The sequence below is a fragment of the Ornithinimicrobium pekingense DSM 21552 genome (assembly GCF_000421185.1).
Lineage (GTDB): Bacteria > Actinomycetota > Actinomycetes > Actinomycetales > Dermatophilaceae > Ornithinicoccus > Ornithinicoccus pekingensis.
Map to the genome: position 1 here is coordinate 279,759 of NZ_ATWJ01000011.1, position 56,321 is coordinate 336,079.

Below are 56,321 nucleotides of genomic sequence, written 5' to 3' on the forward strand. Positions count from 1 at the left end.
TGAGGTGGTGCGGCGGGAGCGCGGAGCGGTCGCGGGCGAGCAGGTGCAGCGCCAGCACGACGGGCACCAGGGCGATCGCGATGCCGGCCAGCTGGTGCGCCAGGTCCAGCCACGGGCGGTCGGGGGTGACGCTGGAGTTCATCGCGGTGGTCTGTGCCGACAGCGGCGTCTCGGCGGTGACCTTGCGCAGGATCGACAGCACCGACCAGATGACGGAGGCGCCCAGGCTGACGCCGAGCACCAGGACCGTCTCGGTCAGCAGCGTGCGCCAGGGCAGCGGGGTATGGGGTGGGCGCGCCGCGGGATCGGGCGTCGCGGTCACTGGTTCACCCTCCGGCTGGGGAGTCGGTCGCACGGCTCAACGCTAGCCACCCTGGCGTCGCAGGACCGGCTTTGGCGGCGGTGCGGCGCGGGGAAAAGCTGCCCGTGCCGGAGAAGACGTCTCGTGCGGGGGAAGCTTCCCGGGCACGAGGCCGCTTCACCGGCGCCGGACAGCGTTGCCGGCGCGGGACTCAGCGGTCGTCGTCGTCATCGTCGTCGCAGTCCCACTCGGCGTCGTCCTCGTCCCACTCGCAGCCGCCGCCGGGGGCGACCGGCGCGGGCTGGACCGGGATGGGCTCGGCCCTGCGCTGCTCCTCGGCGGCCTTCTCCGCGGCCTTGCGCTGCTCCTCGGCGGCCTTCTCCGCGGCCCTGCGCTGCTCCTCGGCGGCCTTCTCCGCGGCCTTGCGCTCCTCCTCGGCGGCCTTCGCGTCCTCCTCGGCCTCGCGGGCCTCGGCGGCCCGGGTGAGCAGCGCCTCGGAGGTGGAGCCCAGCAGGGTGACGACCTGGTCGAGCGAGGCAGAGCGGCCGGGCCCCTCCGTCGCCGTGGCGGACCCGGTCGAGTCGCCGGTCGGGGCGGAGTCCTCGGTGGTGTCCTGCCCGCCGATGACGGCGGTCACGGCGTCGGGGTCGACGGGGCCGGTGATGACGACGCCCGCAGGCTCCTGACGGGCCTGCGCGGTGGCGTCCATCCAGAGCCAGGCGCCCGTGAGGCCGACGAGCACCAGGGCCACGACCGAGGCGAGGATCTTCATGCCACCCAGGATGGCGCACAGCCAGGAGAGCGGCATGAGACGTGCATGAGAGTTCTCTCATGCACCTCGCACAGCCTGCCTCCGGCAGGCGCACAGGCGCTAGACGGGGATCCCCTCGCCGGGCGCGTGCCCGCTGGAGCGGGCGATGCGCGGGTCGTGGCTGCCGGCCTTCATCCCGATCGCCAGGTGGCCGCCCAGGAAGGCCCCGAACCCGCCCACGGTCATCGCGCCGGCCGTCAGCACCCGCCCGAGCCCGTGCCGGTCGCTGCGCCGGGCGAACCACGACGCCACGTTGAGGCCGAGCGCGATGTTGTTGGCCACGGCGTGCACGCTGGCGACCCGCTTGCTGCGCGCGTCCAGCCCGGCGAACTCCGCCAGACCGGTGATCGCGGTCGGCAGGTAGGCCGCGTTGCCGAGCCCGACGAGCCGCTGGGTCGCCGGACGCATGGCCGGCCCGCCGGTCCAGTCCAGCACGGCTGCGCTCATCCACGCCCCGAGCGGGATGTCGGTCATGACGGGGTGGAGCGCGTGGCCGAGCGGCCCGGAGCGCAGCAGGCTCGCCCGGTCCGGGTCGGAGACGAGGGCGTCCGCGGCGTGCCCGATCCGGCCGGCCAGGCCGTCGAGGGCCTCGGCCGACTCGATGCGCTCGGTCACGCCGGTGAGGGGGGAGCTGTCGGAGTTCGGGGGCTGCGTCGACATACCTGCAATGTAGGGCGGTCCCCGCTCCCCCGCGCCCCGGAGCGACCCCCGCCCGTCGGCCGTCACGAAGGGCCGCGAGGGCGCCCAGGCCCTAGGGTCGAGCCATGGCTGGCGACGTGGTGCTGATCAGCGGCGGGGCGCGCGGGATCGGGGAGGCGCTGGCGCGGGCGCACCGGGAGCGGGGCGACACGGTCGTGGTCGCCGACCTGCACCCGACGGCCGACGACCAGCTGCAGCTCGACGTGCGCGACCCCGACGCCTTCCGGGCGGTCGCCGAGCGCGTCGTCGCCGAGCACGGGCGCATCGACGTCTTCCACGACAACGCCGGCATCGCCGTCGCGGGCACGATGCCGGAGATGACCCGCCAGCACTGGGACGACCTCATCGACATCGACCTGCGGGGCGTGGTGCACGGCGTCGACGCGGTCTACCCGCTCATGCGCGCGCAGGGCTTCGGCCACATCGTCGTCATGGGTTCGCTCGCGGGGATCCTGCCGGTGCCCTCGATGGTGCCCTACTCGGCGGTGAAGTCGGCGGTGGTCACGATGAGCCGGGCGCTGCGGGTCGAGGCCCGCCGGCACGGGGTGAAGGTCACCGTGGTCTGCCCGGCGTTCGTCGAGACGCCGCTGCTGGACCACATCAACCCGGGTATGCGGCGCACGCGCGCCAACCGCGTCGGCCTGCGCCTCGTGCGTCAGCTGCAGGGTCCGCCGATGGACCCGGACGCGCTGGCGCGCATCGTGCTCACGGCGCTGCCCCGCAACCCCGAGACCGTCCTCGCGCCGCGCCCGCTGGCCCAGCTGGCCGTGCTCGGCGAGCGGCTCGTCCCGGGTGTGGTGCGCTGGGCCAGCGGCCTGGCGGTCGAGCGCTACCTGACGATGTCCGACAAGGACCGCGCCGACGCGTGAGGGGACGTGGGCTCGGCCACCGAGATGCCCGGGGTCAGTCCGCGTGCCCCTCGGCGAGGTAGGCCAGGCGCCGCAGCGTCTCGACGTTGCGCATCCGGATCGACAGGTCCACCGCGGGCCGCGGCGCCATCGCGAAGGGTCCGCTGGTCGGCGTCTCGGTCATCGTGACCGTGCTGCCGCCCGGCACCGGCTCGACGTCGAGCTCCACCGTGGCCTCGCCGATCGGCCAGAGCCGGGCGCGCATGGCGACGCGGCGCGGCGGGTCCCACTCCAGCAGCTCGGTGTAGTCGTCGATGAGGGCCGGCCACGCGCCGACCGAGTGGTGGATCCGTGCCCCGACGCCGGGCCACGACTCGTCCACGTCGCGCATCCTCGAGGCCCCGACCACCCAGACCGGGAAGAGCCAGCCGTTGCCGAGCACCCGGAAGACGGACTCGGGAGAGGCGGCGATCGCCCTGGTGTTCACTGCCATGCGTGCTCCTTCGGTCGGGGGGCGGGGGGTCGGGGGCCGGGTCAGGGATGAGGCGGCCGGGTCAGGGTGAGAGGTCGGGCTCGGCGGTGATGCCGAACTCGTGGCGGAGGGCGGACAGCGCTGCGCGCCACCCGGGTATGCCGTGCACGCCCGGGCCGGGCGGGGTCGCCGACGAGCACAGGTAGACGCCCTTGGCGGGGGTGCGCCAGGGGTCGAACGAGAGGGTGGGGCGGGCGAGGAGCTGGCGGATCCCGACCTGCCCGACGGCGATGTCGCCCCCGACGTAGTTGGGGTTGTAGGCCTCCAGGTCCGTCGCCGAGCGCGCGCTCGAGTGGAGCACGACGTCGCGGAACCCGGGGGCGAACTCCTCGATGCGCCGGGTGATCGTCTCGGTCGGGTCGAGCGTGGAGCCGGTGGGGACGTGGCTGTAGGCCCACAGCACGTGCCGGCCCTCGGGCGCCCGGGACGGGTCGAAGGTGGTGGGCTGGGACGCCAGGACGTAGGGCTTGACCGGGTGCTCGCCGCGGGCGATCGCGGCCTCGGCGGCGGCCATCTGGCTCCGCGGCCCGCCCAGGTGGACCGTGCCGGCCCGGTGCAGGTCGGGGTCGCGCCAGGGCACCGGCTCGGAGAGCGCGAAGTCGACCTTGGCCGCCGCCCCGCCGTAGCGGTAGCGGCGCAGCTGCCGGGCGTAGCGGCGCGGCAGCCGGTCACCGGCGATGTCGGCGAGCGCCCGGGGGCTGACGTCGAGGATGACCGCGGCCGCGTCGCCGAGCTCGTCGAGGCTGGAGACGTGATGACCGGTGACGAGCTCGGCCCCGTGCGCGCGGGCGTCGTCGGCCAGCGCGTCGGCCATGGCCTGGCTGCCGCCGACCGGGATCGGCCAGCCGCCGATGTGCGCGGAGGCGGCGAGCACCATACCCGCGGCGGCCCAGCCCAGCCCGGGCATCGGCTGGATCGGGTGGGCCATCGCCCCGGTGAGCAGGGCCGGGGCCTCCTCGGTCTCCCAGCGGCGGTTCCACAGCGGGGAGGCCTGCTCGAGCACCGGCAGGCCGATGCGCAGCAGGCCCAGCGGGTCCAGAGGCGGGCGCAGCGGGGTGTCGGCGACCAGCCTGCTGACCAGGTCGGGCTGGTCGACGAAGGGGCGCAGAAGGGAGCGGTAGGCCCGCGCGTCCACCCCGAGGCCCTCGGCGGTGCGCTGAAGGTCACGGAAGGCCGGGACGACGCGGTCGGCGTCGAGCCCGTGGGCGAAGGGGATCTCGGGGTCGACGAACTGCACGCGCTCCCGCAGCCCGAAGCGGGCGAAGAAGGTCGAGGCGTAGGCCATCGGGTGCACGGCCGAGCAGATGTCGTGGCGGTAGCCGGGCAGCGTGACCTCGGTGGTCCGGGCCCCTCCCCCGATCTCGTCCATCCGCTCCAGGACGCGCACCGGCACCCCGGCCCGGGCGAGCGTGACGGCGGCGGCCAGGCCGTTGGGCCCGGCGCCGACGACGACTGCTCCGCGCTCGGTCACCCTCCCGAGTATGGCAACTGCCGAGGTCAGCGTCCCGGCGAACGGGAGCGCCGCCCCGTCAGATCGTCTCGACCCGCGCGGTGAGCTCCCCGCCGGCGTCACCGGTGTTGACCACGCCCTGCGGCTCGAGCAGCAGCGCCTTGACCTCGCCGTCGGCGCGCGGGCAGTGCTCGACGCCGCGCGGGACCACGAAGAGCTGGCCCGGCCCGAGCACGACGTCGCGGTCGCGCAGCTGGATCGTCAGCTGCCCGTCGAGCACGAGGAAGAGCTCGTCGGTGTCCTCGTGCCGGTGCCAGACGAAGTCGCCCTTGACCTTGACCAGCTTGACCTCGTAGTCGTTGAGCCGCGCCACCAGCTTGGGCGACCAGTGCTCGGAGAACAGCGCGAACTTCTCCTCCAGGTCGACGACCTCCTCACTCATGGTCCGAGCCTGCCACGCGCTCAGACCGTGACCCGCACCGGTGCGTCGCGCTGCACGTCGGTGCCGTCGCCGATCTGGCCGTACCAGTTGTCGCCCCAGCACCGCACCTCGCCGCCGGTCGTCAGGGCGCAGACGTGCCGGTAGCCGGCCGCGACCTGCGCCGTGGTCCCGCCGCCCAGGCCCTGGACCGGACCGGGTGTGGCGCGCGGCTCGCTCGCCGCCCCCACCCCGAGGGTCCCGAACGTGTTCGCCCCCCAGCACACGGTGGCTGCCGCCGTCGTGAGTGCGCAGTTGAAGCCGGATCCGCTGGCGTCCACGGCGGTCGCGCTGCCCGGGCCGAGCCCACCGACCTCCACCGGGACCAGCGACCAGTAGCCACCACCTCCGGGGTGGGGGTATCCCAGCCCACCCTCGGCGTTGTCGCCCCAGCACCGCACGGCGCCCTCCCGCGTGACCGCGCAGCCGTGGTGCACGCCCGCGGAGACCTGGGCGGTGGTGCCCGGGCCCAGGCCGCTGACCTGGCTGGGGGTGGTGCGCTCGACGTCGGTGCCGTCCCCGAGCCCGCCGACGACGTTGGAGCCCCAGCACAGGGCGGCGCCGTCGGTGCGCACGGCGCAGGTGCTCAGGTAGGTGGCGTCGACCTGGCGCGTGGTCCCCGGCCCCAGACCGGAGACCAGGGCGGGCCAGGCCTGCGACCCGCCCTTCTCCATACCGATCCCGAGCTGGCTGGAGGAGTTGGATCCCCAGCACCGCGTCGCGCCGGTGATGCTGAGCGCGCAGGCGTGCTTCTGGCCGGTGGTGACCTGCACGGTCGTGCCGGCGCCGAGCCGGGGAATGTCGACCACCTCCGTGCTGTGGGTGCCGTAGGGCCCGGCGAGCGTGCCGTCGTGGTTGGATCCCCAGCACCGCACCGCCCCGTCGGTCGTCAGCGCGCAGGTGAACCCTCCGCCGACCGCGACCGAGCGGGTGGTGCCGGCGCCGAGGCCCTTGACGGAGACCGGGGACGGGCTGGCGGTCGTGGTGCCGTCGCCGAGCTGCCCGGCCCCGTTGTAGCCCCAGCAGCGCACCGCCCCGGCCGCCGTGACGGCGCACGAGTGGCCGGCGTCCGCCGCGACACTCGCGGTCGGGAGCAGCTGGCCGGGTCGGGCGGCCGCCGAGGCTGCCTGCAGGGTCGCGTCGCACACGGCGCCCGGGCCGCCGAGCGCCAGCACGCGGTCGGGCGTCACCAGGGACAGGTATGCGGTGACGCTCGCCGGGAGCGCGCCGCAGCGCTGCGTGACCAGCAGCACCGGACCGTCGGCCAGGACGCCGGCGGCGACCGCGTCCGCGAGCGTGTCACCGCGGGCGAGATAGACCGTCGAGGGGGCCTCGGGGAAGGCCCGTCCCGCGAGCGAGGCCGCGGTGTCGTAGCGGTTGCTGCCGTGGACCCGGTCGGGCCGGTGGTAGGAGTAGGGAAGCTCCTGCAGCGTGGAGTCGGCGACGACGGTGGGGCCGCCGATGCCGACCGCCTGCGGGGACGCGAGCCGGGCGAGCTCCCACAGGACCGCCGTGGGGTAGGACCCGTCGGGCCGGACCAGCAGCACCGGGCCGTCGGTCAGCGACCCCGCGGCGACCGCGTCGGCGTAGGCCGTGCCGTTGGCGACGTAGACGGGCCCCTCGGTCTGCCCCCGGTAGACGCGCTCGCTGATGAGGGCCGCGGTGTCGTAGCGGTTGTCGCCGGCGATCCGGTCGGTGGCTCGCCCGGCGGCCGCGGCGCGCAGGGTGTCCTCGCACACGGCCCCCGGTCCGCCGAGCGCGACGACCTGCCGGGGCGCGAGGCGGGTGATCTCGGCCTGCACCGCGGCCGGGACGGTCCCGCACGGGCGCACGAGCAGGATGGGCCCGTCGGTCAGCATGCCGCCCGCGACCGCGTCGGCGAACTCGTCGCCGCGGGCCAGGTAGACCGCCTCGGACCCACCGGGGAACGCCCGGCGCGAGATGGCCGCCGACGTGGCGTAGCGGTCGGAACCGCCGACGCGGCCGGTGGTGGCGGCCGGGCCGAGGTCGGTCGTTGCGGCCGGGCCGAGGTCGGTCGTCGCGGCGGTGCCCGCGGTCGGGGCCGGCGTCGCCGACGTTCGGGTCGGTTCTGCGGCCGCGGCCTGCGCCGAGGGACTGCCCATCGCGGCTGCGACCAGGAGTGCGACGACGATCACCACCCACCTGGTCATGGTCTGCTCCATCGCACCCACCATGACGTGCTCCCCTGCGTCGGCCCTGCGGTGCCCCGAAGATAGTGCACATGAGGGTGGCAGGCGCGTTCAGGCACCGGGTGGCGGTCGTGGCCGGGCTGCTCGTCCTCGCCCTGCCCGTGGCGTGCTCGGGGTCGGCGCAGCCCCCGACGACCCCGGCACCGACGTCACCGGACGCGAGCGTCGCCCCGACGCTGAGCGCCGTGCTGTGGCAGTCGCGGATGGACCTGGACGACCGGCAGGTGCAGGTCAAGCTCCGCAACGACGGCTCCGGCGAGGTGGTGGTGGAGCGTATGGCGTTGCGCTCCTCCGCGTTCGACGAGCCGATGGTCTACCGCAGGCGGGGCAGCGTCCTGGGTGCCGGGCGGGCGGTCGACATGCCGGTCGTGCTGAGCGGGCCGGTCTGCGGTGCGGCGGCGGGCCGGCACGTCGCCGAGGTCGACTACCGGCTGGCGGACGGGACCAGGGGGACGGTCGAGGTGGTGGCCTCCGACGAGCACGATCAGGTCGCCGAGCTGCATACGGCCGAGTGCTTCGCCCTCGAGGTGGCCGAGGTCGCCAGTCTCTCGGTGCAGGGCCTGCCCCGCGTGGTCTCGCGGGACGGGCTGGTCGCCGCTGAGCTGACGGTCGACGTGCAGGCGAGGGGTCAGGGTGCCGGTGGGCGTGAGCTGCACCTCCGGCACATGAGCGGCACGACGCTGCTGCAGCACGTCGACCCGCTCACCCTCGAGCGGCTGCCCGACGGCCTCCCGCTCGACCTCATGGCCCCCGCCACCGGGACGCGCTCCTTCGCCGTCACTCTCGTCCCGGGCCGGTGCGACGCCCACGCGATCGCCGAGGACAAGCAGGGCACCCGCTTCCGTGTCACGGTCGACCTCGACGGCCGCCAGGGCCAGGTCGCGCTCGTGGCACCGGACGACGTCAAGGTGGCGCTCTACGACTACGTCCGCGAGGCCTGTGCGTCCGTCGACACGGGCGGCGGCTGATCGGGTGCCCTGCCGCCAGGAAACGGCTACCGAGGAGTAGTCTCCGAGGTGCGACCCGGTGCCGTGGATGAACCGCCGTGTCGTGCTCAGCACCTGTTCGATCCCTGTTCTCGAACAACCCGCTGAGAGGCGCCTCCTTCCGGCGCTGCCGGAGGGAGGCGTTTCCATGCCGGCGAAGCACGCTCGTGCGGGGGAAGTTTCCCCCGCACGAGAAGACTGCCCAGGCGCAGGACACCCTGCCCGGCAGAGGACACGGCGCGCGCCACGACCTGACACGCCCGCCGATGGCAAAGGTTTGACCAAGTCCCTTCCGGTGCCGCGTGCGCTTCGTTAGGTTCCGGACCAGGTGACGGCCGCACGACCCGAGGCGGCCGCCGCCTTTCCCTGCAACCTGCAGCGACGCACGGTGCTCCGACGGGACGCTCGTGCGCCGCCGAGAACGGAGCACGAGCATGAGATCCCTGCGCACGACCCTGCTGGCCGCGGCCCTGACCCTTCCCCTCGCCTCCTTCGCCGCGCTCCCCGCCGCCGCCGACGAGGTCGGCCTACCCGGTGAGCACAACGCGATCACCGACGTCCCCGGCATCCACGTCGGGCAGGTGCAGTCCGACGTCGCGCCCTTCCTGACCGGCACGACCGTCGTCTACACCCCGGAGATGGCCGTGGCCAGCGTGGACCAGCGCGGCGGTGCTCCCGCGACCAAGGAGACCGACCTGCTCAGCCCGCTCAACTCCAACCCGGGGGTCAACGCGATCCAGCTGGGCGGGTCGAGCATGTACGGGCTGTCCGCCACCAACGGGATCATCCGTTGGCTGGAGGACAGGGGCGAGGGCGTCCCCCTGGGCTCCGCCGGCGTCGCCCCGATCGTCCCGGCCGCCGACATCTACGACCTCAACCGGGGCGGCGACCCGAAGGCACGGACCTCCGCCGAGTGGGGCTACCTGGCCGCCGAGGCCACGGCGGACGGCCCCGTCCGGCAGGGTTCGGTGGGCGGTGGCACCGGCGCCCGCGCCGGCGGCATGAGCAGCGGTGTCGGCACCGCCAGCGTCTACCTCGGCGACGGCATCTGGGTCGGCGCCCTGGTCGTGGTCAACCCGGCCGGCTCCCCCGTCGACCCGGCCGACTGCAGCCTCTACGGCGTGCGCTACGGCCTCGGCGGCGAGTTCGACGGCTACCGGGCGCCGAGCGGTGCGGAGTGCGGGGGTGAGTCGTCGGCGGCGGCGCAGACCTCCTCCGAGGAGTCGCTCAACACCACGATCGCGGTCGTCGCGACCAACGCCCCGCTGGAGAAGGCGGCCGCGCAGCGCATGTCGGGCAACGCCCACGACGGCATGGCCCGCGCCATCAGCCCGATCCACACCCTTTCGGACGGCGACACCGTCTTCGCCGTGTCCACCGGTGACGGTGACCCGCTGCAGGTCAACGACCCGGCCGACTCGCGCCAGCTCAACGGCATCTTCAACGCCGGCGCCACCACGCTGTCCCGCGCCATCGCCAAGGCCGTGCTGTCGGCGGAGTCGAAGGGCTCTCGACAGAGCTACTGCGACACCTACCCCTCGGCCTGCTCCGGTATGCCGCAGCTCGAGCAGTGGCGCACCGCCGGCGAGGCACCCCAGGTGACCCGACCCGAGTTCAACCGGGCGAGCCGAGCCCTGCAGCAGACCCCGGTCCCGGCCCCGGGTGCGGACCGGCGCCCGTCCGCGGACGAGGGTGACGCTCTCACCGTGCCGGTTCCTGCCGACGGCGGCGGGACGGGCGCCTCGGCGGGCTGGTCGTCCACGGAGGGCCTCTCCATCTCCGCGTCCCTGCTGGGTGGGGGCGCGCTGGCGATGGCCGCGGCGACCGGCCTCGTGCTGCTGCGGCGTCGCCCCCAGCCGGTGCCGGTGCACTGACCTGACCTGCCGCCGCGCGGTGACCCACCCGGCCAGCCGGAATGTCACCGCGCGGCGGGTGGTTGACCAGCGCACCATGACTCCGAGCAGGCCCGACGCAGACCCCGGTGACGGCCCTGGCCCCAGCGACGGCGCCGAGCCCACCGCCGGCGACGCGGCGGCACGCCTGCGCGAGGAACGCGTGTCGCTGCACGCCCGCATGGCCGCCCTGGCCGAGGACATGGGCACCTTCTTCGAGGCGTCGCGCGACTCCAACGCCGACGACGAGCACGACCCCGAGGGGCAGACCATCGCCTACGAGCGTGCGCAGCTCTCGGCGGTCACCGAGCAGACGCGGCGCCACCTGGCGGAGGTCGAGGCCGCCCTGGGCCGCATCGACGACGGGAGCTACGGGTCGTGCGAGGTCTGCGGAGACCCGATCGCCCCGGCCCGCCTGGAGGTGCGACCCACGGCACGCACGTGCGTCGCCCACGCCCCCGGGCAGCGCCGCCGCTGACCGACGCGGTCACGGCCGGCCGCGGCAACCTGCGGCAGGTGGCGGACCTCGGCCGGCGGCCCGGTGCGACCACGGCATCGCGGGGTCGACATCGCCCTACCGGGCGATGTCGACCGGCATTCGACGAGCTCGCCCGGCTCACGCAGGCCTCAGGCGGCGAGGCCCTCCCACCTCTGCTCGGCCCACGCCAGCACCACGTCGCGCCAGGCCGGCCGGAACGCGTACACGCACGCCAGCCGCACCACGGTCGCCAGCTGCGCGGTCCCCCACCGCTCCTCGTCGACCTGGGCCACCCGGGCCACGACCTCGGCCGAGACCTCGACGGCCGACGCGGCCGAGGTCGACCAGATGCCCTGCGCGCGCCGCAGGTCGGCGTGCACGGCCAGGTTGGCCGGGTCCAGGGCGGGGTCGGCGACGCACGCGGTGTCGAGGTCGAGCACGCCCAGCGTGTCCCCGTCCCACAGCAGCTGCTTGTCGTGCAGGTCGCGGTGCGTCGGCACCATCCGCTCGGGGTCGCCGGCGTCCCGCAGCCGGGCCGCCACCGCCCCCGCCCGCTCGCCCCAGACGGCCGGGAGCAGGCCGGCGGTGAGCGCCTGGTCGGCCCACCGGCCGACCACCCCGGCCTCGTCCTCTGCGGTATGCCGTGCCAGCCCGGCGGCGCCGTCTCGCGCCGGCTCGGTCAGGGGCGCCCCGGCGCTGCCGTTCACGCCGACCGCGCCCTCATCGAGCCCCTGCAGCCGCACCCAGGCCGAGGCCCACGTGGTCCAGATCCGTTCCCAGTCCCGTCCGGCGGCGAGCTCGTGCACGGGCCGGCCGGGCAGCACGGACAGGGTCACGGCCGCCTGCTCCGGGTCGTGGTGCACGACCTGCGGGGCGGCCAGGCCGGCGGCGGCCGCCAGCGTCCCGCCCGTGGAGGCTGCGGCCACGACCGCGGCGGACCGCCCCGGGCGCACCACCTTGGTGTACCCACCGGTGTGCCGCAGCACCGCCCGGCGTCCGGCGCGGTGGACGAGCAGCTCTCCCTCGGGGGCGAGACGCTCGAGCGCGGGCAGCGCGGGGTCGACCCCGGCCGGCAGCAGGCGGACCCGCCCGTCCTGTCGCAGCGAACCGGCGCGCAGCCGCCCGTGCAGGTCGCGGCCCTCCACCGTGACGCGGGCGACACCGTCCTTCTCCTTGCCGGGCCACGCGCGGGCCACGACCACGACCTCGCCGTCGACCTCGACCCGCTGCGGGACCGACCACCCGGTCGAGCCACCCGCGGGGGCACCCGCCGGGCCACCCACCGTCCCGTCCACACGCTCACCCACCGTCCCGGTCACGGAGCCACCGCCAGCTCGCGCACCGGCAGCGCCCACACGTCCTCCATCGCCAGCACCCGTCCGGCCAGCAGCGCCCGCCGCACGGTCTCCCCGGTCCACCCCGGCACCTGACGACGCCACGGCTCGGCGACCCGGGCCAGCAGCACGGCCGCGACCCAGGGCCCGGGGGCGGCGGGTCGCGAGCCGGTGGCGACCGCATACCCGTCGCCGGCTGCGCCGAGGGACTCGCGGCCCTCGATGAGGTCGACGGCGGCGAAGGTGGCGTGGTCGAGCACCGCCGGGGCGGCGACGGCGCGGTCGAGGTCGGTGAGCACCGGGGCCCCGCCGGTCGGCAGGAGCACCTGGTCGAGCGACAGGTCGCCGTGGCACACCACGAGCGGGGCACGCCCCGCGGACGCCCGTCCCGGCGGCGCGTGCTCGGGCAGCTGCTCGAGCACCCGACGCGCGCCCGCGGCGGCCCCGGGCGCGACCGCCTCGAGCAGCTCGACCGAGGCGGTCGCGGCGGCCCGGACGTCGGCCCAGCCGCGGGTGCGCAGGTGCGGCACCTCCGAGGGGTCGACCAGGTGCAGCGCCCCGACCACCTGGCCGACGGCGTGCAGCACCTCGTCGGCACCGGGGCCCCCGTCCAGCGTGGAGCCGTCGCGGCCCTCGACCCACGGCCACCACGTCACGCCGCGGCCGCGGTGCAGCTCCTCGGGCACCCTCCGGGCCGGCGCGACGACCGGCACGTCGTGCTCGGCGAGGGCGGTGACCACCGACGTCAGCCGGTCGCGGTGCGGGTGCGCGGTGACGCGCACGACCAGACCGGCGCCCTCGAGCCGCCCGACCAGCCGCCGCAACGGGTTGTGCCGCAGCACCTCCAGCTGCGACAGGTCGAGCCGGGCCATCGAGGTCGCCAGCCGCGGGTCGGTCGCCAGCGGCCCCCACTGCACCAGCGTGTCGCGGCCGCCGAGCTCGGCCTCACCCAGTTCGGCGGCCAGCCCGACCTCCTCCGCACGGTGCCGGGCCTTGGCGGCCTTGGAAACCGCCTCGCCGGTGAGCGTGCGGACCCAGCCCCACGGCATACCGTCGGCGTCCAGCAGCGAGGCCGCGGTGGACACGCCGGGCTTGGGCCGCAGGTGCGTCGCGCTCACCTCGCGGCCGACGCACGCGCTGAGCCGCTCGGGGTCGAGGACGAGCGCGAGGCCGGGGTCGGAGAGGCTCACGACACGCTCCTCAGCGGCTGGGTAGAGGCCTCGTCGTCCTCGTCGAGCACCCGCTCCAGCGGGGCCTCGGCGGCAGGGCCCTGCCAGGTGACCCGCCCGGCCTCGACGACAACGACGCGCTCGGCCTGCCGCGCGGTGTCGACGTCGTGGGTGATGACCACGGTGGTCCGGCCGCGGGCCAGGTCACGGATGGCGTCGGTGACGAGCACGACGTTGTCGGGGTCCAGCCCGGTCGTCGGCTCGTCCAGGACGAGCACCGGCGCGTTGCGCAGGAACGCCCGGGCCAGCGAGATCCGCTGCCGCTGCCCGCCGGAGAGGTTGGCGCCGCCCTCGCTCACGCGCGTGCGCAGCCCCTCGGGCAGGTATGCCGTGAACGCGCTCACGCGCGCCAGCCGCGCCGCCTCCTCCACCTCGGCGTCGGTGGCGTCGGGGCGGCCCTGGCGGATGTTGTCCTCGATGGTGCCGGTGAACAGCACGGCGTCCTGATGCACGAGCGCGACCTGCGAGCGCAGCCAGGTCAGGTCGACGTCGCGCAGGTCGACCCCGTCCAGGGCCACCTGCCCCTCGTCGGGGTCGAGCAGGCGCAGCAGCAGCGAGGCCACGGTCGACTTGCCCGACCCGGAGGGGCCGACGACCGCGACGTGCTCGCCGGGGCGCACCATCAGGCTGAGGCCCCGGAGCACCGGCACGCCCGGCTCGTAGGCCAGGGCGACCCCCGACAGCGACACCCCGCCGCGGACCGGCCACGGCGCGACCGGGTCGGCCGGGGTGACGATCTCGGGCTCGACGTCGAGCAGGTCGGCGACCCGCTCGCCGGAGGCGGTGGCGCGGGCGATGCGGCCGGTGTACTTCGCCAGGTCGCGCAGCGGCTTCATCGCGGTCTTGAGGTAGGTCAGCACGATGACCAGGTCGCCCGGGGTCATCGCGCCGCTGAGCACGCGCGAGCCGCCGAGGAAGAGCACGGCCGCGGTCGAGACGCCGACGAGCACGTCGGTGCGCCGCTCGAGCCCGGCCGCGAGCCGCTTGGCCTTCACCCCGTCCTTGAGCGACTTGAGGTTGGAGCCGCCGAAGTGGCGCGCCCGCTCCTGCTCCAGGGTGTAGGCCTGCACCAGCGTCATCCCGGCCAGGGTCTCCTGGGCGATGCTGGCCAGGTCGCCCTCGCTGCGCCGGGTCCGCCGCGACGCCTGGGTGATCCGGCCCGTCGAGGTCCGCGAGAAGAGCAGGAACGCCACCACCGCCACCAGCGCGACGAGCGCCATCACGGAATCGATCCACAGCAGCACGCCGAGCATCGCCACCAGCGTGACGACGTTGACGAGCAGCGGCATACCGGCGGTGATCGCGACCTCCTGCAGCCGCCCGACGTCGGAGACGAGGCGCTGGACGACGTCGCCGGAGCGCGAGCCGCCGTGGTAGGCCCGCGACAGCGTCTGCACGTGGTCGAAGACCCGCGCCCGCAGCTGGGTGGCCACCCGCGAGCCGCCGAGCGCGAACATCACCGTCGCCCCGAAGTTGCACACCGCCCGCAGCCCGATGATCGAGACCGTCGCCAGCGCGCACGCCAGCAGCAGCTGCAGGGTGGCGGGCGGGCCGCCGTCGCCCAGGTCGGCGCCCAGGCTGCGGGTGACCGCGTCGACGACCAGCTTGGTCGGCCACGGCTCGAGCACGCGCCAGAGCACCTCGAGCAGCAGCAGCCCGCCGCCGCCGGCCAGCAGCAGCCGCTGCCCGGGCAGGTGCGGGCGGAGCAGGCCCAGGGTGCGCCGCAGGGCGGAGGCGCGGAGTCGGTCGGGCGAGGCCACGGCGGGCACCTTCCTTCGGGTATGGGGTGGGCTGAGGGGGGAGGGCCGGCCTGCCGGGGGTGCAGGGGGTGGGGGAGTGACGACAGGCCGGCCCCGTCTGGGGTGTGCCTAGGGCACGGGTGCCGGCTCCGCGGTGAGGCGGTCGGCGTCGGGTCTCCCGGCGACGTCGCCGGCGGGGACGCGCGTCAGGTGGTGGGCGACGGGCGCCAGCGTGGCGTCGAGCACGTGCGCCCAGGAGTGGCGCGACTCCATCCGCACCCGGGCCGCGGCACCCATGCGCCGGGCGGTGGCCGGGTCGGCGGCGAGCGTGTCGATCGCGGCGGCCAGCGCGCGGGGGTCGGACGGCGGCACGAGCAGGCCGGTGTGGCCGTCGGCGACGACCGTGGGGATCTCGCCGATGCGGGAGGCGACGACGGGCAGGGCGGCCGCGCCGTACTCGTAGACCTTCAGCGGCGAGAAGTAGTGGCCGCCGGAGTCGGGGTAGGGCGCCACGGCGACCGACGCGCCCTCGAGCGCGGCGGGGACCTGCTCGGGGGCGACGGCCCCGACCATCTCCAGCTCGACGCCGTGCTCGGCGGCCAGCTGCTCGAGCGCGGCGCGCTGCGGCCCGTCGCCGACGAGGCGCAGCCGCCACGGCACCCGGGCCAGGGCGGCGGCGCGGACCAGGTCCTCGACGCCGTGCCAGGGCTTGAGCGTGCCGACGAAGACGACGACGGGGTCGCCGGACAGGTCGGGGGTGACGGCTCGGACGCGGTCGGTGTTGACGCCGTTGGGGGTGACGACGACGGCGGGGCCGCCTGTGGCTGGGCTGCTGGTGATGGCCGCGCCGCCGCTGACTGCCGCCTCCGCACGCTCGTGCGGCTCTGTCGTGACACGGGCGTCGTCAGGACGACCGTTGTGACACGACAGAACGGCACGACGGTCCGGCAGGGCCTCGGCGCGCTGCCGCACCCAGGCGGCCACCGGCTCGGAGACGCACGCGACGACGTCGGCGGCGGCCAGCTGGTCGGCCAGCGCGAGCTCCGCGGCGGCCTCGTCGACGAGCACGCGGTGGGTGCGCTGCTCGTCGATGAGCGGGGCGTTGACCTCGAGCACCGTGGTGCAGCTGTGGGCGGCCCGCACGGTCGGCAGGACGGTCGAGAAGAGGGAGTAGCGCTCGTGGACGACGTCGGGCGCGGCCTCGAGCACCATCGCGGCCAGCTCGGCCGCGGCCCGGCGCTGGGCGACCTCACGGGCGGCCGGGTCCTCCCCCTTGGCCACCGGCACGACGTGCACGGGCAGACCGGCCAGGTCGGCGGGCACGTCGTCGCCGCGGCGCACGGCATACACCTCGACGTCGGCGCCGCGGGCGCGCCAGGCGCGCACGAGCTCCTGGATGTGGACGCTGGCGCCCTTGGTGCCGAACACCGGGATACCGGGGTCGGCGCAGACGTAGGCCACGCGAGTCATCGGGACACCTCCGCCAGGTCGTGGCTGGGCAGGACGAGGTCGGCGGGCGGGGCGCCGGTGGGCGCAGCACCAGCCGCCGCGCCGGCCCCGCCACCTACCCCCTGCAGCTCCGCCAGCAGCCGGCTCTGACGCACCGTGTCGAAGTCGCGCTCCACCGCCGCACGGGCCGCTCGGGCCACCTCGACCCGCGGCCACGACGGGTCGGCGACCTCGCGCAGCGCCCCGGCCAGCCGGTCGGCGAGACCGTCGACGTCGTGCGGGAGCAGGATGCCGGTCTGCGCGACGGGCTCGCCGTCGGCGTCGACACCGGCGGGGTGGACGGCCTCCGGGATGCCGGTCACGTCGGTGGCGATGCACGGCAGCCCGCTGGCCATCGCCTCGAGGATCACGGTCGGCAGCCCGTCGGCGTTGCCGTCGGCGCCGACCACGCAGGGCGCGGCCAGCACGTCGGCCCACCCCAGCTCCTGCACGAGCTCGGCCTGGCTCCGGGGCCCCACGAGCTCCACGCTGCCGGTCAGTCCCAGCTCCTCGACCAGCGCAGCGAGCGGCTCACCGAACTCGCCGTCGCCGACGACCCGCACCGAGCACGCCATCCCCGCCTCACGGAGCTGGGCCGCGGCGCGCACGAGGTGCTCGAAGCCCTTCTTCTCCACCAGCCGCCCGACCGCGAGCACCCGCAGCGGCGTGCGCGGGGCGACCGGGTCGGCGAAGGTGAAGCGCGGCAGGGCCAGGCCGTTGCGCACCAGCCGGACGGAGCCGGCGAGCGTGGGGTCGAGGTCGAGCAGGAAGCGCCGGTTGTAGTCGCTGATCGCCACCACGTGCGCCGCCCGCCGCAGCACCGCGCGCAGCAGCACCGGGTCGACGTCCTCGTGGAAGAGGTCCTTGGCGTGGGTGGTGACCGAGTAGGGGATGCCGGACAGCGCGGAGGCCACCATCGCGGCGCGTGCCGCCAGCGTGGCGAAGTGCGCGTGCAGGTGGGTGATGCCGTCGCGGCGCACCCGCACCGCCAGGTCGACGGCCTGCGCCACGTCGGAGGGGTCCATCCGCACCAGCAGCGGCATCAGCTCGCCCAGCACCGGGCCGAAGCCGGGCAGCTCCTCCTGCGCCCGCGCGAACACCTCCCACTCGGTCGGCAGCCGGTGCGCCCGCGGCAGGTGCGTGACCGGCGCCTGCACCTGGGCGATCTGGGGGTGGAAGCGCGCGTCCGTCGTCGGCCGCAGCGCGTAGACCGCCAGCTGCTCCCCCGCCGCCTCGCGGGCGAGGATCTCGGTGACCACGAAGGTCTCGGAGAAGCGGGGGTAGACCTTCAGGACGTAGCCGACCTTGGCGGTCGGGTCAGACGGCGACAGCATGGCGCAGCTCCTCAGCGGGCACGGACGAGGTCGGGTATGCGGTGAGCGCTGCGGCCGCGCGTGCGACCGAGCCGAGCCCGGCCAGGTCGAGGTGGCGGCGGTCGACCCTCCGACCCACGGCATCGGCGCACCAGGCGCCGACGGCGGCCGGGGTCAGGTCGCCGGCGCGCAGCAGGTCGGCGGCACCGGCACGGGCCAGGCCGCGGGCCCGGATGAGCTGCTCGCGGCGCGGCCACTCGCGCGGGACGAGGAGGGCCGGCACGTCGGTGGCCATCGTCTCGGTGACGGTGTTGTAGCCGGCCATCGAGATCGTCGCGGCGGCGCGGCGGATGAGGCCGGCGGCGTCGGGCACGGAGCGCACGACCTGGGTGGCGCGGACGGCGGCGCGCTCGACGGCGCGGTGGTCGGCCTCGCTCATCTGCGGGCCGGTGACGATCACGTGGCGGTATCCGGCGGGCACCGGCGCGGCGGCCGCGGCCAGGCACAGCTGCGCGCCGTCGGACCCGCCGCCGGCGGTGGTCAGCAGGTAGGGACGCTCGGGGTCCAGCCCGTCGGGGTCCTCGGCGCGGCCGTGCGCCAGGTAGCCCTGGTAGCGGACCATGTCGTGCAGCGCCGCGGGCAGCTCGCCGGTGGTGCGCAGGTCGTGCACGGCCGGGTCGCCGTAGACCCAGATCTCGTCGAAGAGGGCGCGGACGACGTCGGCCGGGGTGCGGTCCCACTCGGCGGCGACCGCGGCCGGCTCGTCGAGCACCTCGCGCAGGCCCAGGACGACGCGGGCCTCGGGGCGGGTGGCGCGCAGGTCGGCCAGCGCGCCGGCGAGCTCGCCCTGCACCCCGAGGGCGTGCCGGTCGACGACGACCAGGTCGGGGGCGAAGGTCGCCAGGGTGGCCCGCACGATCTCCCCGCGCAGCGAGGTGACGGCGTTGAGTCCGATGTCGAGACGCCGCGGGCCGTAGCTCCGCCCGCTCTTGCCCACCGACGGCAGCGTGACGACGTCGAAGCCGTGCGGCACCGACGCGGTCGGGATGCCGGCGACGCCGTTGACGAGCAGGCCGGTGACGGGGCGACCGGTCAGCCGCGGGAGCCGCTGGGCCAGCGCGTGGGCCAGCGCGCGGTTGCGCCGGAAGTGCCCCAGGCCCTGGGAGTCGTGCGAGTAGAAGACCACCCGCAGCGCCTCGGCCACCGTCTGCTCCGTCATCGCCTACCTTCCCGTCCCGACCGTCCCGGCCGCCGGTGCGGTGGCCGTGAGAAGAAGTGAACAACCCCGGGATGAGCCCCGGATGACATGACGATGAGAGTGCTCTCATGCACGGGCTAGAGTCGCCAGGGACAGGAAGGGAGCGCCATGAGCCAGCCCTGCGACCACGTCGCCGAGGCCCGCGAGGTCACCCCCTCGGCCAACGGCTGCGAGGACTGCCTGCGCACCGGTGACCGGTGGGTCCACCTGCGCCTGTGCATGACGTGCGGGCACGTCGGGTGCTGCGACAGCTCGCCCAACAAGCACGCGCGGGCGCACTTCCACGAGGTCGGCCACCCGCTGGTCCGCTCCTTCGAGCCGGGCGAGGACTGGTGGTGGTGCTACGCCGACGAGGTGGTCTTCCAGGTGCCCGGCGCGCCACCGGCACCGTCGTGGGTCAAGGGCGACCCGGCCGCCGGACGCTGAGGCGGCTCAGCTCCCGATGGCTCAGCTCTCGAAGCGGTAGCCGATCCCCCGGACCGTGGTGATCCGCTCGGCGCCCAGCTTGGTGCGCAGGTAGCGGATGTAGACGTCGACGACGTTGGAGGCGCCGGTCACCTCATACCCCCAGACCCGGTCGAGCAGCTGCTCGCGGGAGAGCGCCTGCCCGGCGTGCTCCATGAGCTCCCTGGCCAGGGTGAACTCGCGGGCCGAGAGCTCGACGGGGCGGCCGTCGACCGCCGCGGTGTGCGCGACGAGGTCGAGGGTGACGCCGCCGGCGGAGATCTGCTGGGTCTCGGTGACGGCGCTGGCGGGCTTGCGCAGCCGGGCGCGGACGCGGGCGAGCAGCTCCTCGACCCGGAACGGCTTGGCCAGGTAGTCGTCGGCCCCGCTCTCCAGCCCGGAGACGGTGTCCTCGACGGAGTCGCGGGCGGTGCACATGATCACCGGCACCGGGTCCTCCATCGTGCGCAGCATCCGCAGCACGGTGAAGCCGTCCATCCGCGGCAGGCCGACGTCGAGCACCACCAGGTCGACGTCGGCGTTGGCCACCGCCTCGAGGGCGGCGATCCCGTCACCGACCACGCTGGTGCGGTAGCCCGCGGCCCGGAGCCCACGGTCGATGACGCGCGCGATCCCCGCTTCGTCCTCGACGACCAGGATGTGGTGCATGGCGTCAGGCTAACCCGGCCCACCCTTGCTGCTGCCAGACGTGACACTGGTGCACCACGTGCGCCAATGTCACGTGCGGCGCACCTGTGAGGCAGGCCACACCCCATATTCGCCACCCCCAGATTGCGTAATCAGGTAAGGCTGTCCTAAGGTCGTCGGGTCCTGCCGGGAATATCCGGCGCGTCCCACCGAGGAGACCCCTGCCCGTGACCGACATCGTCCGTCGCACCGCGCCCCTGACGGCGCTCGCGCTCACCGCCACCCTCGCCCTGACGGCCTGCTCCACCGGCCCGACCGGCTCCAGCACCACCGACGGCTCGACCCAGGGCGGGAGCAGCTCGCAGGAGGCCGGCGACGGCGACACCGGCTCCTTCCCGACCACCGTCGAGCACGCCTTCGGCGAGACCACGATCGAGACCGACCCCCAGCGCGTCGTCACCGTCGGCTGGACCGACCACGAGGTCATGGCCGCACTGGGCGAGGTCCCCGTCGGGGCCGTCAAGATCAACTGGGGCGGCAACGAGGCCGGCTCGACCGACTGGTTCGACGAGGCCGTCACCGAGCTGGGCCAGGACCCCGCCGACATCACCCGCTACGACGACTCTGACGGCATCCCCGTCGACGAGATCGCCGCGATGGAGCCCGACCTCATCATCGGCAGCAACTCCGGCATGAGCCAGGAGGACTACGACCGTCTCTCCAAGATCGCGCCGACCGTCGCCTACCCCGAGACGGCGTGGGCCACCCCGTGGCGCGAGTCGGTCGAGCTCGTCGGCCAGGCCATCGGCCGCCCGGAGCAGGCGCAGGAGGCCATCGCCGAGACCGAGGCCGAGTTCGAGGCGGCCAAGGAGGAGTACCCCCAGCTGGAGGGCACCTCCTTCGCGTGGGGCTGGTTCAGCCCGACCGACACCTCCACGATCGGCCTCTACAACACCATCGACCTGCGCCCGCAGTTCCTCACCGAGCTGGGCATGGTCAACGCCCCGCTGGTGGAGGAGATGAGCGGCAGCGAGAACTTCTCGGCCAACCTCTCCGCCGAGCAGGCCGACACCCTCGACGCCGACGTCTTCATCTTCTACACCGACGGCGGCTTCACCGCCGACATGCTGCTCGAGGACCCGCTGCTCTCGCAGATCCCGGCCATGGCCTCCGGCGCCTACGTCGAGTCCGGCACGCCGCAGGACGTCGTGGGCATGAGCTCGCCGACCCCGCTGTCCATCCCGGTCGCCATCGACCGCTTCATCCCCCAGGTCGCCGAGGCCGCCGCCGTCGCGGCGGAGGCCGGCGCCCGCTGAGCAGGGAGCAGCGATCGTCCCGCCCGTGAGCACCACCACGACCAGCACGCCGCCGACGCGCGGCGTGCTGGTCGGTCGGCGCCGGACCTGGTGGCCCCTGGCCGTCGGGCTCGGCGCCGTCGTGCTGGCCGCCGCCGTCTCGGTGGCGGTCGGCTCGCGGACCCTCAGCCCCGGTGAGGTGGTCGGCGGGGTCGAGGCCGTGCTGCGCGGCGTCAGCACCGACCCGGCCGGCGCGGTCGTCGCCGCGCGCGTCGACCGGACGATCATCGGCATGGTCGTCGGGCTCGCGGTCGCGATGTCCGGCGCGGCCATGCAGGGCCTGACCCGCAACCCGCTGGCCGACCCCGGCATCCTCGGCGTCAACGCCGGCGCCGCCCTCGCCGTCGTCCTGGGGATCCAGCTGCTCGGGATCGGCTCGGCGGGGGCGTTCGTGTGGTTCGCCCTGCTGGGCGGCATCGTCGCCGCTGTCGTCGTGTATGCCGTCTCCGCCGCCGCCCCGGGCGGTCCGGCACCGCTCACGATGGCCCTGGCCGGCGCCGCCCTGACCGCGGGCGGCGTCAGCGTCACCGCCGGGCTGCTGGTCAGCGACCGCAGCGCACTCGACACCTTCCGCTTCTGGCAGGTCGGCAGCGTCGCCGGACGGCCGGTCGACCTCGTCCTCGACGTGCTGCCGCTGCTGGTCGTCTCTCTGCTCGTCGTCGCCCTGTCCGGTCCGGTGCTCAACGCCACCGCCCTGGGCGACGACCTCGAGCGCGCCCTCGGCCAGCGCGTCCACCTCTCCCGCGCGATCGTCGCGCTGGGCGCCGTCGGCCTGGCCGCCTGCGCGGTCGCGCTCGCCGGGCCGGTCGGCTTCGTCGGGCTGGTCGTGCCGCACCTGGTCCGGCTCGTCACCGGCCCCGACTACCGCCGCATCCTGCTGGGCAGCGCGATCGTCGGGCCGGTGCTCGTGCTGCTCACCGACACCCTCGGCCGCATCGTCATGCCGCCCTCGGAGATCCAGGTCGGCATCATGACCGCGGTGCTCGGCGCCCCCGGCCTCATCTGGCTCGTGCGCAGGACGGCGGTGCGATGACCGTCAACGCTCCCGCCGCCGACACCGGGACCGAGACACCCCACCTCGTCGAGACCGTGCCCGACCGCGTCGCCGAGGTCCGCCGCTCCCGCTCCCACGCCCGCCGTCGCGGCCACCTCGTCCTCGGCGGGCTGCTGGTCGCCTGGCTGCTGGCCATGGTCGTGCGCACGCTGCTCGGTGACTTCACGATCACCGTCCCCGACTTCTGGCGGATCGTGCTCGGCACCGGGGAGGTGCCCGGCGGAGCGGAGTTCATCCTGCTGGACTCCAAGCTGCCGCGCGCCGTCGTCGGCACCCTGGCCGGGGTGGCGCTCGGTGCGAGCGGGGCGACCTTCCAGCTCATGGCCCGCAACCCGCTGGCCAGCCCCGACGTGCTCGGCCTGACCATGGGCGCGAGCGCCGCAGCGGTCTTCACCCTCGTCATCCTGGGAGGCTCCGGGGCGGCCGTCACCCTGGCCGCCCTCGTCGGGTCCGCGCTGGTGGCCGTGGCCCTGCTGACGCTGTCTGCCTCTCGCCCCGGCTCGGCCCCGACCCGGATGATCCTCGTCGGCATCGCGCTGTCGGCCATGCTCACCTCGGTGGTGCACTGGGTGCTGCTGCGCGCCGACATCTACCGCGCGCACGAGGCGATGGTCTGGCTCACCGGCAGCCTCAACGGCGTCACCTGGCGCCAGATCGGGCTGCTCGGCGTCGTCGTGGCGCTGGCCCTGCCGCTGCTGCTGGCCACCGCCCGCGAGCTGCACCTCGTCGAGCTCGGCGACGATCTGGCCGCCGGCGTCGGCGCCCCGCCCGGCATCGTCCGCGCCCGGGCGCTGCTGCTCGTCGTGCTGCTCGTCGCGGCCACCACCTCCGTGTGCGGGCCGATCGCCTTCGTCGCCTTCCTCTCCGGCCCGATCGCCCGGCGGCTGCTCGGCGGCCGGGCCTCGATCGGCGCCGCGGCGCTGGTCGGCGCAGTCATCGTGGTCCTGGCCGACCACGCCGGCGCCTACGCCGTACCCGAGGTGAACCTGCCCGTCGGTGTCGTCACCGGCGTCGTGGGCGCCCCCTTCCTCCTGTGGCTCCTCACCCGTGAAAGGTCTTCGTCATGACCACCTCCGTGCTCCGCGCCGAACGGCTCAGCCTCGGCTACGGCGAGCAGACGATCGTGCACGACCTCGACCTGACGGTCCCCGAGGGCAAGGTCACCGCGATCGTCGGCCCCAACGGCTGCGGCAAGTCGACGCTGCTGCGCGGGCTGTCGCGGCTGCTGCGGCCCAAGGACGGCCGGGTCATGCTCGGCGACCGCGACGTGCACCGGATGCCGACCAAGCAGGTCGCCCGGTCGATGGCCCTCCTGCCCCAGCACCCGGTCGTGCCGGAGGGCATCACCGTCGGCGAGCTCGTCGCCCGGGGTCGCCACCCGCACCACGGGCTGCTGCGCCAGTGGACCCGCGAGGACGACGAGGTCGTGGCCGAGGCGCTGGAGCTGACGGCCACCACGCACCTGGTCAGCCGCGAGGTCACCGAGCTCTCCGGCGGGCAGCGCCAGCGCGTGTGGATCGCGATGGTCCTGGCCCAGCGCACCGACCTGCTGCTGCTCGACGAGCCGACGAGCTTCCTCGACATCGCCCACCAGGTCGAGGTGCTTGACCTCGTGCGCGACCTGTCCGTCGACCGCGGCACCACCGTGGTGATGGTGCTGCACGACCTGGCGATGGCGGCCCGCTACGCCGACCACCTCGTCGCCATGCGCGGCGGCCGGGTCATCGCCGAGGGCAACCCGCGCGAGGTCGTCACTGCCGAGACCGTCTGCGACGTCTTCGGCATCACCTGCCGGGTGCTGTGGCAGGAGGCCACCGGCGACCTGTCCGTCATCCCCCTCGGCCGGCACCGCCCGGTCGGGCACGTCCTGGGCACCGCGGGCACCCCGCGGATCGCACCCGAGCTGGAGGTCATCCGATGAACGCGCCCCTGACCGACACCCTGAGCCGTGGCGCCCGGCAGGTCGCCGAGCGCGTCGCCAGCGAGGTCTACGCCCGCACGATGGCCATGCCGCTGGAGCGCACCGAGCACGCCTGCGTCCCGGCGACCGTGCTGGCTGCCGAGTGGGTCGCCCCGCAGCTGCGCCGGCTCACCGTCCACGCACCCGGCCTGGCCGGTTGGTACGCCCCGCTCGGCCCCGACGAGTTCGTCGGCCTCGTCATGCCGCGCCCCGGCACCTCCCTGCCCGACCTGTCCGGGATCAGCGGCCCCAACCCACGCCCGGTCATCGGCGAGATGCCCGAGGACGTGCGCCCCGACGTGCGCTGGTACACCGTGCGCGCCTACCGCCCCGACCTCGCCGAGATCGACCTCGAGGTCGTGCTGCACCCCGAGGGGGAGGTCGACGAGGGCCCCGGCGCCCGCTGGGTCCGCCTCGCCCGCCCCGGCGACGAGCTCGCCGTGCAGACCGGCACCACCTGCTACCACCCGCCGGCCGACGCCCGGGTGCAGGTCGTCGCCGGCGACGAGACGGCATACCCCTCGATGGTGGGGATCATCGAGGGCGCACGGGGGTATGACGTGGAGCTGCACGTGCTCCTGGAGACCGAGCCGGGCGCCGTCCCCGACCTGCCCTCCCCCGAGCGCGGCAGCGTGACCGTCGTCGAGCGCGCCGGCCGCCGGGCCGGTGACGCGCTGGTCGAGGCGCTGGAGGCCGCGGACCTGCCCACGCCTGACTACGGGTGGGTCTCGGGCGAGCAGGACCTGGCCGCGCGCGTGCGCCGGCACCTGACGCGCGAGCGCGGCGTGGCCAGGACGGCCGTCTACTTCTGCGCGTACTGGATCCTGGGGCGCCCGCGCGGCTGAGCCGGTGCCGGGGCACCCGGTCTGGTCACCCACGTGACATTGGTGCACAGGGTGCGCCAGTGTCACCCGTCCCGCAGGGACGTCAGGGGGTCGGCAGCTCCGCCCGCACCGCCGCGACGTAGAACGCGACGCCGGCGCCGAGGATGTCGTCGTTGAGGTCGTAGTCGGCGCTGTGCAGCGGCGTCCCGCCACGGCCGGGCTCGGTGCCGTTGCCGAGCAGGGCGAAGCACGCGGGCACGTGACGGGCGAGGACGCCGAAGTCCTCGCTCGGCATGACCGGGTCGCAGTCGCCGACGACGCGGCCGGCGCCCAGGGCGGCGACCGCGGCGGTGACCGCGCGCGCCGTCACCTCGGGGTCGTTCACCGTCGGTGCGAACTCGTGGGTGTAGGTCACCTCCGCCCGCGCACCGTGCGCCGCGGCGACCCCGGTCGCGAGCTCGCGGATCCGCCGCTCGAGCAGCTCCTGCACCTGCGGGTCGAAGCTGCGGGTGTCACCGGTGATCCGCACGGTGGAGGGTATGGCGTTGCGCGCGCCGTCGGTCTCGAAGCCGGTGCAGGAGACGACCGCCGGGCGCACGGGGTCGACGTTGCGGGCGACGACCGTCTGCAGGGCCAGGACGATCTCGGCCCCGGCGACCAGCGGGTCGACGACCGCCTCCGGCCGCGCAGCATGACCGCCGCGGCCGTGGACCACGATCGTGAAGTTGTCCTCGCTGGCCATGATCCCGCCGGGCCGCACGTGCAGGTGCCCGGCCGGGACGCCGGGGAGGTTGTGCAGCCCGTAGAGCACGTCCAGCGGGAAGCGTTCGAGCATCCCGTCGTCCAGCATCGCCTGCGCGCCGCGGCCCGGCTCCTCGGCCGGCTGCAGCACCAGGCGGACCGTCCCGTCGAAGCCACCCTCCTCGGCCAGCACGGCGGCCGCGCCGAGCACCATGGCCATGTGCCCGTCGTGCCCGCACGCGTGCATCGCCCCGGGGTTGACCGAGCCGTGCTCGCGGCCCTCCACCTCCTGGATGGGCAGGGCGTCCATGTCCGTGCGCAGACCGGCCGCGCGCCGGGAGGTGCCGCGGGTCAGGGAGGCGACGGCGCCCGTGCCGCCGATGCCGCGCGCGACGTCATACCCGAGGCCCCCCAGCACCGCGGCCAGGTAGTCGACGGTCGCGTGCTCGCTGAACGCCGTCTCGGGGTGACGGTGCAGGTGGTGGCGCCAGGTGCGCAGGCGGGCGTCGCTCGGTCGGGCGTCGCTCATGCGGAGTCCAGGCCTTCGGTGGAGAGGAGGACGACGACGGCGTCCGGAGGCAGGTCGAGGTCCGTTCGCCGGCCGGGGTCGGCGAGCGCCGCGCCGACCCCGGCCAGGGTGGCCGCACCGCACGGTCCGGAGGAGACGCCGAGCGTCTCGAGGTCGCGGGATGCCGCGAGCGCCTCGGCGTCGGTGACGGTGACGGCCGCGTCGCAGCCGCCCTGCAGCACCGGCCAGGCCAGGCTGGAGACGGTGCCGCAGTTGAGGCCGGCCATGACGGTCGTTGCGGTCGGCACCGGAACGGGTGTGCCGGCTCGCAGGCTCGCGAGCAGGCCCGCCGCGGTGTCGGGCTCGACGGACAGGACACGGGTGGGGTGGACGTCACCACCGGTCGGGGTTGTCGCGGGGCCCGGCACGACGCCGCTGCGGTAGTGCGCGACCACGGCCTGCGCGAGCGACCCGACCCCGACCGGCACGGCGACGAGGTCCGGCTGCCGGCCGAGCGCCTCGTCGACCTCGGCGAGCAGCGTCCGGTAGCCCTCGACGATCCACTGCGGCACCTCCTCGTAGCCGTCCCAGGCGGTGTCCTGCACCAGCTCGCGCCCCGGGTCGGCGTCGGCGTGCTCGGCCGCGGCCCGCACGGCCACGTCGTAGTCACCGTCGACCCGGACCACCTGGGCCCCCTCGTCCGCGATCCGGGCCGCCGTGCTCCCGGGCATGACGTCGGGGACGAAGACCGTCGCCGACGTGCCCAGCTCGCGGGCGGTCCGGGCGACGGCCCGGCCGTGGTTGCCGTCGGTGGCGGTGACCAGGTGGGCCCCGGGGTGGCGGTCCAGCGTCTGCCGGCAGGCCCACGAGGCACCCAGGATCTTGAACGCGGGCAGCCCGAGCCGAGAGGACTCGTCCTTGACGAGCACGCGGCCCACACCGAGCTCGGCGGCGAGGGCGGGCAGGTCGACCAGCGGGGTGGGCCCGTAGCCGGGCAGGGTGCGGTGGAACTCCCGCGCCGCGCCCGACCCGTCGTCGGGCAGGGACCAGCGCCGGGCGGAGGGGTTGGTGAACCAGGACGTCATGGCCGTCAGTCTCGATGGCGCCGACTCCGGAGTCCAGCACCCGGACCGTTGGCGCAGACGGTGCGCCAACCGCACCTTTGGCGCGCATGCTGCACCAGTGTCACGTGGGTGAAGCGACACCCTCCCCCGGCGCCGGGCCCAGCCAGGGCTGGCTGACCCAGACCCGCGCCCCGCGCGGGAGGTCGACCTCCTCGCCGGCCGCGATCCGTCGGCAGGCGGCGACGAGCTCCATCGCGGGGCGTGGCGGGCCGGGGCTGCCGCCAGCCCCTGCGGTCATCCGCGACCACCGCGCCTCCCAGCGCCCGTCCTCGCCGCGCACCACCACGACCGGGCTCGTCAGCACCTCGACGAAGAGCTCGTCCACGGCCTTCAGCATGGTCTCCGACCCGCCGTCGCAGGCGTCGCACCCGCAGTCCGGCTGCCGCTCCAGCACCACCTCCGCCTCCGCCAGCGCGAAGGTCACCACCGGCATCGGCTCGTCCCGCTCCAGCACGAGCAGGGGCAGCGTTCCCGGCCGGTCGCTGGAGACGCGCCAGCCCCTGGCGACCGGCAGCTCGCCCTGGGACAGCGCCCCCACCTCGCCCACCGGCTCCACCCTGAGACCCGGCACCCGCGCCAGCTCGGTCAGCCAGGCGGCGGTGCGGCGGAAGAGGATCTCGTAGCGCTCGGGCTCGGTGCACCGGGAGTATGCCGCGTCGTCGGGGCTTGCCCCGCCCCACGGGTCGGGCCACGCCGGCAGGTGCTCTGCGGCATACCCGCTGGTCACCGCGGCGAGCAACGCATCGACGTCCACCATGCGAGACAGCCTAGGGGTGAAGATTCGACCCTCGCGGGGTGCGGGGTTATGGTCGTCCGATGCGTCCGCAGGTTCTTGCGCAGGTGGGCCTCGTGTCCCTCCTCGTCGGCATCATCGGTCTCGCCCTCAGGGCGAGTGTCCTCGGCTCCGAGCCGACCCTCCTCCACCCCGTCTGGACGGCGGCGGTCTTCATGCTCAGCGTCGTGGGTGCGGGTCTGCTCACGATCGGCATGGCCTTCCGGGAGGTCGGTTCGCCCGAGCCGGTCCGTCAGGACTGAGCTCCCCAGCGCTCAGGCGTCGGGCAGCCAGAGGAAGAACGTCGACCCCTCCTCCTCCACCGAGTCCACCCCCACCGCCCCGCCGTGCGCCTCGGCGATGGCCCGCACGATCGCCAGGCCCAGCCCTGACCCCTCCGTCGGGCCGACGTTGTCGGCGCGGGCGAAGCGCTCGAAGACCCGACCCACCTGGTCGGCCGGGATGCCGATGCCCTCGTCGCGCAGGCCCAGCACCAGGTAGCGCTCCGCCTCCCGGGCCCCGGCGGCCACCGCCCGCCGCGCCTCTGCGGACGTCGACGCTGCCCACGACGTCGACAGCTCCACGACCGACCCGCGGTCGCTGAACTTCACCGCGTTGGCGGCCAGCTGCACCACCGCCTGCAGCACCCGCTGACGGTCCAGGTCGGCGACCCCCTCGGCCTCGGCGTGCAGCCGCCAGGTGCGGTGGCCCAGGGAGGTGATGCGCTCCATCGCCTCCAGCGCCAGCTCGGTGACGTCCGTGCGGGCGGGCCGGTAGAAGTCGGGGCGCTGCGAGCGCGCCAGCATGAGCAGGTCGTCGACCAGCCGCTGCATCCGGTCGACCTCGTCGAGGATGAGCGCCCGCGAGGACTCCACGTCGGCGGGGTCGTCGGCGCGCAGCAGCTCGGCGTTGCCGCGCACGATCGTCAGCGGGGTGCGCAGCTCGTGGGCGGCGTCGTCGAGGAACTGGCGCTGCTCGCGCACGCCGGCCTCGATCCGGTCCAGCATGGAGTTGAAGCGCACGGCCAGCTCGGCGACGTCGTTGTCGGCCGACTCGACCTCGACGCGCCGCGACAGGTCGTCGGTGCTCGTCATGGCGGTCGCCTCGCGCAGCTCGGTCAGCGGCCGCAGCAGCCGCCCCAGCAGCAGGTGGGACAGCAGCGCCACCGCGCCGAGGACGAGCACGGCGAGCACGACATACGTCAGCGCCCGGTTGCGCACCTCCGCCAGCTGGCGCCCCACGTCCTGGACCACGACGAGCTGGGCCGACCGCTGCTCCTGGGGCAGCTGCACGTCGGCCACGAGCACCCGCAGCTCGGTGCCCTGGGAGCGGATGTCGGTGGTGCGCGCCTGGCCCGGCTCGACGGCGAGGTCCGCGACCGTCGCCCGGACGTCGGGGTGGTCGATGTCGAAGAGCCGCTCGCCGCCGGAGAGCGCCAGCGTCTGCCCCTCGACGACACCGGCCATCGCCTCGTCCTCCCCCGCCACCGAGGAGGCGAGGAAGGCGAGCAGGAGCCGCTCGGCGTCCTCGTAGGGCTGACCGTCCTGGGCCGGCCCCGCCTGGGCGAGCAGCCGCAGCTCGTCGACCTCCTGCTCCAGCTCCCGGTCGACCCGCTCGCTGACCGAGATGTAGCCCAGGCCGTAGCTGACCAGGCCGGTCACGGTCAGCCCGACCGTCATCACCACCACGATCATCGCCAGCAGGCGCTGGCGCACCGACCAGGTCCGCGGCCCGCGCGCCTCGGCCGGCGCGGGGTCCTCACGCGTGAGGCTCACGCGCACCCCCGAGGACGCCGCGGGCCAGCAGGGCGAACGACACCAGCCAGTGCGTGGCCATGAAGTCACCGTCGGTGATCTGCTGCAGCACGGCCGCCTCCTGCGCGTCGGCCCCGGCCCGCAACCGGTCGGCCGCCGCGGGCGGCAGGTGCGGGGCCAGCTCGCGCAGCTGCCAGGCACGGCTGAGGGCCAGCCCGAGCAGGTGGGCGTACTGCCCGTCGGTCGCGTCCCCGACCACCGGCACCACGAGCAGGTGCTCGTGGCGGCCCTCGCCCAGCCCGGGCAGGAAGCGGCCCAGCCACGCCGCATACTCCCGCCCCGGCAGGACACGCGACATGAGCCCGGCCTCGGTGAGGGCGGGCGAGAGGAAGTCGGTGCCGCCCGGCTCCCAGGCCGTCGGGGCGTCGGCGTCGTCGCCGAACCAGTCGAGGGCCCGCTGCCGGCACGCCGTGACGACGTCGTCGCGGCCCAGTCGTTCGGCGGCGTCGCGCAGCAGCCAGAGGGCGAAGGCGTCGTTCTGGTGCTTGCCGTGGCGCACCGGGTAGGCCTGCCGCGGCAGCCAGCCGAGCACCAGGTCGCAGACGGCCTCGCCCAGGGGCGCGACGGCCCCGGCCCACGCGGACACCGAGGTATGCGGTGCCGCGCCGTCACGCGCGGCGTCGGTCAGCGCGGCGACGAGCTGGGCCGCCCACGCCCAGCCGTAGGGCCGCTCGAACCCCGGCCGTGCCTGCAGGTAGGCGACCTCGACCGCGACGTGCTCCGGCCGCAGCCGCTCCCCCAGCAGCGCGACCACGGCGTCGTGCTCGTCCCGACCCAGCGCGTCGCCATACCTCGTGAGGAGGGTGACGAGGGACCACTGCATGTGCACGCACGAGTGCCAGTCAAGGCTGCCGTGGAACGCCGGGTGCAGCTGCTCGGGGACGAGCTGACCGTCGTCGGGGCCGAGCACGGTGTGGCCGGGCGACCACGGGTAGGGTGTGGCGACGACCGCGCGGGCGACGCGGCTCCAGGCGGCGGCGTCGGTCGGCGCGGCGTCGGTCATGGGTCCATTGAACACGCGGACCGCCACCCCGCGTGTGACGGTGTCTGCGCAGGTCAGTTCGGCTGAGGGTCTTCGTCGAGCTCGCGCAGCAGCACCCAGACGGGCTCGGGATGGTCCGCGGCCGTGTGGATGTCGGCGAGCGCCTGCGGGCCGACCCGGTCGAGCCAGCCGGACGGCAGCGGCCCGGGCTCCAGGTCGGCGCCCAGGTCCTGCACGTGCAGCGGGAAGCCGTGCGGGCCGAGCAGGTCGGCCCGGCCGAGCGTGCCCTGGGGGTGCCCGAGGACGGCCTCGACCCAGCGCAGCTGCTCCCGGTCACCGTCGAGAGCCATCCGGTAGCGCCGGGCCAGCAGCCGCAGCCGGCGCACGTGGCCGGACGGGCGGGCGCCGGTCGGCAGGCGGCGCAGGACGGCCTCGAGAGCCAGCGGCGGCGGGCCACCGAGCACGTCGAGACGCTCCCGCTCCCCGGTGGTCAGCTCGACGCCGGCCGAGAGGCCCAGACCCTGCTCCCAGGCGTCGAGGTCGCCGTCCATGCCGGCTTCCAGCAGTACAGATGCACGTCCCCGCCCCATGGCGGCGTGCGCTTCGGCTGAGCGGTTCCCTGCAACCGCCCGTGTCGAGTCAGGCATCGTCGCCTCCTTTGTCGGGCGGGGACGTGCGCCTTGGGGGCGCCGCACCCACGCCGTCATCGTGCCAGCGCGTTTAGGTCTCTGAACACCCCCGAAGGGATGAGACGTCGGACACATAGACTCCCTGCCCATGGCGAGGGACGAGGACCACTACTACGTCGCGCGAGGCGACGGACGCTACGAGCCGACCCGGCACGCGCAGGGCGCGTGGAGCGAGCAGGAGCAGCACATGGCCGTCGTCACGGGCCTGCTCGTGCACGGCCTGGAGCGGCACGACCCCCGCCCTGACCTGCAGTGGGCCCGGATGAGCTTCGACATCCTGGGGATGATCCACTTCTCCGAGACGACGGTGCGCACCCGCACCCTGCGCCCCGGGCGCACCATCGAGCTGGTCGAGGCGGTCGCCAGCGCCCGGGGCCGCGACGTGGTGCGCGCGAGCGCCTGGCGCCTGGTGCGCGGCGACACGAGCGAGGTGGCCGGCGTGGAGGCCCCGCCGCTGCCCGAACCGGAGTCGGTGCCGGTCTGGGACGGTATGCAGCACTGGGGCGGGCACTTCCTGCGCACCCTGGAGTTCCGCGCGCAGCCGGGCGACCTGCGCCCCGGTCGCGGCCACGTCTGGGTCCGCACCGACCACCCGCTCGTCGCCGGTGAGGAGACCACCCACCTGGCCCGCTGGTGCGCGATGCTCGACGTCGCCAACGGCATCGTCGGCCGGCAGCGGCCCACCGAGTGGCTCTTCCCCAACGTCGACCTCACCCTCCACCTGCACCGCCAGCCGGAGGGCCCGTGGGTGGGCCTGGACACCCAGGTGTCGTGGGGCCCGACGGGCATCGGCCAGTCCTCCTCGGCGGTCCACGACATGCACGGTCCGGTCGGCACGGTCGAGCAGTCGCTGACGCTGCGCAAGCGCGACTGAGGCGCCGGCGGGAGCGGCATACCGGCCTCACCCCTTCGGGTGGTTTTTCGTCACGATTCGGTCAAGCCCCTCGAAATCCGGCGGGCATCCACGCAGGATGGACGCCGGTCCCTGGCGGCAACGGCGCCCCAGGGATCGTCTGCCTTCTGCGCGGTGGTCCACCCGGTGAGCCCACTTGGAGATGCCGCCCACCGCGCTGACCAGCGGCTGAGCGCCTCGCGCCGGCCGCATGACGGCCCTCCCCGGGTCCCGCGGGGAGGGCCGTCCCCTTTTGTGACACAGATCACAGGTGATGCGGGCAACATTCCTGTCTCCCAGGACGTCTGTATAGATGTCAGGACGGGACACCTGACAAACCGTCATGAGAGGGACGCTCCTCAGGGGCGAATGACGAGGGGAGCAGGTGGGCGGGGCGCACGGTCAGGGGACCAAGCGCCCCGCCCCCTGCCGAAGCTCTCAGCAGGCGCGCAGACCTCCGCCGCGGAACCTCGTACCCCTGCGGAACTCCCTACCCCTCCCAGCCGTCCGACCTAGACTTGCAGGTCGACCCCAGGAGGACCCATGCTCCCCCAGCGACAGCGCATCGTGGCGCTCGCCGCCGCCCTCACCGTTGGGCTCACCGCGTGCGGTGCGGCCACGGACGACAGCTCACCCACCCCTGCCGCGTCCGCCCCGGCGCCCACCGAGGACGAGACCGCCTCCCCCGACGACGACGGGTCGACCTCCACCGCCCCTTCCGAGGATGATTCGATGAAGCCCAGCCCCATCCCCACACCCGACCCGGGCGGCTCCGCCCTGCCGACGGGCCCGGTCCCCGACAGCGTCCTGGCCCGCGACGACGTCGTCGCCGCCACCGAGGACTACGCCGAGCGGCGGGGCGTCGACGTCGCGGACGTCACCGTCGAGGGCTTCGCCGCCGTCACCTGGTCCGACGGCAGCATCGGCTGCCCCGAGCCCGGGATGATGTACACCCAGGCCCTCGTCCCCGGCTACCAGCTCGTTCTCGGTGTCGACGGCCAGCTCGCCAGCTACCACGCCGCCGAGGGCAAGCCGTTCAGCTACTGCGCCAGCCCCGTCGCGCCCGCGCAGACGAACCCCAGCACCTGAGGACGCGCCAGAGGCGATTTAGAGGAACTCGCGATCGCAAAGATGACGCTTAAATTTCCTTCCGGGGGGGGTCTTGTCAGGGAGGAATTCGTCGGGCAGGATGAACGCCCTACGACGCCTTGGTAGGGAGGCGTCGTGACGCCTATCTGGGGAGGGCTGACGTTGCGGCGACTCGTGGTGCAGCAGGACTCGATCGGGGGGTGGGACGTCCATGACCTGGGCTCGGACGAGCAGCTCCACCGCAGCGACCGGATCAGGGCAGAGGGGTTCGCGCGGCGCCTGGTCTCCGCCGAGGGCGGCTCGGTCGTCGTCGTGGGCAACAACGGCCTCGTGCTCACCGAGTATGCCGTTCCCGCCTCGACGCGGACACCGCTCCGCGGGGTGCCGGGCGAGCCTCGACAGCGTCGTCGCAGGTGGTAAAGAGCACGTAAAGGTGACGTAAAGCGGAGCCCTCCGCATGGCATACTTGACCATCGGACGACGCAGGGTCGCGGAGTCCACATCGAATTTGAAGGAATGAACATGAAGCACCTGGTTGTGCAGCAGGACTTCGTCGGCGGCTGGAACGTGCACGAGGTGGGGGCCGAGCTCGCACTCCTCTACCGCAGCGACCGCCTGCGTGCCGAGGGCTACGCCCGTCGGCTGTGCTCGCCCGAGGGCGGGTCCGTCACGGTGATCGGCCACACGGGCGCCGTGCTCTCGGAGTACTCCGCCAAGGGCGCCGGTCGCACGCTGCTGCTGGATGCCGGCAAGAAGCGCCGCGGGCGCAGGGGCGCGACCGGTCGGTCCGGCTCCTTCGCCCGCTGACCGGGCACCTCGTGCCGGCACGGTGGGCTTCGTGACCTGGCCGCCCCAGGACCCTGGCGGCCGCTCCCCCGAGGGTGAGGACCGGTGGCAGCCGTCGATGACCGGCCCGACCGACCAGCCGCCCTGGTCAGCACCGCCGTCACCGATCCCGTCCTACGTGCCGCCCCCGCCCGGGCAGGCGCACGGGCCGCAGGACGGGGCGCCCGCCTACGCCGCACCGACCCCACCACCACGCCCCGTGCCGGGCTCCCACGTCCGCTACGCCGACTGGGCCGAGCGCGTGGGCGCCACCCTCGTCGACTGGGGAATCCTCCTCGGCACCCTCGTGGTCGTCGGCGCGGTCTTCGACCTGCCGGAGGCGCTCGAGACGCTCGGCGGCCTGGCATGGTTCGGCCTCACGGGCTACTTCGCCTGGCTCAACGGCTCCAAGGGCCAGTCGCCCGGCAAGGCGCTCATGGGCCTGCGGGTGGTCCGCAGCGCGGACGGCTCGACGCTCGGCGGTCCGGTCGGTCTGGTCCGCGCGGTCGTGCTGTTCCTGATGTTCGCCTTCACCGGCGGGCTGCTCTACGTGCTGGCGCTCCTCTGGCCGGCGGGGGACCGCCGCAAGCAGGCGCTGCACGACAAGGTCGTCGGAGCGTCGGTGCTCGCGGGCTACCCGCGGGCGAGGTTCGGCCCGGGCATCTTCCGCCCCTGACGCCCGTCCCTTTTCAGCGCCGGCGCGCGCATTGTCGGGTATGCCGTGCCCGACCGGTCGCTGGCCCGCTCAGCCAGCCTGCCACCGGAGCTGGAGCTGGAGGAGAAGCCCGGCCAGCTAGAAGGGAGGAGGCTCGTCGTCCGGGCGGTGCCGCCAGCCGGTGTCATGGGTGGCGGCCTGCGGCCGCTCACCCGCAGCCGGCCCAGCCGCACCCATCGGGTTTGTCGCATCCCCCGCGGCGGCTGCCGCCTCCTGCTGGTCGCGCTCGTCCCGGACGACGTCCGGGTTAGGACCGTGGCGACGCTCCCCCGTGGCGGTGACATGGGTCAGGCTCAGGCTGTCCCAGCCAAGGAAGGCCGGGTCGGTGTCGGTGTCCGGGTGGTCGTCGCCCGCGCGCAGGGGACGGGCAGCCCCGCGGTAGGTCAATGCGCGGTAGACGGCGCGGTCCACCGCGTCAGCGAGGGCGACCTGCCTGGTCATGGACGCGCGCTGACGGCGTTCGCCGCGCCCGTCGAGCCCGTCGTCGATCCGCCCCTCGGCACGGGCACGGGCCCGGGCGGCCGCGTCGTCGGCCAGTGCCTGCTCGACGTCCTGGTGGACACGCTCGACCGCCGCCCGGAACAGGCTGGAGTACTGCCGGTAGTCGTGGGCGCGGGTCCGGTAGATGCGTCCAAGAAGGCTGGTCCAGGTCACGTCGCGGTTCGGCGCCATGACGGCCTCCCAGCCGCCATGCGTCTTCCCGTCGTGGTGGCGACTGTGGAGGTCCTGCAGGTTGGTCTCGCTCGTCGGGCCACCGGCACCGTGCGGAGTCACGTGGTCCAGCTGGGTGTACGGCGCGTGCTGCACGCACCCCGGTGCCCGGCAGGTCACGTCCGCCGCGTGGACCTGGGCGCGCATCGCCGCGTCAGGGGCGTATGCGGCGATGGAGCGTTCGACGCACCGTCCGTCGGCAGGGTCCATCAGCAGCCGGTGCAGAGTCGTGCCAGGGGTCAGTGCAAGCTCGCGGACCGCGTCCGGCGTGAGGAAGTGTGCGAAGGCGCCGGTGACCATCCCCATGCTCAGGACCTCACCCGGGGGCCCACCATCCGCGGACGGGCTCGACGGTTCGTGACCCCGCGGCTCTCCGGGCTGCGGCGGCGCCCCCGGCTGGGCTGCCCCAGGCTCGGCTGCCCCAGGCGGGGATGATCCCGGCGGGGGCGCCCCGCGCGGGGCTGCCCCAGGCGGCGGTGCCCCAGGTGTGGGTCCCCCCGGTGTCGATGTCCCCTGCGCTCCGTGCGGTGCACCCTCCGCCGCCCCACGCTCCCCGGCGAGGAAGCCGGGACTGAAGAGCGGCCGCTGAGGCGAGTGCACGAGCGCGTCGAAGGGCACGATGACATTGAGCACCGCCGGTGGCAGCGCGGCCAGGACCGCTCGCATCTGCTCGGTCCAGGCGGTGCGCACGTGGTCGTCGGCGTCCGGCGGCAGCGGGTCGGGCAGGGCGAGCCCCGAGTGGAGGAGCAACGACATACCCATGTCTGCGCGCAGGTCCGCCAGGGTGCGGGGATCTCCGAGAGCCCTCGCCTCGCGCGCCGCGCGCTCGAGCCGGTCGACCACGGCGGTGACCTGGGACGCGGTGCCGGACACGGTCACCGCTCCGGTGCCGTCCTCGTTGACCACGGCGCGCACGTCGCGCTTCTGCCGGGCCCTCTGCCGAGCCTGGGCGGCCGCCTGCGGGTCGCGGGAGGCAAGCCGCGTCGCCTCGCCGGCCAGGGCACGGTTGAAGAGCTTGTGCTCCCAGGGGCCGTCCTTGACCTCGCCGTCCGGGTCGAGCCGGTCGGTGCACACCGTCTTCGGGTCAGTGCCGAACAACCGCTCCGCGACCTCGGCCGTGTCCTCGTGAGCCTCATGCCCCAGCTCCCGCACGAACCGGCGCGCCAGGCGCCACGGGGTCACTCCTGTCGTCATCGAGTCGACGACGGGCTGCCGCACCTCCGCGGGGGCGTTGGCCAGCGCCACCAGGTCGCTCACCTCGCCCTCGCCCCAGCCGGTCAGCGCCTCGATCTCGCTGCGGGTGACTGACTTGGACCGGGCCCTCCACCTCGTGACCTGGTTGTCGGTGAGCTCCCCGGGACGGGTCACACCCTTGCGCCTCAGCAGCACCCGACCGTTGCGCACCGTGAGCTCGCCCACCACCGACACGAGGGCGCCCTCCAGGCGGGCACCCAACCGCGTGAGCGAGCCCACCAGGCCAAGCACGCGCGAGGCGTCATCCGTCCGCGCGGCCAGGTCAGGATCACCGCTTCCCGTCTCGGCCGAGGTGGGCTCCCGCGTCCCGTCTGCCGTGTCACCACCCTGCGCGACGGCGGTCAGGCTCGTCCCCTTCGTCAGCGCCGCCACCGTCGAGGCCGCTACCCCGAAGAGCTTCGCCGCCTCGGGCTCCAGCCCCATCTCGAGCAGGCATGCACGCAACCGCTCGTCCACGTCGGCCGTCGGCGAGCACGTGGCGGCACCCGCCTCTTCGTCGCCGATCTGGATGAGCCTCGGGAAGGGGAGGAACCACGTCGACGGGCCCGAGGGCCGGACATCGACGACCATCATCCAGGCGGCCACTCGGCGGGACGACTCCGGCTGCCGGGCGTGGTCGCGCAGCTGACCCTCCAGCTGCTCCTCCACCGAACTGCCCGGCATCTCGCCCTCCCCAGGTCTCGCGAGCCTCCCACCCCCGTGGGCGACTCCTTCGATGCACCCGATCTTAGGACAGGCGTACGACATACCCGCCCTGCGACACGCGGGTGTCGAAAAGATGTTCGAGGCGCTCCCTGCTCCCTCGGTCCCCGGACCAGGACGGCGCCACCCCTCGGGTATGAGGTGTCGGGTCGCTAGGCGAGGGCGCCCGTCTCCTCGAGCGCGCACCGCACCGCCAGGACCCGCTCCCCGGTCACCTCCGAAAAGGTCGGTGCCGCGCTGACCAGCACGCCGTCGGGCATGGCGACGCTCGCCAGCTCCTCGGGTATGGCGCGCGCCGGCACCCCTCGCAGGTAGGTCAGCCAGCCGACGACCGGTCTCCCCGGCCCGGCTCCTTGCACCCCCCGCCACTCGTCGGTCGTCCACGTGACCCAGTCGGGCTCCCACGCGTTCACGAGGCCGTCGAGCACGGCCCGGGCGGCCGCGGGCTCGACGAGGGAGTCGCCGTCCCCTCCATCCGACAGCTGCAGCACCACGTTGTTGCCGATCGGCATGAAGGTCGCCCCGCAGTGGAAGGTCAGCCCGACCGAGGGTGTCCTACCGTTCCACATCCCCCCGGTGAAGCCCAGCTCGTCGATCGTCCCGTCACCGACGCCCTTGCGGGCCCTTCCGCGCTCGACCAGCGCCGTCAGCAACTCCAGGTCCACGTCGACCGGACGGCGAGCGCCCGCACGTGAGCGCCCCTTGTGGCACCACGAAGCCAGCGCAGGGTGTGCCTGGCCCAGAGTCTCGAGGCACGGCGCCAGGCGTGCGGCGCAGGCCGAGGCCGACTCGGCGCGGGCGCCCCAGTAGGCACCGACATACATCGCGCTCATCGCTCCTCCCCGTCACAGCACATGGGCACCGATCACCTGCACGCGCACGTCGTCAGCACCCCGGTCGTCGATGTCGGCCTCCAGCGAGAGGTCGCTGGGACTCTGACCGGCCGTCCAGAGCGGCAGGACCACGGCATACCGGCCGGGGCCGTGATCGGCAGGCGTGAAGTCCGACCACGGCCAGGGGTCCGCGGGCAGCTCGACAAGCCGGTCGGGGTATCCCTGCAGCCCCTCCCTGACCATCTCGTGCGAGGGGTGCCTGACCGGGGCCAGCACCCCGTCGCGCGCCAGGCCGTCGAAGTCGCCCCGGGCGAGCCGGGAGACCACCTCGCGCAGGGCGGGTCGCCAGCGCTCCGGCACCGGGGTGTCGCCAGGCACGGCGAGACTGGTTGCGGGCTCGCCCACCGACCCCTCAGCGAACCCCGACCACTCCGGGGCCGGGTCGATCTCCTCGAACCCGACGACCCGCGCGTCGAGGTAGCCCCGCCTGCCGACCGGCACGAGCCGCAGACGCAGACCGAGCTGCGCCGCCCCCTCGTCGGTCCACAACGGCACCACGGTCTCGTGCTCCACCGGTCTCGTGCCCTCGACGGGGACGAGGGCCAGGAGCTCGTCCAGCCACGACCACAGGGCGTCGGGATAGGGGCGCAGCCGATCCTCGCACCCGACCAGACCCTCCCGGAGCTGGTCGACACTCAAGCCACCCCGGCCGGCGACGAGAGACAGCTCGCCGGCCGAGAGGGCGCCGACCACCCCGCCGACCGCCGAGACCACCTCAGGTCTGGTGTATGCCACTCGTCCCCCTCTCCCGGACAGCCAAGGCACCCCGTCGACTCACAGGGTATGGATCCGCTCGATGCGCATGGTGACCGCGCTCCCGTCATCGTGGACCTGCCCCTCGAGGGTCAGGTCGCTGCGTCCTTCCTCCGCGGTCCACAGCTCGACCGACACGTCCCAGACCTCCGCCTCGTCCGTCGGCTCGTGGTCGGTGAAGGGCCAGGCCTCGTCGGGAAGGTCGACGAGGGTGGCGGGATACTCCACGAGCCAGTGCTCGAAGCCGAGGTCGTCCGGGCCCTCGCGGGCGGGCGCGACCCCGTCCCGCACCAGGCCGGCGAAGTCGCCGGCCGCCAGGCGGTGGACGACACCCGCGACGACCGGTCGCCATCGCTCGGGCACCGGAAGCAGACCCTTTTCGGGAGTGCCCGGCGGGCCGGGAAAGACGGCCACCCCCGCGCCGCGCACGTCACCCGGACGAGTCTGCGCCTCGGTCGGCTCAGCGTCGACGAAGGAGAGCACCTCGGGCCGGTAGACAGACCCGTGCTCCGTGACGCGGACGAGCAGCCCGGCCCCCGTCGGGCCGTCAGCAGTGACCAGCGGGACAACGACGTCGACCTGGTCCGGGTACCCCTCGACCGGGCGCGCGGTCAGCTCACGGACGGACTCGGGCGAGAGGGGCAGCAGCCGGCCACCGAGTGACGCCAGCCCCTCCCTCAGGTCCGCCTCGCCCACCCGCGAGAACGGCCGGACGGCGCCGAACGCCTCCTTGACCAGGAGGTTGAGGCAGAACACGGCCGCCTGCCGCATCTCACGCCCACCCCTTGCGTCGCAGCCGTGCACGCGAGCACCATACAAGGGACACCCGCAGGGGGTGCCGGCACCACTGGAGGGAGCCGGTATGAGCAGCACCCAGCCCGGATCGTCGCCGCAGGGCACGCAGGGAGAGCTCGTCGAGTTCCGTCTGCACGGCATCGGCAAGCACGCGGAGTGGTCGGCGCTCGGCAGACCCTCCCTGCTCGACCCGCCACCACCCGCCACGACGCACCGCTTCGGCGTCGAGGACCCGGCGGTGCGCGTCGCCCTCCCGCCGACCCTCTCCACGCGCCCGGTCTACCTGATGAACTGGTCGCGCACCTCCTCCCACTGGGGCAACACGGTGAGCAAGCTGTGGTACGTCGCGACGCCCTACACCCTCGTCAACGTCGCCCGGAACATGCGCTCGCGCCCCGACCCCGACCCGGTCACCGGCCGGCCGGGCGCCTCGCGCGCGCTGCGCGCCCTGGAGATGGTGGGCACCCACACCACCGGCATGCTGCTGACCGGCCTCACCCTGGTCTGGCTGGCGGCCCTCGTCGAGACGCTCGGCCGGCTGCGGCCGATGGCGCCGGTCGTGCGCAACGGGTGGTGGGGGCCGGTGGTCGTGCTCACCGTCCTCGTGCTGCTGCTCGGCACCGTCTACGCCCGCAAGCACGAGAGCCGCATCGCGACCTCGGCGCCGACCCTGCTCATGCACGTGCTCACGCTCGTGGCCACCGCCGGGCTGCTGCTCCTGCAGCCCAGCCACCTGCTCATGCGCGCCGAGGCACCGCCCTCGGTGCTCCAGCCGCTGTGGTCACCAGCGCCCACCGACGTCGTGCGCGCCTGGTGCACCACCTCCGAGGCGTCCACCGACACCTGCCTGGTCGCCACCACGACCGGCGAGCCGTTCCTGTGGTTCTTCGACCCGCTGGCCACCGCGTCGCTGGCCGCCCTCGCGGTCGTCTCGGTCATCGCCCTGGCGCACTACGTCGCGGGTATGCGGTCGCGCTCGCCGAACGTGACCGGCGCCGGCCTCGCGCTCGCGGTCGCCATGGTCACCTTCCTCGGCTTCGCCTCCGCCCTGCGCGTGGCGCTGGAGTTCCTGGTGCACTACCTCAACATCTTCCTCGCCGGCGGGCAGGCCGAGCCCTTCACCCGGCTGGTCATGCCGCCCTACTGGGGCAGCGTCACCCAGGAGACCGGCACACAGTTCACCTCCAACACCCTCCCGCTGTATGGCGTCGCCGGGCTCCTCGTGCTCGTCGCCACCTTCGCGGTCCTCTCCCAGGTCGCCAAGCGACGGATGCCCGCGTCGGACGCCCACCCCAACCGGCTCGTGGTGGCGGCCCGCGCCCGGCACCACCTGGTGCGCAACCTGCCGACCACGCTCGCCCCGGCGCTGCTGATCAGCGCGCTGGTCACCGTCGGCGCCTGGGCGCTGCTCTACAGCGCGGTGACGGCCGACAGCCCGCGCCTGCACGAGCTCATCATCTTCCTGCTGCACCTGACGTATGCCGCCGCCTTCCTCGTCTTCCTGCTGCACCGCTACATCGGGCCGCTGGACGAGATCCTGGGCAAGCTGGCCGACGTCGTGGGCTTCTGGCCGGCCGAGCACCACGTCTTCGCCGGCATCAGCTATCGCACGCGGGTCGTGCAGGAGCTGGACCGGTGGATGCAGTCGCTGACGGTCAACGGCTCGGTCCTCGTGGCCCACAGCCAGGGCAGCGTGATCGCGGCCTGGGCCCTGGCCCAGAACCGCATACCCCAACGCAAGGTGCACCTGGTCACCTGCGGCTCCCCGCTCGACACCCTCTACGCCACCTTCTTCCCCGCGGCGTTCACCACCGAGCTGCGCGGCCGGCTCGTCGCCGCCGTCGACGGGCGGTGGCGCAACCACTGGCGCCGCAGCGACGCGATCGCCTCACCGTGCGCCGGCTGCGTCGACAACGTCGAGCTGCCCGACGCACCGGCGACGGGCCGCCCGAGCGGGCACAACAACTACTGGAACGACCCCGAGCACGTGCAGGGCATCGACCGGTGGCTCGAGGGCGTGGCGCCTGCCGCACGCGCTCAGGGCTGAACGCTCGTCGCCAGGTCCCCTCCGGGCCAGTTCACGGAATGGTGACGCTGTAGACCTGCACCCGGATGTCGTCGCCTCCGTTGTCAAAGACTTCTCCTTCGAGCATGAGGAGACTCAGCCCTTGCGTTGCCGTCCACATGGATACGTTCACCGTGTAGACGCCGGGACCGTGCCAGGCAGGTGTGTGGTTGGACCAGTCCCATGCTGCCTCGGGTAGATCAACCAGTGACTCAGGCTGCTGCTCGATCCAGTGCTTGACCATGTCTTGGCCAGGCACATCAACATCGAAGATCACCCCATCCCTCTCCAGCCCGTCGTAGTCACCGATGACCAGTCGGTGCACGACCGCGCGCAGCGCGGGACGCCACCGCGGCGGCACGGGGTTTTCGCCCGGCGACGGCTGCAGGTCCGACACTGCGACGCTGGCGCGACCGTCGGCCTGCCGGACGAACGACTCCGTGAGAGGAAGCGCGTCCTCAAATCCAGTCACCCGAGCAACGTAGAGGGGATCAGCACCGGTTGGGAGGAGCCGGACTCGAGCCCTGCGGCTCGCTGGACCTTCATCAGTCCACAGCGGCACCGTCGTCTCCAGCTCGACTGGCTCCGTTCCCGCCACCGGATGCATCTCGACCCTCTTGAGGTACTCCTCCCACGTCGATCGCGGTACCCGCCTCAGGTGGGGGCCTATAGCGTCCAGTTCACGCCGCAACCCCTCAGGTGTGAGGTCACCGTGCGCACCGAGCAAGGTGAGCTCTCGATCGGCCAGCATGTCGGCCACGAACCTCAGCTCCATCTGCTGCCGCCGCCGGTTCTCAGGACTTTGTTCAGTGGGGCGCACGTGCGGGCCTCTACGGAAAGACCCGGGTCGGAGTCATGTCGGTTACCCCAAGCGTGTTTGGGAAGTAATGGTCAACATGTGTCATCGCGGCGCCCTCGCGTAGGTCCTGTAGTGGTCAGTCATCTTGATCACTATCGCGGACGCGTCCTCATAGTCCCTGCTGAGCGGCCCCGCGGTCCGGCGAGGACGACGTGCACCCATGGACAACCGCCGGTGCCACAGCGGGGTCGCACCAACCGCAGTTGTCCGCTACCGGACGGGCCGGTCTCCCCGGCGCAGCAACCGGCGGGCCAGCAGACGCCCCCACCACCACGGCTTCGGCCTGCGCCCTTCCTTCTCCGGCCGCTCCTCCTCACCGGGACGTTCGTAGCCCGTCGCGGCATGCGCGGTCACGGTCTGCTCCCGCGTGAAGAGCTCGCCGGCGAAGGTGCTCCCCGACGCCCGGACGCGGATGCGGTAGAGCCCCGTCCCTGCCTCGAGCGAGTAGGCCGCCGACCAGCCGGGCCCGACGAAGCTCAGGTCGACCTGCTCGAGGTGTCCGTCCGGGCGCAGCACGTCCGCCCACACCGTGCTGCGGTCGGCCCCGACGACGACGTCATACTCCGTCAGCGTGGCGAAGAGCCTGACCTCCGCGCCCGGCTCAAGTGTGTCCTGCCGGGCGCTGGCCCGGAAGAGCAGGCTCGACCAGCTGTGCACCACGACGTCGTAGGGCAGCCGTCCCTCGGGGTGCTTCCTCCAGAAGGCGTCGCCGAGCCGCTCGCGGTCCAGCCGCAGCACCACGTGCCAGGTGCCGCCGTGCGTGCCGCGCGGGTTGCCCGGGTCGACCGGCAGCCCGGCTCGGTAGTAGCTCACGGCGTCGCGGTCGACCCGCAGCCCGGTGCCGAGCGCACCGAGCATGGCGGGATCGATGCGGGTGCCGTCCGGCGCCTCCAGCTCGTAGGTCAGCGCGCCGGGCAGGTCGGTCAGGACGATCGCGTCCATCCCGTAGTCCGCCTCGGTGATCGAGAACGGGATGAGCTGCTCCTCCCCCACCCCGATGTCGCCCCCCGGGTCGAGCACGACCTGGGCGTTGGTGATGCCGGCCAGCACCTGGAGGAAGTACTTGGTGAGGAGCCGGCGCTGGTCGGGGGTCAGCGTCCCGGTGACCAGCAGATAGCCGTTGTTGGACTGCGTCAGGCGGTTGAGCTTGTCGACGTCGATGTTGTAGGGCAGCCCGAGCCCGATCGCGAAGGTGTGCGCGGTGATGGAGCCGGCGACGTCGTCGATGAACGGCGCCTCGTTCTCCTGGCCGTCGGTGAGCACCACCAGGGCCTCGACGTCGTATGGCGTGGCCGCCCCCGCCTGCCCGTCCGCCAGCGCGGCCGCCCCCTCCTGCAGGGCGCCGCCGATCGCCGTCCGCCCCGCGGGGTTCATCTGGCTCCCGGCGATCTTCGCGATCGCGTCCACCCGGCCGGCGCCGGAGACCGGCGCGCCGACGTCCTGCACGTCCTTGAGCCGGTGGATGTTGTTGCTGAACCTGACCAGGCCGATGCCGTCACCGGGCAACATGGCCTCGACGAAGATCGTGGCCGCCTCGCGCAGCTTGTCGATCTTCTTCGTGCCGTCGCCGGCGTCCTCGTCCATGCTCCCCGACCGGTCGAGCACCAGCACCGCCTCGGCGGTCTTGCGGGCCACCGTGTTGGCGGTGATGGGCACCGTCCACTGCTGCCCCGTCTCGTCGCACCGCACGGTGACCGACCCGCTGGCGGTGCTGCCGGCGGAGGCCGACGTGTAGGCCAGCCAGATCCGGACGGGGGCGGAGGGGAGGTAGGCACCCGGGCCGACCGTCACCGTCCCGCCCTGCGGCAGGGTGAAGGGACCCGTCGGGCCGGTCACCACACGGAACGTCAGCGACCGGCTGGTGATGACCTCCCAGCGGACGGCGCGCCAGGTCGTCACCCCGGTGCCGCCGATGCCCTCGGGGATGTCGCGGAAGTCGATGCTGGAGGTCGTCAGCGTGATCGACTCGGCCGGCAGGTACATGTTCAGCGCTGCCCGGATCACCTCGGTGCAGACCTCGCAGAACGGGGAGTAGTCGCGCATGTAGCAGGCGAACGCCGGCCGGTAGACGTCGCAGCTGGTGTACTGCCCTCCCTCCCACGCACCGGTCAGCGTCGTCGCTGCTGGCGTGGCGGGCGGGGTGCACGACGACGTCGTGCAGGCCGCGTTGCACCGCGTCGGCATGGGCGTGGTCGCCAGCACGAGGTGACGCCACTTGTTGGTCGCGCGGTTGGCGTCCAGGGTGACGTTGGGTTCGTCCGGTTCGGTGGCCGGGGCGGAGCCGCTGCCCTCGTACTCGTCGGCCAGGCCGAACGCGGAGTGCCCAATCTCGTGGATGGCGATCTCGGCGGCCTGGGCGTGCGTGGAGAAGGTGGCGATGTCGCCGCCGGAGCCGCCGTACTTCGAGGAGTTGACGACCACCACGGCCTGGTGGACCAGCGGGACCTGGGCCTTGGCCTCGGTCTGCGCCAGGGTCGAGTCGCAGGTCAGCAGCCGGTCCAGGTTGCCTCCGCCCCAGGCGCTGCAGAAGGTCGAGTCGAAGTATGTGGCGGGCGTGGCCCCTGTGCCCCCGGCGCAGGTGGTGGGGTCGTCCGCGCCGCTGTCGGTGGAGGTGACGTCGACCCGGTGCACGTTGATCGCCGACCAGAGGTTGTCGAAAGGCGGCGTCACGCGCATGACGTCGACGAACGCCTGCACGTCGGTGTGGTACTGCCCCAGCTCACCGGCCTCGTAGCCGTCACCGAGCACGACGAGGTTCCACCGGGAGGTGTCTGGCCCGTGGTCGACGATCTTGGTGACGCCGAGGACGGAGCCGTCGGAGGAGCTCATGACGTGCGCCGTGCGAGCTCGAAGCGGGCGACCTCGACGGCGCCGCCGTCGGTCCGGACGCCGGGCAGCTCGCTGGAGACCAGCGCGACCGACGTCGCGCCGGGCACCGCGGGCACCAGCACGTCGACCAGCCCCTCGGAGACCCCACTCTCGTAGTGCTCGATGCGGCCGTCCGGGGAGTGGTGCTCGACCCTGGTGCGGAAGGGGTCATGGAGCACCCGCGTGCCCACCCGCCGACCCTCGGGGTCGAGCAGCTCGAGCCACGTCCCGCTGTTCCTCCCCGCCTCCGGCGGCTCGCCGACGCTCGGCGGGGTGATCATCGGCAGGTGCTCCTGGGCGACGAGCTCGACCCCGCCCGGGCCGAACCGCAGCGTCAGCCGGAACGACTCGCGGGGGTGTCCGCGGCCACGTGCACTGTCCGTCCGAGGCTCACTCATGACTGGATCCCCTGTCGCACGCGGCCCGGCGAGATGCGAAGACCGCCTGTTTCAGAATCCACCCGGCGGACAGAAGGTGTCAACGCCTCAAGGGACCAGCGCTACGGGCCCTGCCCACATCCATTACTGCTGGGCGACCGGAGTTTGCTACACAGCCAAGCACGCGCTCCCTGCCGGCCGGGCGAACCTGACGGGGGAGGGCCAGACTGAGGCCGGTCAGTCGTCCGTGCTGGCTCTGCCCCACCGAGCCACGAGGTGAGCAGCGCAGGGTCAGGCGGCTCTTTGAGCGACGTGCCCATCTCGCGGTCAAGCTTCTTCGCGAGGTCCGGATGTTGTTTCGGTGCGATGTCGAAATGCCCGTCGGCGACGAGAAGGTCAACGATCTCGTAGCGCCACCTGCCCAGGCCATCCGGCACCGACCGGTCGAGAGCCGCCGTCCTGCGGACGACTGATGCCTGGGCCGCGGAGGTCTGCAGAAGAGCGGCTAGCTCCGCCTGCGAGAGCGCCAGTATCGCGTCGGCGCTCGTCGCGCCCAGGCGAACGAGCGCGTCCTTGTGCGGCACGAGGGTCCGGACCTCCACGATGTCGGACTTCGGCTCTCGGCCCATTCTCCGCTGATACTCACGCGTCGTGATCAGGGTGGCCATCTGCGGATCGTCCTTGATCCACTCCGAGAGCTCACGGACCGCCCGCGCTGACATGAGGTGCCGTACGGCCAGCTCGCGGTCCGCCTCTACAGCGGTGCCGGCCAGGCTGCGGCAGAGTCGTGGTGCGTCCTCAACCTCTGCCCGCGAGGCGTAGAAGCAGGCCCACGAGTAGGCCGTCCATGGATGATCCAACTTCTCGGAGTAACCGGTCTCTTTCCCCTCCATCAGGTCGCACCAGTGCCTCGCAGCAAGGAGACGGTCTGTCAGCGCCGCCTTCGTCGCAGCGCTCACCTTGTCTGCGCGCTTCCCCCCAGCCGTCGCCGTAAGAGCTTCATCGATGTCCCCGATCGCCTCCTTGACGGCGGTCAGAGATTCCTGGTCGCGATACTGCGCACCACCCTTCGCTCCTGTCCTCGGCAGGCTGTAGTACCGGTTGATGAGCGCGACGTAGCGGGCGAACAGTGCACGAGCTCGGAGATCCGCACTCATGGGTCGCAGCTCGACAAAGTTGTTCAGAAAGCCTGCGTACAGGTCGAGCTCGACGGGGTCTTGACTGGTGCGGAACCGCGCGCTCCACAGCTCGAGCAGCAGTGGACGGTTCTTGGGGTCGGCGGTAAGCCCTCGGGTCAGCACATCCACACGGTCCTGCTGCTGATGACGCAGCGACGTCCGCGCCAAGTAGTGCAATCCGACGCCTTGCCACGTGCTCGCTCCGTCCAGTCCACGCAACTGGTACCGCTTGCCGATCGCCTCGGCGACGGCGGCGGCGCACAGGGCGTACAAATCGGGGTACACGGGTTTGTCGTCAGCGCCTTGGACCGCCTCTTTCGTCGCGCTCAGTACCGGAAGACGCAGCCCCAGCAGGTCACGATCCACCACTGCGCTGGTGACCGTCCGGCCGTGCTGCCGCACCGAGACGAGCAGAGTGTCCTTACTCTCGGCCTGGATGTTGACCACCCACGGAGTACGCGGAACGAGAAGCTCGAGGAGTCTGTAAACCGCTGCGGCCACCTTGCCTTCGGGCGTCGTGGTGAGTCCTGCCTGCTGCAGGGCGGTCTCGTCGGCCGGAGCTGCCGTCTCGAGCCTGCGGAAGTCCGGCTCGCTCAAGGCCCGCACCAGCGTGGCGACGTGTGCGGAGGCGTTACGGTCCTCGTCCCCCTTGGCATCTGCCACCTTGACTCGCATTCTCAGGGACTGACTCAGCCCCCACCCGAGCAGGAGGACGCCGGCCACCCACAGGGGGCCAGCGACTCTCAAGGGCACCGATGGCGACTCGAGCAGCACCCAAGCTGCGGTTGCGATCAGAGCGGCCCATCCCACTGATTGGGCGACGCGGTGGAGCTCTACAGCTTCGCGAGGGATTCTCTTGGGCGGTTCAACATCCTCATGACGACTGACAAACCACGACGTCGTCAGCCGACCCAACGGTGCGACCAGCAGCAGGGCGAGCACAACACCGGCGGCGAGGAAAGCCAGCGCGCCGATGAGGGGATCGGTCAGCGGCGAGAGGTACTTCTCCGACAGGTTCTTCCATCCGGCCGCCAGATCCTCGCTGAAGGTCGACCCGGGTGCGGTCAAGGCGGTGCCGTCGCAAGCCAGCGCTTGGTCACCCAAAGTCCTCTTGATGACCGCAGCCCGTTGTTCGCCGGTCGCAGCTGACGAGAACGTGAGGTTCACATCGCCACCAGTGCACGTGCGCGCCGCCGGAAGACTGAGCCGGGCCTCAGTCAGGCGCAGTCCGGGCAGGGCATCCCGCACCTTCGCATCGTCACCCACGGCGCCCGCAGCCGTAGCGAGGTCGGCACCTAATTGCAGGCGGCTGAGAGCTTCTGACCGTTCCTCTGTGCAGAGCAGCTGCTCGGTCCTCGTAGCTTTGGGGATGTCGCTGTCCGCGGCTGCCTCGCGAGTGCGGTCGATCAGAGCCAGTGCTTTTCCTGGCTGGGCTCCTGCATTGTAAGTATCTGCCAGCGTGCAGACGGGAGACACCGTTTCTGCCTCCGATGAGGCAACGGCAGGCGAAGGCGCAGAAAATGTGACCGAGAGGGCACACGCCCAGCCGCCTGCGACAGCAACTGTCTTGTCCCGGGACAGACCCCCAATTCGCATGGACCCCACCCCTTCACCCAGGTGAAATCAGGGTAGACCTGCTGCGGTCCCCGTGACTAGGGCGAAATGAATGCGGGTACCTGCTAGGGCGGCCAGTGTTGCGCGTCGGGTCATAGACGACGGGCGTCATTCAGCCGGCTGGCGCCTCGCGGGTCAAGCCTCAACGTCACCGCATCTCCCGGATGGTGCACCGGGTCCTCCGCCAGCGCGGCCACTTCCCCGACGCCGTCAACCTCGACCTCCAGGTGCACCGCGTCCGAGACCGACACCGCGCGCCGGACGACACCAGACAGCGACCCATCCTCGTCCACCCGCAATGCACTCCGCCTCAACGCCAGCACGCCCCCCGCAGCCCCGTCGAACCCCACACCATCGGCACCACGCACGAGCCGCGCCGCCGCCTCCCCCTCCACAAACGTCTCGTACCCGATGAACTCCGCCACCTGCCGCGACACCGGCGCCCGCCACACGTCGACGGTCTCCCCCTCCTGGGCGATGCGCCCGTCGAGCATCACCGCCATCCGGTCGGCGACGGTGAACGCCTCGTCGTGGTCGTGCGTCACCATCAGCGCGGTCGTGCCGGTCGACACCAGGATCTCCCGCAGGTCGCCGGCGAGGCGGTCGCGCAGCGACCGGTCCAGCGCCGACAGCGGCTCGTCGAGCAGCAGCAGCGCCGGCTCCGCCGCCAGCGAGCGCGCCAGCGCCACCCGCTGCTGCTCCCCGCCCGACAGGGTCGTCGGCCGCCGGTCGCCATAGCCGGGCAGCCCCACCAGCTCGAGCAGCTCGGCCACCCGCCGCGCACGCTCGCCCCGCCCCACGCGCCGCAGCTTCAGCGGATAGGCGATGTTCTCCGCCACTGACGCGTGCGCGAAGAGCTGCCCGTCCTGGAACATCAGGGCAAACCCGCGCTCGTGCGTCGGCACCCCCGCCAGGTCGCGCCCGTCCCAGCACACGCGCCCGCCGTCGAGGTGCTCCAGCCCGGCGATCGAGCGCAGCAGCGTCGACTTGCCACACCCCGACGGGCCCAGCACCGCCAGCACCGACCCCTCGGCCACCGACAACGACACCGAGTCGACCGCCACGGTCGCACCGAACCGCACCGTCACATCGTCAAGCTCGAGCACACCCATCTCCTCAGAACGTCCCGACCGAGCCGACGCGCAACCGCTCCACGACGCCCATCACCGTCACCGTCACCAGCGCCAGCACGACGCTGGCGGCGAGCGCCATGCCCAGGTGCTCGGCCCCCGGGCGCGAGATCAGCTGGTAGATCACCACCGGCACCGTCGGCCGGTCCGGCCGCGCCAGGAACGCCGTCGCGCCGAACTCCCCCAGCGCCACGGCAAACGCAAACCCCGTCGCCGCCAGCAGCGGCCGCGCCAGCACGGGCGCCTCCGCCGTCCACGCCGCCCGCCACGGGCCCGCGCCCAGCGCCGCCGCCGCCTCCCGCTGCCGCGGGTCGACCGAGCGCAGCACCGGCGCCAGGGTCCGCACCACGAGCGGCAGCGCGACCATCGCCTGGGCGATCGGCACCAGCACCGGGGAGGTCCGCAGGTCCAGCGGCGGCCGGTCCAGCGTGATGAGGAAACCAAAGCCCACCGTCACCGCCGAGATCCCCAGCGGCAGCATGAACGCCCCGTCCAGCGTCGACACCGCCCCCGACCACAGCCGCGAGCGCGGCCGCCGCGACACCAGCAGCGCCACGATGAGCCCCAGCACCATCGCGAGCACGGTCGCGTCGACGGCGCTGCGCAGGGAGTTCATCACCGCCTCGGTCACGCTCACCCGCAGCACCGGCGTCGAGTCGGGGTCGGTCAGCGCCCGGTAGTTCTCCAGCGTCCACCCGCCCCCGCGCCGCAGCGAGCGCACCACCAGCGTCCCAACGGGCAGCAGGACAAACGCGACCGCCACCCCGGTCATCCCCAGCGCGGGTATGTCGTCCCGCCGGGGGCGGCGCGCCGCCGCCCGGGCGCCGACCCGCTTCAGGCTCTGCTCGCGCGACCGCCGCGTCCGCGCGGCCAGCGCGAGCATCGCGACCACGGCCACCAGCTGCAGCACCGACAGCACCGCCGCGCCCTGCAGGTCGAGGAACTGCGTGGTCAGCAGGTAGATCTCGGTCTCGATCGTCCCGTACCGCAGGCCGCCGAGGGTCAGCACGACGCCGAACGCCGTGGAGCAGAAGAGGAAGACCAGCGTCGCCGCCGACACCACCGCCGGCGCGAGCGCGGGCAGGGTGACGGTTCGCCACACCTGCCAGGGCGAGGCGCCCAGCGCGGCCGCCGACTCCTCGGCCCGCCGGTCCAGCCCCTCCCATAGCCCGCCGACCGTGCGCACGACGACGGCGAGGTTGAAGAAGACGAACGCCAGCAGGATCGGCACCCACGTGCCGTCCCAGCCAAGCCCGCCCAGCGGCCCGCCGCTGGACAACAACGAGCGAAACATCACCCCGACCACCACGGTCGGCAGCACGAACGGCATGACCACCAGCGCCCGAAGCAGCCCACGCCCGGGGAAGCGCAACCGGTAGAGCGCGAACGCCGCCGGCATACCCAGCACCAGCGTCAGCAAGGTCCCAGCCAGCGCGCTCCACAGCGTGAACCACAGCACCCGCAGCGTCCGCGCCCGCCCCAGCACCTCCGGCACCGCCGACAGGTTCAACGACCCCTCGGGCAGGAAGCCGCGGGCGAGCATCCCGCCGACCGGCAGGCCGAAGAAGACCGCCAGGAAGGTGAGCGGCAGGAGCGCGGCGGCGCCGAGCAAGATGCCGGGCCCGGTCAGGTATGTCGTGCGCCGGGGGCGCGAGGACGCTGGGGCCGGAGGCGACGCCACGGGCAGTGTCATGGTCGACTTCCTTCGCCGGTGCTAGCCGGAGCAGGTTCGGAGGGTCTGCGGTCGGGCCGCACTCTCAGCGCTGGGCGCTCCCCTGTCGGTACAGACAGCCAGCCTACGTCAAGCCGCCGGGCCCCAGGTCGGTCACAGCCGGTGAACCCTCTCCCCGGGCTGGGTCTTGCCACGGGTGTCGAAGAACAGGCGCGCGGCACCGGTGAGGGCGTCCAGGTCGTACTCGCGGTGGTTCTGCACCAGGACCGTCAGGTCCGCCGCGCCCGCACCGGCCGCGGCATCGTCCACGCGGACCGCGTCGGGGACCGCACGCCAGTCGGTCACGTCGGGTCGTGGTACTGCACGACCGCGCCCTTGGCCAGCAGGTTCTTGGCCAGCGGCACCGCCGGGGACTCTCATCCCTGGCGGCCTGGTCGAACCCGAGCGCCCGCGTACCCGGCGGCGAGGGAGTCCCACAAGTGCCCCATCCGCGAGGACAGGATGCGCAGCGGCCCACTTGGCCTCCGTCGGCGGCTGGATCCCCAGGTCCAGCTCGCCCTGCCCAGCCGCGAGCTTCTGCCTGGCCGCAGTCTTGAGCAGCTCGAGCTCGACGTCGGTGTGCGCCGAACCGATGTGCTCGATCTGCCTCGAACCCTTCCGGCGCGAGTACACGATCTGCACCGCCGTCGCCCCAGAGGACGTCTTCACGGTACGGATGTGAGCCACGCCGCCACACTAGAACCCCCCGGCTAGTGCCCCAATTTCCGAGCAGTCGGGCACGACTCCCCAGGTCAGCAGCCCGCGATCACCGCTGCACGCAATGAGTGAGCCAAGTCAGGTCAGGGGTCTGTCCGATGAACGGTGTTTCTGGCGTTCATCTCAGAGGTTCTCCGCGGCCGGCATGCGGTCGGCGAAGGTGACGGCGAAAGCGTTGAGCGCGGGCTTCCACCGCATGGTCCATCGTGCCTGCCCCGTGCCCTTGGGGTCCAGCCCGCGGGTCACCAGGTAGAGGCACTTCAGGGCGGCCTGCTCGGTCGGGAAGTGCCCGCGCACGGTGACCGCGCGCCGGTACCTGGCGTGCAGGGACTCGATGGCGTTGGTGGAGAACAGCACGCGGCGGATCTCCACGTCGTAGGCCAGGAAGGGGATGAACTCCTCCCACGCTGCTCTCCGCATCCTGGGGATGGCTGGGTAGGGCTTGCCCCATTTTTCCTCGAGCTCCTCGAACGCCGCCCACGCTGCCTCCACCGAGGGGGCGGTGTAGATGCGGCGCAGGTCCTTGGCCAGCTGGTCCCAGTACTTCCGGCTGGCGTAGCGCAGCGTCGCGCGGATCAGGTGGATCACGCAGGCCTGCACGATCGCCTGCGGGAAGACGGCGTTGACGCTGTCGGGCAGTCCTTTGAGGCCGTCGCAGACGATGAAGAACACGTCCCGCACGCCGCGGTTCTTCAGGTCGGCCAGCACATTCATCCAGAACTTCGCCGACTCACCATGTCCCGTGTCAAGTTCTTGGCAGGTTTTCGGGCTCGGGAAAGTTGGGTGAGCACGGGTCGGCCTGGCGCAGGTGCACCTCGCGCGGCCGGTTCCAGGACAGGGCCTCGTGCGGGCGGACGGTGTTGAACTCGGCCCGGAAGTCCTCGCCGTGGGTGACCAGGTCGTGCATGTCGTCGATCTGCTCGCGGTAGAGCCGCTCGTACTTCAGCGACTGGAACGCGCGCTCCCGGACGCCGTTCTGGCCCGGAGTGCGGACCCGGGTGCGGACGTGGTCCAGCTCCGGGGTGGCCTCGATGAAGGCCGCGAACCGTGCCGAGCGGAACGGGCCGCCGTTGTCGGTGACCAGCGTGATCGGCACGACCTCGCCGGTCTCGGGGTCGGTGAGGTACTCCAGCAGGTCCAAGCCCTCGGGCAGCAGCTCGCCCGCCTCGGCCAGGGCGAGCTCGACCGCGGCGACCGCGTCGTGCTGGTTCGCGGTCGGCGACCAGTACCAGCCGAACTCGTACTTGGACCAGTAGTCCGCGATCCCGGCCACCCGCCAGGTCCCCCCGCCGGCGGTCTCGTACTCGGAGAAGTCGAACTGCCACACCATGTTCGGCCCGGTCGGCGTCTTGGCGAACGCCGCCTTGCGCTGCTGGGCGAGCTGGCGTCGCTCTCGCTGGTAGTCGGCCTTGAGCAGCAGCCCGGCGTCGTCGAGGATCCGCGCCGTGGTCGACATCGACACCCGATGCCCCGAGTGACGAGCCATCGCCCAGATCTTGCGGTGGCCCCAGGCGGTGTGTCTGGCCGCCAGATCAGTCACGACCTGCCAGGACGCCTGGCGCGCCGGCCGCGGCCACGGGCCCTTGGCAGGGCGCCCGGCCCGGGCATGCGCCTGCCACCGGCGGTAGGTCCGCTCGGGGACGCCGATCAACTTGCAGAACCTCGCGGTCGGCATCCCCACCTCGGTGCGGATTACCTCGAGGTCCTCGAAGGGCCCAGCCGGCCCTCGGCGCTCTTCTTCCACACCCGGGCCTGCAGGTGTGCCTCGCCCAGGGCGGTGGTCAGCTCGGCGACCTCAGCCTCCAGCTGCTCCTCCCGGGTCGAAGGCCCGGTCCGCCCCGAGGCCATCGCGGTCCGTCCCGCCTCGAGGAAGTCCGCCTTCCACCGCCCGATCGACTGCTCGGAGACCTTCTCCTTACGCGCCGCCTCGGCGATCGAAACCTCGCCAGCCAGGACGCTGAGCACGATCCTGGTCTTCTTCTCCGCCGGGATCACAGGTGGTCGTCCCACGGGTCATCTCCTTCATGGTCACGCCGATCATGCCCTCATAACCGGTCTGCCAAGAAGTTTGGAACGCGACAACCACCCCCCTGCCCTGCCCACAGCCCGAGGACGTCTCGCCGGCCGTTCAGGTCCACGCCGATCGCGGCGTAGAAGGGCTGGTTGCCGACCTGCCCGTCGCGCACCTTGACGTAGATCGCATCGATGAAGATGGCCGCGTACACCGGTTGCAGCGGACGGGAGGACCAGGCGGCCATCTCCTCCAGCACCTTGTCCGTGATCCTCGAGGCCGTGTCCTTGCTGATGCTGGCGCCGTACACCTCGTGGAAGTGCGCGGAGATCTCACCGGTGGTCAGGCCCTTGGCGAACAGGCTGATCGCGACGGCATCCACGTCCGAGAGGCGGCGTTGTCGCTTCTTGACGATGACCGGTTCGAACGTGCCGGCCCGGTCCCGGGGGACGGCGATCGTCACCTCCCCGGCAGCGTCGGTGAGCACCGTCTTGGGCCTCGTGCCGTTGCGGATGTTGCCGTTCCCGGCGGTGGGTACCTGGTGCTTCCCGTGGCCGAGGTGCTCGGTCAGCTCCTCCTCCAACGCGGTCTCCACGACGGTGGCGGTGATCGACTTGAGCAGCCCGTCCGGGCCGGTCAGATCCTCACCACGTGCCCGGGCGGCCTTGACCAGCTCCCGGACCGCAGCCTGCTCGGCCTCGCTGCGCGAGGTCGTCTTCTTCACCTTCTTCGGCATCGAGCTCACGCTCGAGATCTTCTCGGTCATCACATGACCTTCCCCGCCAGCTGAGCCGGCGCGTCGGGCCAGAAACACCGTTTAGCGGACAGTCCCCAGGTCAGTGCCGGGGCCGACTCGACGGTCACGGTCAGCAGGTCAGGGGCGCGGTCGACGGCGGTCACGTGCAGGCCGTCCAGGCCCACGAGCAGATCGCAGTTGTGGCAGTACGCGCCGCCGGTGCACAGGGCACGGCAGCACGACGTAGGCTCAGACACGTCGAGGTCCTTGGCGATCGGGAGAGGTAGAAGTCCTCCGATCATCGGGGACCTCGACCCCGTCCCGGCCTCACCCAGCGCGTCGGCGCGCCGCCCTCACCCCACCTTCAAAGACGAAGAGATTCCCCTAACGGGTTGTCAAGGCCTCAGGGGGGGTGGATTCGTCGGGCAGGGGGGATCGGCGAGAGAGTTTCTGGGCCTGGCCTCT

The 56,321-nt window shown here is 73.3% G+C and carries 51 protein-coding genes, 3 pseudogenes and 1 riboswitch (1 of these 55 only partly in view); of the genes and pseudogenes, 17 read left to right on the forward strand and 37 right to left on the reverse strand.

Translation table 11 applies throughout. From position 1 onward, the window contains the following. The 3 genes from K330_RS0112635 to K330_RS21080 all read right to left on the reverse strand — a co-directional run. A protein-coding gene (locus tag K330_RS0112635; RefSeq protein ID WP_022922178.1) for a CPBP family intramembrane glutamic endopeptidase crosses the window boundary here: on the reverse strand, positions 1-322 show its 5' end (the start). It extends 476 nt beyond the left edge of the window; 322 of the gene's 798 nt are visible here — the first part of the coding sequence; it begins with the start codon at positions 320-322; its stop codon lies off the left edge, out of view. Between the two features lie 190 nt (positions 323-512). After that, on the reverse strand, positions 513-1,109 hold the full coding sequence (locus K330_RS21075; protein WP_022922179.1) for a RodZ family helix-turn-helix domain-containing protein: 597 nt from the start codon (positions 1,107-1,109) through the stop codon (positions 513-515). Positions 1,110-1,172: 63 nt separating this feature from the next. Further along, positions 1,173-1,772, reverse strand: coding sequence for a DUF2231 domain-containing protein (locus K330_RS21080; protein WP_022922180.1), 600 nt, complete (start codon positions 1,770-1,772; stop codon positions 1,173-1,175). A gap of 104 nt (positions 1,773-1,876) precedes the next feature. Here K330_RS21080 and K330_RS21085 point away from each other — a divergent pair, with 104 nt between their 5' ends. Continuing rightward, a complete protein-coding gene (locus tag K330_RS21085; RefSeq protein ID WP_022922181.1) occupies positions 1,877-2,680 on the forward strand; it encodes an SDR family oxidoreductase in 804 nt (267 codons plus the stop codon). Positions 2,681-2,714: 34 nt separating this feature from the next. On the opposite strand, the gene K330_RS0112655 is transcribed toward K330_RS21085, so the two are convergent. The 4 genes from K330_RS0112655 to K330_RS22830 form a co-directional block, all read right to left on the reverse strand. Beyond that, positions 2,715-3,152: an SRPBCC family protein gene (locus tag K330_RS0112655; RefSeq protein ID WP_022922182.1), complete on the reverse strand. Its 438-nt coding sequence runs from the start codon at positions 3,150-3,152 to the stop codon at positions 2,715-2,717. Positions 3,153-3,213: 61 nt separating this feature from the next. After that, positions 3,214-4,662 (reverse strand): phytoene desaturase family protein, encoded by a 1,449-nt coding sequence (locus tag K330_RS0112660; RefSeq protein ID WP_022922183.1) that lies wholly within the window; start codon positions 4,660-4,662, stop codon positions 3,214-3,216. 58 nt (positions 4,663-4,720) lie between these two features. Beyond that, entirely contained in the window at positions 4,721-5,083 is a 363-nt protein-coding gene (locus tag K330_RS0112665) for a cupin domain-containing protein (protein ID WP_022922184.1), read from the reverse strand. Between the two features lie 20 nt (positions 5,084-5,103). Continuing rightward, the gene (locus K330_RS22830) at positions 5,104-7,290 is read right to left on the reverse strand and encodes a cell wall-binding repeat-containing protein (protein ID WP_169448559.1); all 2,187 of its coding nucleotides are present in this window, start codon (positions 7,288-7,290) and stop codon (positions 5,104-5,106) included. 71 nt (positions 7,291-7,361) lie between these two features. Here K330_RS22830 and K330_RS0112675 point away from each other — a divergent pair, with 71 nt between their 5' ends. From K330_RS0112675 to K330_RS0112685, 3 genes are all read left to right on the forward strand, one after another. Beyond that, a complete protein-coding gene (locus K330_RS0112675) occupies positions 7,362-8,297 on the forward strand; it encodes a hypothetical protein (protein ID WP_156875791.1) in 936 nt (311 codons plus the stop codon). Between the two features lie 452 nt (positions 8,298-8,749). Beyond that, complete coding sequence (locus K330_RS21095; RefSeq protein ID WP_022922187.1) at positions 8,750-10,189, forward strand: P1 family peptidase; 1,440 nt, start codon at positions 8,750-8,752, stop codon at positions 10,187-10,189. 76 nt (positions 10,190-10,265) lie between these two features. Next, positions 10,266-10,685, forward strand: a complete 420-nt coding sequence (locus tag K330_RS0112685) for a TraR/DksA family transcriptional regulator (RefSeq protein ID WP_022922188.1) — start codon at positions 10,266-10,268, stop codon at positions 10,683-10,685. A gap of 149 nt (positions 10,686-10,834) precedes the next feature. Here the strand turns inward: K330_RS0112685 and K330_RS0112690 are convergent, their stop codons facing one another. From K330_RS0112690 to K330_RS21110, 6 genes are all read right to left on the reverse strand, one after another. Beyond that, on the reverse strand, positions 10,835-12,004 hold the full coding sequence (locus tag K330_RS0112690; RefSeq protein WP_156875792.1) for a phosphotransferase: 1,170 nt from the start codon (positions 12,002-12,004) through the stop codon (positions 10,835-10,837). After that, positions 12,001-13,209 carry an aminoglycoside phosphotransferase/kinase family protein gene (locus tag K330_RS0112695; RefSeq protein WP_022922190.1) on the reverse strand — a complete coding sequence of 403 codons (1,209 nt, stop codon included), beginning with the start codon at positions 13,207-13,209 and terminating at the stop codon, positions 12,001-12,003. Before K330_RS0112695 ends, K330_RS0112690 begins: the two co-directional genes overlap by 4 nt. Further along, positions 13,206-15,008 (reverse strand): ABC transporter ATP-binding protein, encoded by a 1,803-nt coding sequence (locus K330_RS0112700; RefSeq protein ID WP_022922191.1) that lies wholly within the window; start codon positions 15,006-15,008, stop codon positions 13,206-13,208. Before K330_RS0112700 ends, K330_RS0112695 begins: the two co-directional genes overlap by 4 nt. Before the next feature lie 108 nt (positions 15,009-15,116). After that, positions 15,117-16,457 (reverse strand): glycosyltransferase family 4 protein, encoded by a 1,341-nt coding sequence (locus K330_RS21100; protein ID WP_022922192.1) that lies wholly within the window; start codon positions 16,455-16,457, stop codon positions 15,117-15,119. Next, positions 16,454-17,809: a glycosyltransferase gene (locus tag K330_RS21105; protein WP_022922193.1), complete on the reverse strand. Its 1,356-nt coding sequence runs from the start codon at positions 17,807-17,809 to the stop codon at positions 16,454-16,456. The genes K330_RS21100 and K330_RS21105 overlap by 4 nt, the downstream gene beginning before the upstream one ends. Further along, entirely contained in the window at positions 17,793-19,007 is a 1,215-nt protein-coding gene (locus K330_RS21110) for a glycosyltransferase family protein (RefSeq protein WP_022922194.1), read from the reverse strand. Before K330_RS21110 ends, K330_RS21105 begins: the two co-directional genes overlap by 17 nt. 147 nt (positions 19,008-19,154) lie before the next feature. On the opposite strand from K330_RS21110, the gene K330_RS0112720 reads away from it, so the two are divergent. Beyond that, entirely contained in the window at positions 19,155-19,472 is a 318-nt protein-coding gene (locus K330_RS0112720) for a ubiquitin carboxyl-terminal hydrolase 14 (RefSeq protein WP_022922195.1), read from the forward strand. Between the two features lie 21 nt (positions 19,473-19,493). On the opposite strand, the gene K330_RS0112725 is transcribed toward K330_RS0112720, so the two are convergent. After that, positions 19,494-20,159 carry a response regulator transcription factor gene (locus tag K330_RS0112725; protein WP_022922196.1) on the reverse strand — a complete coding sequence of 222 codons (666 nt, stop codon included), beginning with the start codon at positions 20,157-20,159 and terminating at the stop codon, positions 19,494-19,496. A 206-nt stretch (positions 20,160-20,365) separates the two neighbouring features. Here K330_RS0112725 and K330_RS0112730 point away from each other — a divergent pair, with 206 nt between their 5' ends. The 5 genes from K330_RS0112730 to K330_RS0112750 are packed head-to-tail and all read left to right on the forward strand — an operon-like array spanning position 20,366 to position 25,352. Then, on the forward strand, positions 20,366-21,454 hold the full coding sequence (locus K330_RS0112730; protein WP_022922197.1) for an ABC transporter substrate-binding protein: 1,089 nt from the start codon (positions 20,366-20,368) through the stop codon (positions 21,452-21,454). Positions 21,455-21,479: 25 nt separating this feature from the next. Beyond that, complete coding sequence (locus tag K330_RS21115; protein WP_022922198.1) at positions 21,480-22,526, forward strand: FecCD family ABC transporter permease; 1,047 nt, start codon at positions 21,480-21,482, stop codon at positions 22,524-22,526. After that, positions 22,523-23,614, forward strand: a complete 1,092-nt coding sequence (locus K330_RS0112740; protein WP_022922199.1) for a FecCD family ABC transporter permease — start codon at positions 22,523-22,525, stop codon at positions 23,612-23,614. The genes K330_RS21115 and K330_RS0112740 overlap by 4 nt, the downstream gene beginning before the upstream one ends. Beyond that, complete coding sequence (locus K330_RS0112745) at positions 23,611-24,468, forward strand: ABC transporter ATP-binding protein (RefSeq protein ID WP_022922200.1); 858 nt, start codon at positions 23,611-23,613, stop codon at positions 24,466-24,468. The genes K330_RS0112740 and K330_RS0112745 overlap by 4 nt, the downstream gene beginning before the upstream one ends. Then, entirely contained in the window at positions 24,465-25,352 is an 888-nt protein-coding gene (locus tag K330_RS0112750; protein WP_022922201.1) for a siderophore-interacting protein, read from the forward strand. Before K330_RS0112745 ends, K330_RS0112750 begins: the two co-directional genes overlap by 4 nt. 82 nt (positions 25,353-25,434) lie before the next feature. Here K330_RS0112750 and K330_RS0112755 read toward each other — a convergent pair whose 3' ends face one another. The 3 genes from K330_RS0112755 to K330_RS22835 all read right to left on the reverse strand — a co-directional run bounded on the left by K330_RS0112755 (position 25,435) and on the right by K330_RS22835 (position 28,461). Next, positions 25,435-26,601, reverse strand: coding sequence for an amidohydrolase (locus K330_RS0112755; protein ID WP_022922202.1), 1,167 nt, complete (start codon positions 26,599-26,601; stop codon positions 25,435-25,437). Next, positions 26,598-27,665 (reverse strand): pyridoxal-phosphate dependent enzyme, encoded by a 1,068-nt coding sequence (locus K330_RS0112760; RefSeq protein ID WP_022922203.1) that lies wholly within the window; start codon positions 27,663-27,665, stop codon positions 26,598-26,600. Before K330_RS0112760 ends, K330_RS0112755 begins: the two co-directional genes overlap by 4 nt. Positions 27,666-27,765: 100 nt before the next feature. Then, positions 27,766-28,461, reverse strand: a complete 696-nt coding sequence (locus K330_RS22835; protein WP_022922204.1) for a DUF6226 family protein — start codon at positions 28,459-28,461, stop codon at positions 27,766-27,768. 59 nt (positions 28,462-28,520) lie between these two features. Here K330_RS22835 and K330_RS0112770 point away from each other — a divergent pair, with 59 nt between their 5' ends. Further along, positions 28,521-28,739: a hypothetical protein gene (locus K330_RS0112770; protein ID WP_156875793.1), complete on the forward strand. Its 219-nt coding sequence runs from the start codon at positions 28,521-28,523 to the stop codon at positions 28,737-28,739. A gap of 12 nt (positions 28,740-28,751) precedes the next feature. Here K330_RS0112770 and K330_RS21125 read toward each other — a convergent pair whose 3' ends face one another. From K330_RS21125 to K330_RS0112785, 3 genes are read right to left on the reverse strand one after another with little or no spacing between them, the layout of a single operon-like run. Further along, positions 28,752-30,251: a sensor histidine kinase gene (locus K330_RS21125; RefSeq protein WP_156875794.1), complete on the reverse strand. Its 1,500-nt coding sequence runs from the start codon at positions 30,249-30,251 to the stop codon at positions 28,752-28,754. Continuing rightward, the gene (locus K330_RS0112780; RefSeq protein WP_022922207.1) at positions 30,235-31,293 is read right to left on the reverse strand and encodes a DUF2891 domain-containing protein; all 1,059 of its coding nucleotides are present in this window, start codon (positions 31,291-31,293) and stop codon (positions 30,235-30,237) included. Before K330_RS0112780 ends, K330_RS21125 begins: the two co-directional genes overlap by 17 nt. 53 nt (positions 31,294-31,346) lie before the next feature. Next, positions 31,347-31,823: a hypothetical protein gene (locus tag K330_RS0112785; protein ID WP_022922208.1), complete on the reverse strand. Its 477-nt coding sequence runs from the start codon at positions 31,821-31,823 to the stop codon at positions 31,347-31,349. 226 nt (positions 31,824-32,049) lie between these two features. On the opposite strand from K330_RS0112785, the gene K330_RS0112790 reads away from it, so the two are divergent. The 5 genes from K330_RS0112790 to K330_RS0112810 all read left to right on the forward strand — a co-directional run bounded on the left by K330_RS0112790 (position 32,050) and on the right by K330_RS0112810 (position 35,443). Next, positions 32,050-32,835: a thioesterase family protein gene (locus K330_RS0112790; protein WP_022922209.1), complete on the forward strand. Its 786-nt coding sequence runs from the start codon at positions 32,050-32,052 to the stop codon at positions 32,833-32,835. A 561-nt stretch (positions 32,836-33,396) separates the two neighbouring features. Further along, positions 33,397-33,942, forward strand: coding sequence for a hypothetical protein (locus K330_RS21130; protein WP_022922210.1), 546 nt, complete (start codon positions 33,397-33,399; stop codon positions 33,940-33,942). A gap of 135 nt (positions 33,943-34,077) precedes the next feature. Next, positions 34,078-34,362, forward strand: a complete 285-nt coding sequence (locus K330_RS0112800; RefSeq protein WP_156875795.1) for a hypothetical protein — start codon at positions 34,078-34,080, stop codon at positions 34,360-34,362. Between the two features lie 102 nt (positions 34,363-34,464). Next, positions 34,465-34,749 (forward strand): hypothetical protein, encoded by a 285-nt coding sequence (locus K330_RS0112805; protein WP_040658086.1) that lies wholly within the window; start codon positions 34,465-34,467, stop codon positions 34,747-34,749. Positions 34,750-34,780: 31 nt separating this feature from the next. Further along, entirely contained in the window at positions 34,781-35,443 is a 663-nt protein-coding gene (locus K330_RS0112810) for an RDD family protein (protein WP_169448561.1), read from the forward strand. 117 nt (positions 35,444-35,560) lie between these two features. Here the strand turns inward: K330_RS0112810 and K330_RS0112815 are convergent, their stop codons facing one another. The 4 genes from K330_RS0112815 to K330_RS21135 all read right to left on the reverse strand — a co-directional run bounded on the left by K330_RS0112815 (position 35,561) and on the right by K330_RS21135 (position 40,566). After that, positions 35,561-38,110, reverse strand: a complete 2,550-nt coding sequence (locus K330_RS0112815; RefSeq protein ID WP_022922214.1) for an HNH endonuclease signature motif containing protein — start codon at positions 38,108-38,110, stop codon at positions 35,561-35,563. A 191-nt stretch (positions 38,111-38,301) separates the two neighbouring features. Beyond that, positions 38,302-38,982 carry an Imm52 family immunity protein gene (locus K330_RS0112820; RefSeq protein WP_156875796.1) on the reverse strand — a complete coding sequence of 227 codons (681 nt, stop codon included), beginning with the start codon at positions 38,980-38,982 and terminating at the stop codon, positions 38,302-38,304. A gap of 12 nt (positions 38,983-38,994) precedes the next feature. Beyond that, positions 38,995-39,777, reverse strand: coding sequence for a DUF7668 domain-containing protein (locus K330_RS0112825; protein WP_156875797.1), 783 nt, complete (start codon positions 39,775-39,777; stop codon positions 38,995-38,997). Between the two features lie 39 nt (positions 39,778-39,816). Then, on the reverse strand, positions 39,817-40,566 hold the full coding sequence (locus K330_RS21135) for a DUF7668 domain-containing protein (protein WP_022922217.1): 750 nt from the start codon (positions 40,564-40,566) through the stop codon (positions 39,817-39,819). 91 nt (positions 40,567-40,657) lie between these two features. On the opposite strand from K330_RS21135, the gene K330_RS0112835 reads away from it, so the two are divergent. Next, complete coding sequence (locus K330_RS0112835; protein WP_022922218.1) at positions 40,658-42,637, forward strand: hypothetical protein; 1,980 nt, start codon at positions 40,658-40,660, stop codon at positions 42,635-42,637. A gap of 31 nt (positions 42,638-42,668) precedes the next feature. Here the strand turns inward: K330_RS0112835 and K330_RS0112840 are convergent, their stop codons facing one another. From K330_RS0112840 to K330_RS0112905, 13 genes and pseudogenes are all read right to left on the reverse strand, one after another. Beyond that, on the reverse strand, positions 42,669-43,406 hold the full coding sequence (locus tag K330_RS0112840; RefSeq protein ID WP_420329252.1) for a DUF7668 domain-containing protein: 738 nt from the start codon (positions 43,404-43,406) through the stop codon (positions 42,669-42,671). Between the two features lie 318 nt (positions 43,407-43,724). After that, on the reverse strand, positions 43,725-46,343 hold the full coding sequence (locus K330_RS21140) for a M64 family metallopeptidase (protein ID WP_022922220.1): 2,619 nt from the start codon (positions 46,341-46,343) through the stop codon (positions 43,725-43,727). Then, on the reverse strand, positions 46,340-46,780 hold the full coding sequence (locus K330_RS0112850; protein ID WP_022922221.1) for a hypothetical protein: 441 nt from the start codon (positions 46,778-46,780) through the stop codon (positions 46,340-46,342). Before K330_RS0112850 ends, K330_RS21140 begins: the two co-directional genes overlap by 4 nt. A gap of 101 nt (positions 46,781-46,881) precedes the next feature. Then, complete coding sequence (locus tag K330_RS0112855; protein WP_029202635.1) at positions 46,882-49,104, reverse strand: hypothetical protein; 2,223 nt, start codon at positions 49,102-49,104, stop codon at positions 46,882-46,884. Positions 49,105-49,643: 539 nt separating this feature from the next. Continuing rightward, complete coding sequence (locus K330_RS0112860) at positions 49,644-50,663, reverse strand: ABC transporter ATP-binding protein (RefSeq protein WP_156875799.1); 1,020 nt, start codon at positions 50,661-50,663, stop codon at positions 49,644-49,646. A 4-nt stretch (positions 50,664-50,667) separates the two neighbouring features. After that, a complete protein-coding gene (locus tag K330_RS0112865) occupies positions 50,668-52,374 on the reverse strand; it encodes an ABC transporter permease (RefSeq protein ID WP_084617493.1) in 1,707 nt (568 codons plus the stop codon). Continuing rightward, positions 52,365-52,468, reverse strand: a riboswitch (TPP riboswitch). It overlaps the preceding gene by 10 nt. A gap of 38 nt (positions 52,469-52,506) precedes the next feature. Next, the gene (locus tag K330_RS0112870; RefSeq protein WP_022922226.1) at positions 52,507-52,698 is read right to left on the reverse strand and encodes a hypothetical protein; all 192 of its coding nucleotides are present in this window, start codon (positions 52,696-52,698) and stop codon (positions 52,507-52,509) included. 67 nt (positions 52,699-52,765) lie between these two features. Then, positions 52,766-53,079: pseudogene (locus K330_RS24680) on the reverse strand (IS1634 family transposase); the annotation flags it as partial. 153 nt (positions 53,080-53,232) lie between these two features. Then, positions 53,233-53,844, reverse strand: a pseudogene (locus K330_RS21145) (IS256 family transposase); the annotation flags it as partial. A gap of 10 nt (positions 53,845-53,854) precedes the next feature. Beyond that, positions 53,855-54,595, reverse strand: coding sequence for an integrase core domain-containing protein (locus tag K330_RS0112885; RefSeq protein ID WP_229665826.1), 741 nt, complete (start codon positions 54,593-54,595; stop codon positions 53,855-53,857). A gap of 206 nt (positions 54,596-54,801) precedes the next feature. Next, complete coding sequence (locus K330_RS0112890; protein WP_029202638.1) at positions 54,802-55,119, reverse strand: helix-turn-helix domain-containing protein; 318 nt, start codon at positions 55,117-55,119, stop codon at positions 54,802-54,804. Between the two features lie 74 nt (positions 55,120-55,193). Then, positions 55,194-55,886: pseudogene (locus K330_RS21150) on the reverse strand (IS256 family transposase); the annotation flags it as partial. Continuing rightward, complete coding sequence (locus K330_RS0112905; protein ID WP_156875800.1) at positions 55,886-56,113, reverse strand: hypothetical protein; 228 nt, start codon at positions 56,111-56,113, stop codon at positions 55,886-55,888. The gene K330_RS0112905 and the pseudogene K330_RS21150, both read right to left, overlap by 1 nt. Between the last annotated feature and the right edge of the window lie 208 nt (positions 56,114-56,321).

Coding starts and splice junctions, on each gene's coding strand:
- K330_RS21135 (WP_022922217.1), bottom strand. CDS start 40,566: ATGCGGCAGGCGGCCGTGTTCTGCCTCAACCTCCTGGTCAAGGAGGCG.
- K330_RS0112740 (WP_022922199.1), top strand. CDS start 22,523: ATGACCGTCAACGCTCCCGCCGCCGACACCGGGACCGAGACACCCCAC.
- K330_RS21075 (WP_022922179.1), bottom strand. CDS start 1,109: ATGCCGCTCTCCTGGCTGTGCGCCATCCTGGGTGGCATGAAGATCCTC.
- K330_RS0112725 (WP_022922196.1), bottom strand. CDS start 20,159: ATGCACCACATCCTGGTCGTCGAGGACGAAGCGGGGATCGCGCGCGTC.
- K330_RS0112675 (WP_156875791.1), top strand. CDS start 7,362: ATGAGGGTGGCAGGCGCGTTCAGGCACCGGGTGGCGGTCGTGGCCGGG.
- K330_RS0112850 (WP_022922221.1), bottom strand. CDS start 46,780: ATGAGTGAGCCTCGGACGGACAGTGCACGTGGCCGCGGACACCCCCGC.
- K330_RS0112820 (WP_156875796.1), bottom strand. CDS start 38,982: ATGAGCGCGATGTATGTCGGTGCCTACTGGGGCGCCCGCGCCGAGTCG.
- K330_RS22835 (WP_022922204.1), bottom strand. CDS start 28,461: ATGGTGGACGTCGATGCGTTGCTCGCCGCGGTGACCAGCGGGTATGCC.
- K330_RS0112760 (WP_022922203.1), bottom strand. CDS start 27,665: ATGACGTCCTGGTTCACCAACCCCTCCGCCCGGCGCTGGTCCCTGCCC.
- K330_RS21100 (WP_022922192.1), bottom strand. CDS start 16,457: ATGACTCGCGTGGCCTACGTCTGCGCCGACCCCGGTATCCCGGTGTTC.
- K330_RS21130 (WP_022922210.1), top strand. CDS start 33,397: ATGCTCCCCCAGCGACAGCGCATCGTGGCGCTCGCCGCCGCCCTCACC.
- K330_RS21140 (WP_022922220.1), bottom strand. CDS start 46,343: ATGAGCTCCTCCGACGGCTCCGTCCTCGGCGTCACCAAGATCGTCGAC.
- K330_RS0112780 (WP_022922207.1), bottom strand. CDS start 31,293: ATGACCGACGCCGCGCCGACCGACGCCGCCGCCTGGAGCCGCGTCGCC.
- K330_RS0112785 (WP_022922208.1), bottom strand. CDS start 31,823: ATGGACGGCGACCTCGACGCCTGGGAGCAGGGTCTGGGCCTCTCGGCC.
- K330_RS0112745 (WP_022922200.1), top strand. CDS start 23,611: ATGACCACCTCCGTGCTCCGCGCCGAACGGCTCAGCCTCGGCTACGGC.
- K330_RS0112770 (WP_156875793.1), top strand. CDS start 28,521: ATGCGTCCGCAGGTTCTTGCGCAGGTGGGCCTCGTGTCCCTCCTCGTC.
- K330_RS0112655 (WP_022922182.1), bottom strand. CDS start 3,152: ATGGCAGTGAACACCAGGGCGATCGCCGCCTCTCCCGAGTCCGTCTTC.
- K330_RS0112750 (WP_022922201.1), top strand. CDS start 24,465: ATGAACGCGCCCCTGACCGACACCCTGAGCCGTGGCGCCCGGCAGGTC.
- K330_RS0112865 (WP_084617493.1), bottom strand. CDS start 52,374: ATGACACTGCCCGTGGCGTCGCCTCCGGCCCCAGCGTCCTCGCGCCCC.
- K330_RS0112685 (WP_022922188.1), top strand. CDS start 10,266: ATGACTCCGAGCAGGCCCGACGCAGACCCCGGTGACGGCCCTGGCCCC.
- K330_RS0112665 (WP_022922184.1), bottom strand. CDS start 5,083: ATGAGTGAGGAGGTCGTCGACCTGGAGGAGAAGTTCGCGCTGTTCTCC.
- K330_RS0112790 (WP_022922209.1), top strand. CDS start 32,050: ATGGCGAGGGACGAGGACCACTACTACGTCGCGCGAGGCGACGGACGC.
- K330_RS21095 (WP_022922187.1), top strand. CDS start 8,750: ATGAGATCCCTGCGCACGACCCTGCTGGCCGCGGCCCTGACCCTTCCC.
- K330_RS21110 (WP_022922194.1), bottom strand. CDS start 19,007: ATGACGGAGCAGACGGTGGCCGAGGCGCTGCGGGTGGTCTTCTACTCG.
- K330_RS0112840 (WP_420329252.1), bottom strand. CDS start 43,406: ATGCTGGCCGATCGAGAGCTCACCTTGCTCGGTGCGCACGGTGACCTC.
- K330_RS0112885 (WP_229665826.1), bottom strand. CDS start 54,595: ATGGCTCGTCACTCGGGGCATCGGGTGTCGATGTCGACCACGGCGCGG.
- K330_RS22830 (WP_169448559.1), bottom strand. CDS start 7,290: ATGACCAGGTGGGTGGTGATCGTCGTCGCACTCCTGGTCGCAGCCGCG.
- K330_RS21080 (WP_022922180.1), bottom strand. CDS start 1,772: ATGTCGACGCAGCCCCCGAACTCCGACAGCTCCCCCCTCACCGGCGTG.
- K330_RS0112860 (WP_156875799.1), bottom strand. CDS start 50,663: ATGGGTGTGCTCGAGCTTGACGATGTGACGGTGCGGTTCGGTGCGACC.
- K330_RS21105 (WP_022922193.1), bottom strand. CDS start 17,809: ATGCTGTCGCCGTCTGACCCGACCGCCAAGGTCGGCTACGTCCTGAAG.
- K330_RS0112835 (WP_022922218.1), top strand. CDS start 40,658: ATGAGCAGCACCCAGCCCGGATCGTCGCCGCAGGGCACGCAGGGAGAG.
- K330_RS21085 (WP_022922181.1), top strand. CDS start 1,877: ATGGCTGGCGACGTGGTGCTGATCAGCGGCGGGGCGCGCGGGATCGGG.
- K330_RS0112815 (WP_022922214.1), bottom strand. CDS start 38,110: ATGCCGGGCAGTTCGGTGGAGGAGCAGCTGGAGGGTCAGCTGCGCGAC.
- K330_RS0112755 (WP_022922202.1), bottom strand. CDS start 26,601: ATGAGCGACGCCCGACCGAGCGACGCCCGCCTGCGCACCTGGCGCCAC.
- K330_RS0112720 (WP_022922195.1), top strand. CDS start 19,155: ATGAGCCAGCCCTGCGACCACGTCGCCGAGGCCCGCGAGGTCACCCCC.
- K330_RS0112805 (WP_040658086.1), top strand. CDS start 34,465: ATGAAGCACCTGGTTGTGCAGCAGGACTTCGTCGGCGGCTGGAACGTG.